At 62.7% G+C, this 44,453-nt stretch carries 37 protein-coding genes, 3 tRNA genes, 3 pseudogenes and 2 riboswitches; of the genes and pseudogenes, 20 read left to right on the top strand and 23 right to left on the bottom strand.

What is annotated here, in order from left to right:
- Positions 1-481: 481 nt before the first annotated feature.
- Together DES43_RS23410 and DES43_RS23415 are read left to right on the top strand one after the other, a co-directional pair.
- Positions 482-763 (top strand): annotated as a pseudogene (locus tag DES43_RS23410) (recombinase family protein); the annotation flags it as partial.
- Positions 764-1,011: 248 nt separating this feature from the next.
- Positions 1,012-1,083: pseudogene (locus DES43_RS23415) on the top strand (hypothetical protein); the annotation flags it as partial.
- A gap of 116 nt (positions 1,084-1,199) precedes the next feature.
- Here DES43_RS23415 and DES43_RS23050 read toward each other — a convergent pair.
- The 4 genes from DES43_RS23050 to DES43_RS18810 form a co-directional block, all read right to left on the bottom strand.
- A complete protein-coding gene (locus tag DES43_RS23050) occupies positions 1,200-1,475 on the bottom strand; it encodes a hypothetical protein (RefSeq protein ID WP_035032460.1) in 276 nt (91 codons plus the stop codon).
- A gap of 174 nt (positions 1,476-1,649) precedes the next feature.
- A tRNA-Glu gene (locus DES43_RS18800) sits at positions 1,650-1,724 on the bottom strand.
- 139 nt (positions 1,725-1,863) lie between these two features.
- Positions 1,864-3,087, bottom strand: a complete 1,224-nt coding sequence (locus tag DES43_RS18805; protein ID WP_035032463.1) for a YcbK family protein — start codon at positions 3,085-3,087, stop codon at positions 1,864-1,866.
- 203 nt (positions 3,088-3,290) lie between these two features.
- Positions 3,291-5,132 (bottom strand): PHA/PHB synthase family protein, encoded by a 1,842-nt coding sequence (locus tag DES43_RS18810; RefSeq protein WP_035032465.1) that lies wholly within the window; start codon positions 5,130-5,132, stop codon positions 3,291-3,293.
- A gap of 67 nt (positions 5,133-5,199) precedes the next feature.
- Between DES43_RS18810 and DES43_RS18815 the strand changes: the two genes are divergently transcribed.
- From DES43_RS18815 to recJ, 5 genes are all read left to right on the top strand, one after another.
- Positions 5,200-5,643, top strand: coding sequence for a hypothetical protein (locus tag DES43_RS18815; RefSeq protein ID WP_245264792.1), 444 nt, complete (start codon positions 5,200-5,202; stop codon positions 5,641-5,643).
- Positions 5,644-5,694: 51 nt separating this feature from the next.
- On the top strand, positions 5,695-6,912 hold the full coding sequence (locus DES43_RS18820; protein ID WP_035032468.1) for an LL-diaminopimelate aminotransferase: 1,218 nt from the start codon (positions 5,695-5,697) through the stop codon (positions 6,910-6,912).
- Positions 6,913-6,959: 47 nt separating this feature from the next.
- Complete coding sequence (locus DES43_RS18825) at positions 6,960-8,273, top strand: homoserine dehydrogenase (protein ID WP_035032471.1); 1,314 nt, start codon at positions 6,960-6,962, stop codon at positions 8,271-8,273.
- Between the two features lie 132 nt (positions 8,274-8,405).
- On the top strand, positions 8,406-9,389 hold the full coding sequence (gene glpX, locus DES43_RS18830; RefSeq protein WP_035032623.1) for a class II fructose-bisphosphatase: 984 nt from the start codon (positions 8,406-8,408) through the stop codon (positions 9,387-9,389).
- 58 nt (positions 9,390-9,447) lie between these two features.
- Positions 9,448-11,229 (top strand): single-stranded-DNA-specific exonuclease RecJ, encoded by a 1,782-nt coding sequence (gene recJ, locus DES43_RS18835; protein WP_198027574.1) that lies wholly within the window; start codon positions 9,448-9,450, stop codon positions 11,227-11,229.
- Here the strand turns inward: recJ and DES43_RS18840 are convergent.
- Entirely contained in the window at positions 11,226-12,317 is a 1,092-nt protein-coding gene (locus tag DES43_RS18840) for a helix-turn-helix transcriptional regulator (protein WP_051520812.1), read from the bottom strand. The genes recJ and DES43_RS18840 overlap by 4 nt on opposite strands.
- Positions 12,318-12,646: 329 nt before the next feature.
- On the opposite strand from DES43_RS18840, the gene DES43_RS18845 reads away from it, so the two are divergent.
- Entirely contained in the window at positions 12,647-13,051 is a 405-nt protein-coding gene (locus tag DES43_RS18845; RefSeq protein WP_166647783.1) for a hypothetical protein, read from the top strand.
- A gap of 19 nt (positions 13,052-13,070) precedes the next feature.
- Here DES43_RS18845 and DES43_RS18850 read toward each other — a convergent pair whose 3' ends face one another.
- From DES43_RS18850 to folE, 3 genes are all read right to left on the bottom strand, one after another.
- Positions 13,071-14,054 carry a patatin family protein gene (locus DES43_RS18850; RefSeq protein WP_035032481.1) on the bottom strand — a complete coding sequence of 328 codons (984 nt, stop codon included), beginning with the start codon at positions 14,052-14,054 and terminating at the stop codon, positions 13,071-13,073.
- Positions 14,055-14,138: 84 nt separating this feature from the next.
- The gene (gene hisI, locus DES43_RS18855; RefSeq protein WP_035032483.1) at positions 14,139-14,597 is read right to left on the bottom strand and encodes a phosphoribosyl-AMP cyclohydrolase; all 459 of its coding nucleotides are present in this window, start codon (positions 14,595-14,597) and stop codon (positions 14,139-14,141) included.
- Positions 14,598-14,642: 45 nt separating this feature from the next.
- The gene (folE, locus tag DES43_RS18860; RefSeq protein WP_035032486.1) at positions 14,643-15,281 is read right to left on the bottom strand and encodes a GTP cyclohydrolase I FolE; all 639 of its coding nucleotides are present in this window, start codon (positions 15,279-15,281) and stop codon (positions 14,643-14,645) included.
- A gap of 231 nt (positions 15,282-15,512) precedes the next feature.
- On the opposite strand from folE, the gene DES43_RS18865 reads away from it, so the two are divergent.
- Complete coding sequence (locus DES43_RS18865; protein WP_035032489.1) at positions 15,513-15,959, top strand: iron-sulfur cluster assembly scaffold protein; 447 nt, start codon at positions 15,513-15,515, stop codon at positions 15,957-15,959.
- Between the two features lie 34 nt (positions 15,960-15,993).
- On the opposite strand, the gene DES43_RS18870 is transcribed toward DES43_RS18865, so the two are convergent.
- Positions 15,994-17,043 carry an LLM class flavin-dependent oxidoreductase gene (locus tag DES43_RS18870; RefSeq protein ID WP_035032492.1) on the bottom strand — a complete coding sequence of 350 codons (1,050 nt, stop codon included), beginning with the start codon at positions 17,041-17,043 and terminating at the stop codon, positions 15,994-15,996.
- A 193-nt stretch (positions 17,044-17,236) separates the two neighbouring features.
- On the opposite strand from DES43_RS18870, the gene yidD reads away from it, so the two are divergent.
- The 3 genes from yidD to thrS all read left to right on the top strand — a co-directional run bounded on the left by yidD (position 17,237) and on the right by thrS (position 21,097).
- Positions 17,237-17,596, top strand: coding sequence for a membrane protein insertion efficiency factor YidD (gene yidD, locus DES43_RS18875; protein ID WP_035032639.1), 360 nt, complete (start codon positions 17,237-17,239; stop codon positions 17,594-17,596).
- A 164-nt stretch (positions 17,597-17,760) separates the two neighbouring features.
- Entirely contained in the window at positions 17,761-18,966 is a 1,206-nt protein-coding gene (locus tag DES43_RS18880) for a D-alanyl-D-alanine carboxypeptidase (protein WP_051520813.1), read from the top strand.
- Between the two features lie 142 nt (positions 18,967-19,108).
- Positions 19,109-21,097, top strand: a complete 1,989-nt coding sequence (gene thrS, locus DES43_RS18885; RefSeq protein WP_035032495.1) for a threonine--tRNA ligase — start codon at positions 19,109-19,111, stop codon at positions 21,095-21,097.
- 70 nt (positions 21,098-21,167) lie between these two features.
- On the opposite strand, the gene DES43_RS18890 is transcribed toward thrS, so the two are convergent.
- Complete coding sequence (locus DES43_RS18890; protein WP_051520814.1) at positions 21,168-21,647, bottom strand: 6,7-dimethyl-8-ribityllumazine synthase; 480 nt, start codon at positions 21,645-21,647, stop codon at positions 21,168-21,170.
- Positions 21,648-21,726: 79 nt separating this feature from the next.
- A riboswitch (FMN riboswitch) is annotated at positions 21,727-21,876 on the bottom strand.
- Between the two features lie 49 nt (positions 21,877-21,925).
- A complete protein-coding gene (locus DES43_RS18895; RefSeq protein WP_035032498.1) occupies positions 21,926-22,876 on the bottom strand; it encodes a hypothetical protein in 951 nt (316 codons plus the stop codon).
- A gap of 142 nt (positions 22,877-23,018) precedes the next feature.
- Here DES43_RS18895 and DES43_RS18900 point away from each other — a divergent pair, with 142 nt between their 5' ends.
- Positions 23,019-23,606 (top strand): nitroreductase family protein, encoded by a 588-nt coding sequence (locus DES43_RS18900; RefSeq protein WP_035032500.1) that lies wholly within the window; start codon positions 23,019-23,021, stop codon positions 23,604-23,606.
- Positions 23,607-23,613: 7 nt separating this feature from the next.
- Here DES43_RS18900 and DES43_RS18905 read toward each other — a convergent pair whose 3' ends face one another.
- Both DES43_RS18905 and DES43_RS18910 read right to left on the bottom strand, forming a co-directional pair.
- Positions 23,614-24,495: an HpcH/HpaI aldolase/citrate lyase family protein gene (locus DES43_RS18905; RefSeq protein ID WP_035032503.1), complete on the bottom strand. Its 882-nt coding sequence runs from the start codon at positions 24,493-24,495 to the stop codon at positions 23,614-23,616.
- On the bottom strand, positions 24,495-24,947 hold the full coding sequence (locus DES43_RS18910) for a MaoC family dehydratase (protein WP_035032507.1): 453 nt from the start codon (positions 24,945-24,947) through the stop codon (positions 24,495-24,497). The genes DES43_RS18905 and DES43_RS18910 overlap by 1 nt, the downstream gene beginning before the upstream one ends.
- 152 nt (positions 24,948-25,099) lie before the next feature.
- Here DES43_RS18910 and DES43_RS18915 point away from each other — a divergent pair, with 152 nt between their 5' ends.
- Positions 25,100-26,221, top strand: a complete 1,122-nt coding sequence (locus DES43_RS18915; protein WP_035032648.1) for a DUF2336 domain-containing protein — start codon at positions 25,100-25,102, stop codon at positions 26,219-26,221.
- Between the two features lie 10 nt (positions 26,222-26,231).
- Here DES43_RS18915 and parE read toward each other — a convergent pair whose 3' ends face one another.
- The 6 genes from parE to DES43_RS18945 all read right to left on the bottom strand — a co-directional run bounded on the left by parE (position 26,232) and on the right by DES43_RS18945 (position 33,948).
- Positions 26,232-28,319, bottom strand: a complete 2,088-nt coding sequence (gene parE, locus DES43_RS18920; protein ID WP_035032510.1) for a DNA topoisomerase IV subunit B — start codon at positions 28,317-28,319, stop codon at positions 26,232-26,234.
- Positions 28,320-28,622: 303 nt separating this feature from the next.
- A complete protein-coding gene (gene gcvP, locus DES43_RS18925) occupies positions 28,623-31,430 on the bottom strand; it encodes an aminomethyl-transferring glycine dehydrogenase (RefSeq protein ID WP_035032513.1) in 2,808 nt (935 codons plus the stop codon).
- Between the two features lie 14 nt (positions 31,431-31,444).
- Entirely contained in the window at positions 31,445-31,813 is a 369-nt protein-coding gene (gene gcvH, locus DES43_RS18930; RefSeq protein WP_035032516.1) for a glycine cleavage system protein GcvH, read from the bottom strand.
- A gap of 5 nt (positions 31,814-31,818) precedes the next feature.
- Positions 31,819-32,919: a glycine cleavage system aminomethyltransferase GcvT gene (gcvT, locus tag DES43_RS18935; protein ID WP_035032519.1), complete on the bottom strand. Its 1,101-nt coding sequence runs from the start codon at positions 32,917-32,919 to the stop codon at positions 31,819-31,821.
- Between the two features lie 153 nt (positions 32,920-33,072).
- A riboswitch (glycine riboswitch) is annotated at positions 33,073-33,160 on the bottom strand.
- Positions 33,161-33,262: 102 nt separating this feature from the next.
- Positions 33,263-33,814 carry a helix-turn-helix domain-containing protein gene (locus tag DES43_RS18940; RefSeq protein ID WP_166647784.1) on the bottom strand — a complete coding sequence of 184 codons (552 nt, stop codon included), beginning with the start codon at positions 33,812-33,814 and terminating at the stop codon, positions 33,263-33,265.
- Between the two features lie 59 nt (positions 33,815-33,873).
- Positions 33,874-33,948 (bottom strand) — tRNA-Asn (locus DES43_RS18945).
- Between the two features lie 238 nt (positions 33,949-34,186).
- Between DES43_RS18945 and DES43_RS18950 the strand changes: the two genes are divergently transcribed.
- The 5 genes from DES43_RS18950 (at position 34,187) to DES43_RS18970 (ending at position 38,088) form a co-directional block, all read left to right on the top strand.
- On the top strand, positions 34,187-34,456 hold the full coding sequence (locus DES43_RS18950) for a hypothetical protein (RefSeq protein ID WP_051520815.1): 270 nt from the start codon (positions 34,187-34,189) through the stop codon (positions 34,454-34,456).
- A gap of 158 nt (positions 34,457-34,614) precedes the next feature.
- Positions 34,615-34,688, top strand: a tRNA-Cys gene (locus DES43_RS18955).
- A gap of 89 nt (positions 34,689-34,777) precedes the next feature.
- Entirely contained in the window at positions 34,778-35,446 is a 669-nt protein-coding gene (locus DES43_RS18960) for a protein-L-isoaspartate O-methyltransferase family protein (RefSeq protein ID WP_035032522.1), read from the top strand.
- A gap of 167 nt (positions 35,447-35,613) precedes the next feature.
- Complete coding sequence (locus DES43_RS18965) at positions 35,614-36,996, top strand: TolC family outer membrane protein (RefSeq protein ID WP_035032525.1); 1,383 nt, start codon at positions 35,614-35,616, stop codon at positions 36,994-36,996.
- A gap of 183 nt (positions 36,997-37,179) precedes the next feature.
- Positions 37,180-38,088 carry a PopZ family protein gene (locus tag DES43_RS18970; protein WP_245264793.1) on the top strand — a complete coding sequence of 303 codons (909 nt, stop codon included), beginning with the start codon at positions 37,180-37,182 and terminating at the stop codon, positions 38,086-38,088.
- A 134-nt stretch (positions 38,089-38,222) separates the two neighbouring features.
- Here the strand turns inward: DES43_RS18970 and DES43_RS18975 are convergent, their stop codons facing one another.
- The 3 genes from DES43_RS18975 to DES43_RS18985 form a co-directional block, all read right to left on the bottom strand.
- Complete coding sequence (locus DES43_RS18975; RefSeq protein ID WP_035032656.1) at positions 38,223-39,029, bottom strand: DUF72 domain-containing protein; 807 nt, start codon at positions 39,027-39,029, stop codon at positions 38,223-38,225.
- A 401-nt stretch (positions 39,030-39,430) separates the two neighbouring features.
- Positions 39,431-42,355: an excinuclease ABC subunit UvrA gene (gene uvrA, locus DES43_RS18980; protein WP_035032529.1), complete on the bottom strand. Its 2,925-nt coding sequence runs from the start codon at positions 42,353-42,355 to the stop codon at positions 39,431-39,433.
- 699 nt (positions 42,356-43,054) lie between these two features.
- A complete protein-coding gene (locus DES43_RS18985) occupies positions 43,055-43,345 on the bottom strand; it encodes a hypothetical protein (RefSeq protein ID WP_156953536.1) in 291 nt (96 codons plus the stop codon).
- A gap of 215 nt (positions 43,346-43,560) precedes the next feature.
- Here DES43_RS18985 and ssb point away from each other — a divergent pair, with 215 nt between their 5' ends.
- A complete protein-coding gene (ssb, locus tag DES43_RS18990) occupies positions 43,561-44,085 on the top strand; it encodes a single-stranded DNA-binding protein (protein WP_035032531.1) in 525 nt (174 codons plus the stop codon).
- 6 nt (positions 44,086-44,091) lie between these two features.
- Here the strand turns inward: ssb and DES43_RS18995 are convergent.
- Positions 44,092-44,367: pseudogene (locus tag DES43_RS18995) on the bottom strand (IS3 family transposase); the annotation flags it as partial.
- Positions 44,368-44,453 lie beyond the last annotated feature (86 nt).

Raw genomic sequence — 44,453 nt, forward strand, 5'->3', positions numbered from 1 at the left:
ATTGCAGGCGCACGCAGGCTGGTCGTAACCGCAAACGCCGTCCTCAAAACCGCTACGCCATGGCAGACAGGCAAAGCCGCCTAGACACAGTTGCTAGCCTGTCGTCTCAGCCGCTTTATTCCTGCCTCAGCGGCTTGGGTTGTGTAATCGCTCATCCTCGTTCCGGTTGCGTAGTCATACCACCAGCCTCGCCCTCATCTGGTTGCGCGCTCCATCAGGGCGTAGACAATTGGAAATGGAGCATGGTTTTGCACATGAAGGCGGTAAGAGGAGGACGTGGGATGAAACATTCCGCGCCGAACCGCATAGCTATGCGAACGCATCTCAAGGCTGTCGCACGCCAGACGGCTATGTCGTTCACCTCGATTTGCCCGATAATCTTCCCGTTACCAGCGAGGAAATCGCCCTGCTGCGCGCCTTCCTTTCCGACGAGATCAGGGCAATCCTCCATGGCGAGGATCAGGAAAGGTGAAGCGAAATGATGACCCCAGCCATCTACGTTCGTGTAAGCACGACCTGTCAGGCCGAGGCTGATCTTTCACTATCTGACCAGGTTGCTCAATGCCGTCGCTACTGCGAGCAGCGCGGCTGGGAGGTGGTGGAAACCTTTACAGAGCCCGGCGCATCAGCCTTTGATGACGACCGGCCCGCGTTTCAGGAAATGATCTGCAAAGCCATGCGAGCCGAGCGTCCCCTCGACTTTGTCGTCGTTCATTCGCTGTCCCGCTTCAGTCGCTACAGTCTGCATTCTGAATTTTACATTCGCCGATTGCGCAAGGCTGGCGTCGAACTTGTCTCGGTGACCCAAGACCTCGGCCAGGACAGTGGCGGGGGACCTCACCGTCCGAATGGATCGAGTTCGAGGTGCCAGCAATCATTGATGAGCGGACCTTCAACTCTGTGCAGGGCCTGCTCCAGAGCCGTAACCCGAAGCGTGTCGCTCCATGCATCGTCAACGGACCCACGCTCCTTGCCGGCGTCGCCCGCTGTGGCCATTGCAGTGCCGGTCTCGTGCTCAACACAGGCAAGGGCGGCACCTATCGCTATTACCGCTGCGCCCAAAAGATGCGCGAGGGCGCAATGGCTTGCGCGGGACTGCGCATCCGCATGGATCGGCTCGATAACATCTTTACCGAGGAAGTCACCGGGCAGCTGCTCAAGCCCGACCACCCCACCAGCTTCTCGACGCCTATGTCAGATCAGACAGCGAACGCTTCGATCGGCAACCTGAGCGGATCAACCGCATGCGGCAGGATCACAAGGAAACCGAAGCGGCCATCACGCGCCTGCTCACGCTGGTCGAAAAGGGGCTCATGGATGCCGATGAGCCCAGCATGAGGGAGCGGCTGATTGGCCTGAAGCTGCACCGTGACGAACTCGCCGCCGACATTGCCGACATGAACAGGCGCATCGCCGATGGCGCACCAACCATTACGCCGCAGAAGATCGAAAAGTTCGCCTCGCTGCTCAGTCACAAGCTCAACAACGGCTTGCCCGAGCTCAAACAGGCCTATGCCCGGCTGGTCATGACCGAGGTTACCGTCCGGGACAAGGAAATCCGCATCAGGGGCTCGCGCAGGGTGCTGGCAAAAGCCGCATCACAAGGATTGAAGACCAATCCGCCTGCGGTTCTCTCTATTGTTCGGGAGTGGTACGCCCAAGGGGAATCGAACCCCTGTTTCCGCCGTGAAAGGGCGGCGTCCTGACCGCTAGACGATGGGCGCGCTCAGATGAGGGCGGTATATAGTTGGGTTGTTCGAAACGGGCAACCCATCAATCCGCACTGCAGCAACTTTTTTCCCGAAATGTTTTTCACCGGTGTCGGATCGGTCGTTCCGGCTGGGGAAAACCCTTGTTCCGGGCCTATTTGCGGCGACGGCAGCGCCAGTTCCAGTCGCGCTCCGGCCCGACGTCCACATGAACCGAATCGGTGTGGCAGTAGGTGCCAACGCCACCGCGCCCCGGCATGGAGCGCAGATAGGTGGCCAATTCCCATTTGCTGACGCCCGGAACCTGCACGTCGGCGGCGGCGCAATACATGTGCAGCGAGTTCTTGGCGCCGCGCGCGCGCTGGTTGCGGGCAGGGTCGCGGTAGCCGGAGGTCACGATCAGCTTCTTGCCGTAATGGTTCTCGATGGTCTTGAGCACGCGAACCAGCGAAGGCTTGAGGCAGGCGACGTCGACGCTCTCGGTCTGCTTCAGCAGACCGTTAGGCGCGAGGCGAGCCAGGCCGGCGGCCGAGGCAACCTGATAGGCGCCGAAGCCTTCGTCCTCGTTGATATCGACGTCGCTGTCGTCATCGATCCCGGATTTGCGCTTGATCTCGAAAAGAGCGTTCTGGCGCACACCGGGAAGCGCATCGCTGGAAAAATTGCTCCGGTCGACATTGGCCGATGCCACGATCGGCTTGGCCGGCTCCGCGGATGCCAGCGTCACCACCGGCTTCGCGGCGGCTTTTGCCTGCTGAACGACGGGTTTGACCTGCGCCTTGCCCGAGCTGGCCGGCGCTCCGCCGCCGAAGAAGGATGCCAGGAAGCCCTTCTTCTTCGGGGTTTCGGCCTGTGGCGCAGTCTCCTTGGCTGTCACATAAAATTCTGCTGGCTGTTGCGCCGGTTGCTGGGCGGCCGCAACCTGAGCGGTGGCAGCGACCTGTTCCGCATCCGGCGCCGGGGCGGCAGCCTGCTGGCCATCCTGCGGCTGGGAAGCCTGAGCCAGAGCCGCAGCCTGCGCCTGCAACGAGTGAGAGGCTTCATCATCGACTGCAGCGAGGGCAGCCAGTGATGTGCCGGGTTTCGCGGCCGGCATGAAGGCGACCTGATCCGGCAGGCTGGTATCGCCTTCAGCGCTCATAAGCTGCTGAGGCTCGCTGGATACGGGATATGCCGATTCGCTGGCGAGCGCGGGGCTGGTCGCCGAAGCCGATGAGAACTCCGCGGCATTGTAGCCGGGCATGCCAACGGAAAGCGCCGGGTCGCCGGTCGAGGAGCAGGAAGCGAGAAGGACGGACAGGAGAGCAGCCGCAATAAGTCGGCATTCACCTTTTGCGAGGCGCGATCCTGCTGATTTCAAAACAAAACTCCCTTGCATTCCGTCCGATATCGCATCGACGCAGGCGTTGTGACGTCAGCATCGACTTGATCGTGTCCCCCGGTTCGCAAACGGGACCTGTGTCAAATCGGCAACCTTGCTGTGAATTCAGCGACTATCGACAGAATAAGATTACCAGACAGTTGACGAAGCCATTTCACCCGCTTCGCGCGCTCCGTCAACTCACCAGACATTACAGATTGTTACACACGCACACGTACATACGTGCCGGGCGCTTCACCCAGAGGCTGAATCTCCTGGCCGGGAATGCGGGCATCGACGCGCCTGTCGTCGCGGCTTTCGATCCATTTTTGCCAGTGCGGCCACCATGAGCCGGGCGTTTCGGTGGCCGTGGCGAACCATTTGTCGAATTCGCCGTCAGGTTTTCCGCCCGTCCAGAACTGGTACTTGTTGAGATGTGGCGGGTTGATCACGCCGGCGATATGACCGGAGCCGGCCATCACATATTCCACATCTCCGCCAAAGAACCTGCAACCCGTGAACACGGAGCGGGCAGGGGCGATGTGGTCTTCCTTCGCGGCGAGGTTGTAGACCGGGATGCTGATGTCGGCCAGCGATATGGTGCGCCCCGCCAGTTCCATCCGGCCGGAAGACAGGTTGTTCTCCAGATAGCAGTTGCGCAGATAGAAGGAGTGGTTTGCCGCGGTCATGCGTGTGGAATCGGCATTCCAGTAGAGCAGGTCGAACGGCATCGGGTCCTTGCCGCGCATGTAGTTGTTGACGACATAGGGCCATATGAGGTCGCCCGAGCGCAGCATGTTGAAGGCGGTCGCCATGCGCGTTCCGTCCAGATAGCCCTTGTCCTGCATGGCGTGTTCCAGGGCGCGGATCTGGTCCTCGTCCACGAACACCTTCAGGTCGCCCGCATGGGTGAAGTCGACCTGCGTGGTGAAGAATGTGACGGAGCGCACCCGGTTGTCGCCCTCCTGCGCCATCAGCGCCAGAGCGGCGGCAAGCAGCGTTCCGCCGACGCAGTAGCCGATGGCGTTCACCTCGCGCTCGCCGGTCGCTTTCTCGACGATGTCGAGGCCGTATTGCAGGCCTTCGCGTATGTAAGCCTCCCAGTTCTTCGCGCCGTGGCGCTCGTCCGGATTCACCCAGGAGATGACGAAGACGGAATGCCCCTGTTCGGTGGCCCAGCGAATGAAGGATTTTTCCGGGTTCAGGTCGAGGATGTAGAACTTGTTGATCCATGGCGGGCAGATCAGCAGCGGTCGCTTGAGCACCTTTTCGGTGGATGGCGAATACTGGATGATTTCGGCCACATCGGAGCGGCCAACCACTTTTCCGGGGGTCACGGCTATGTTCTCGCCGATGGAGAAACGGGTGTAGTCCACCTGCCTGAGCTTCAGGTCGCCTTTGCCGGCCGCGATATCCTCTGCCAGCATCTTCATGCCGCGCACCAGATTTTCGCCGTGCGAGGCCATGGTTTCGCGGAACAGCTCGGGATTGGTGAAGAGGAAATTCGATGGCGACATCGCCGCCGAGACCTGCTTCACGTAGAAATTGGCTTTCTGCCTCGTGTGCTCGTCCAGGCCCTCGGTCTGCTCCACGAGATCGGCAGCCCATTTCGATGTCACCAGATAGGTCTGCCTGAGGAAGTCGAAGAAGGCGTTGCGGCCCCATTCCGGGTCCTGGAAGCGCTTGTCACCGCGCTCGGGCTTGACGGCGTCCTCGACCGGCGCGGCCTCGGGCGATGCGTTGAGGCGCTGGATGGTGCGCATCCACACATCCATATAGCCGGCGAAGAGGCGCGTCTGCGCTTCCACCGCGCGCTGGGGATCGGACAGCCAGTATTCGGTAAGCCGGGAGAACGTCTTGACCATGTCGGCCATCGGTTCGGCCATGTGATCGCGCACTTGGCCTTGTTCGCGCGGCTGCACCCATGCGGAAGCAGCTTTGCCGGCCTGCTCGATCATGCGGGCGAGATTGAGTGCGAAAAGCTCCGGGTCCTTCACCAGATACTGTTCGATGGAGGAGCGGCTGTCATTTTCGCCTTTGCCTTGGCCCGCGTTTTCGGACATGGTTCGCGCAATTCCTCCCTGGCCCTGTGGTTGACATGATAACATGAGAGAGCGGATAGGGTCCAACATGGTCTATCCCGGATTACACGGATTCACGATGACAGCTGGTATTGAAAAAGCGTCAGTTACAAGCGGGAAATTTTCGCTCTTCATTGCGGCCGCGGCAGGTCTGGCCATGCTGTCGGGTTGTACCAGCTCTCCTTCTGGCAGCGCCGGGTCATCCGCGATCCATGCATCGGGCGCGAACGTGGTCGGACCACGCGACACCGGCAGCTATCCCAACCTCAACATCCGGCCCGGACAGGCCGCGCCGCAATTCACTGATGACGAGGCAAAGGCAAAGCTCGCTGCACTTGAGGCCGAGCGAAAGGCAGCCCGCAATCCGGGACGCGCGGCCGGCGCCCGCAATGACAGCGCAGCCTTGCGCAAGCTGGCGGCAAGCCACGGCAGTGATACGCTCAGGGAGATCGAAGGCAAGTGCGATACCGCCCTCGACCCGACCTGCAAATAGAGTTATACCGCGCCACCTGATTTTTTACGGTTTCCGATCGCTGGACTTGTCATGGAAGAGTTTCACAAAGTTCGCCGCCTTCCGCCTTATGTGTTCGAGCAGGTCAACCGTCTGAAGGCAGCCGCCCGCGCGCGAGGCGCGGACATCATCGACCTTGGCATGGGCAATCCGGATCTGCCGACGCCGAAGGCTATCGTCGACAAGCTCTGTGAGGTTGTGCGCGACCCGCGCACCCATCGCTATTCCTCCTCGCGCGGCATTCCCGGCCTGCGCAGGGCTCAGGCCAATTATTATGGGCGCCGCTTCGGTGTGAAGCTCGACCCCGACACGCAGGTGGTCGCCACGCTCGGCTCCAAGGAAGGCTTCGCCAACATGGCGCAGGCCATCACCGCGCCGGGCGATGTGGTGCTGTGTCCCGATCCGACCTATCCGATCCACGCCTTCGGCTTCATCATGTCCGGCGGTGTCATCCGCTCCATGCAGGTCGAGCCGGATGACGGCTTCATCCCGGCTCTGGAGCGTGGCGTGCGTCACTCGATCCCGAAGCCGCTGGCCCTGATCCTCAACTACCCGTCGAACCCTACGGCGCTGGTCGCCTCGCTCGACTTCTATAAGGATGTGGTCGCCTTCGCGAAGAAGAACGACCTTATCATCCTCTCCGATCTCGCCTATTCGGAAATCTATTTCGACGGCAACCCGCCGCCGTCGGTGCTCGAAGTTCCGGGCGCTATGGATTGCACCGTCGAATTCACCTCCATGTCGAAGACGTTTTCCATGCCCGGCTGGCGCATGGGCTTCGCGGTCGGCAACGAACGTCTGATCGCGGCGCTGACGCGGGTTAAATCCTATCTCGACTACGGCGCCTTCACGCCAATTCAGGTGGCGGCGACGGCAGCCCTGAACGGCGACGGCTCCGACATTGCCGAGGTGCGCGAAGTCTACCACAAGCGCCGCGACGTGATGGTGGACGCCTTCACGCGTGCCGGCTGGGCCATTCCCGCGCCGGCTGCGTCCATGTTCGCCTGGGCGCCGATACCGGAACAGTTCCGTCATCTCGGCTCGCTGGAGTTCTCCAAGCTGCTGATCGAACATGCCGATGTGGCGGTTGCGCCGGGCGTCGGCTTTGGCGAGCATGGCGATGGCTATGTGCGTGTCGCTCTGGTCGAAAACGAGCATCGCATCCGGCAGGCGGCGCGCAACATCAAGCGCTTCTTCTCCTCCGATGTGGCGCGATCCCACAATGTGGTTCCGCTCTCGGCCAGAGGCTGAGATTCCGGTCGCATTTTATCAAATCCGAAGAAGGGACTGGGCCTCTCATGGCTGAAGCATTGCGCGTTGGAATAGCCGGCCTTGGCACTGTCGGTGCTTCGGTCGCACGGGTTCTGGTGGAAAAGGCCGCCGAACTCACCCGCCAGTGCGGTCGTGAGATTATCGTGACTGCCGTTTCGGCGCGCGACGCGACCCGCGACCGCGGCGTCGACCTTTCCTCCGCAAAATGGTTCGCCGATCCGGTGGAACTCGCCCGCAGCGCCGATATCGACGTGTTCGTCGAACTGATCGGCGGCGAGGAAGGACCCGCGCGCGCCAGCGTGACGGCCGCGCTCGAAGCCGGCCGGCATGTGGTCACGGCCAACAAGGCGCTGCTTGCCCGTCATGGGGTGGAACTGGCCGAGATCGCGGAAGGGAAAGGCATCCTGCTCAATTACGAGGCCGCGGTGGCCGGCGGCATCCCCGTCATCAAGACGATGCGCGAGGCCATGGCCGGCAACACTGTGAGCCGCGTTTTCGGCATCCTCAACGGCACCTGCAACTATATCCTCACCCGTATGGAAGCCGAGGGCCTCTCTTTCGAGGATTGCCTGAAGGATGCGCAGCGACTGGGCTACGCCGAGGCCGATCCGACCTTCGACATCGAGGGCAACGACACCGCCCACAAGCTTTCCATCCTGACGAGCCTTGCCTTCGGCAACCGCATCGCGGCCGGCGACATCTATCTGGAGGGCATATCGAACATCACCCAGGCGGATATCCGGGCTGCGAGCGAACTTGGCTACCGAATCAAGCTGCTGGGCGTCGCCCTGCGCACGGAAAGCGGCATCGAGCAGCGTGTGCACCCGACCATGGTGCCGACGGCGTCCGTCATCGCGCAGGTTCACGGCGTCACCAACGCCGTTGCGATCGAGACGGACATTCTGGGCGAGCTTCTACTTTCCGGCCCCGGCGCCGGCGGCAACGCAACGGCTTCCGCCGTTGTCGGCGACATCGCCGATATAGCCAAGAGCCGTCCGGGCTTCCAGCATGGCCCGGTCTTCGGCCGGCCCGCGAAGGAATTGCAGCCTTACCGGAAGGCGCGCATGCGCTCGCATGCCGGCGGTTACTTCATCCGCCTCACCGTCCATGATCGTGTCGGGGTTTTCGCAGCGGTCGCCGGACGTATGGCCGAAAACGAGATTTCGCTGGAGTCCATCGTCCAGCACGCCAACGGAGCCAATCCCGAAACACAGAAGACCGTGATCCTCGTGACCCATGAGACGACGGAAGCGGCGGTCCGCAAGGCGGTTGAAGGCATTACGCAGGACGGCCACCTGGTCGACAAGCCTCAGGTTATCCGTATCGAACGAGCCGGATAACCTGCTTTCAATCGATTGATATCGTTGATTTTTCGTTGAGAAGCGTGGCAGGGCTTGCCGTTGTCGCGCGCCTTTGACAAAACACAGGCAAAGCTCCATGGCGGAGCACGGCAAAAGGGATTGAGCAAGATCATGAATGCGGCAGACAAGATCGGCGCGGGCCTCGACCGGGTTCTGACCATGGAACTGGTGCGCGTCACGGAGCGCGCGGCGGTGGCAGCCGCCCGTCTGCGCGGGCGTGGCGACGAGAAGGCCGCCGATCAGGTTGCGGTCGACGCCATGCGCACCGAGCTGAACCGTCTGGCCATCAAGGGCACGGTGGTGATCGGCGAGGGCGAGCGCGACGAGGCGCCGATGCTCTACATCGGCGAGGAGGTCGGAACCGGCAAGGGGCCGGAAGTGGACATCGCGCTCGATCCGCTGGAAGGCACCACCATCTGCGCCAAGAACCTGCCCAACGCGCTGGCCGTTGTGGCGCTGGCCGAGAAGGGCAGCCTCCTCAATGCGCCGGACGTTTACATGGACAAGATCGCCATCGGCCCCGGCTATGCCGCTGACGTCATCGACATCGATGCACCTCCGGCCGAGAACATCGCCCGTCTCGCCAAGGCCAAGGGCGTGCCGGTTGGCGAAGTCACCGCCTGCATCCTCGACCGCCCGCGCCATGCCAGGCTGATCGAGGCCGTGCGCGGCACGGGGGCGGCCATCCGCCTGATCGGCGACGGCGACGTGGCCGGCGTCATCCACACCACCGACCCGGAAGAAACCGGCATCGACATCTATATGGGCATCGGCGGCGCGCCAGAGGGCGTTCTGGCAGCGGCGGCACTTCGCTGCACCGGCGGCCAGATGCAGGGCCGTCTCATCCTCGATACGCCGGAGAAGGTGGAGCGCGCGGCCCGCATGGGGGTCAGCGATCCCAACAAGGTCTATCGCGCCGACGAGATGGCGCGCGGAGACGTGCTGTTCGCCGCAACCGGCGTGACCGATGGCAACATGCTTTCGGGCGTGAAGTTCGGACGCAACTTCATCACCACGCACACAATCGTGCTGCGCTCGTCGTCGCGCACCGTGCGCGAGATCAAGGCGCGCCATCAGGATCTGGACAAGTTCTGATTACGGTGGCGATTCTGCCGGCCTGTAATCGCGTCTCACTCAGGACATGTGAGCGATAATGGCCGACAAGCGTCTTTTCCTTGATGTCCGCCGTTCGGCTACGGGCATTTTCTGGGAACACAGACTGAGCGACCGCCAGGACATGATTGCTCTGGCGATCGCGCAGGGTCACGGCGTGCCCGATATCGTGGCGCGCGTGCTGGCCGGACGTGGCGTGCAGACGGCGGATGCCGCGCGCTTCCTCGACCCCACCATCCGTGATCTGCTGCCCGACCCGGCTTCGCTGACCGATATGGAACGGGCAGCGAGCCGCATCGCCGATGCCGTTAAACGCAAGGAAAAGGTGGCGATCTTCGGCGACTACGATGTCGACGGCGCCGCTTCCTCGGCTCTCCTCAAGCGCTTCCTCGCACATTTCGGCGTCGGGTCGGAAATCTACATTCCCGACCGCATCTTCGAAGGTTACGGCCCCAATCCGGATGCAATGCGCGAGCTGGTCGCGCGCGGCGCATCGCTGATCGTCACCGTGGACTGCGGCACCAATTCCGCGTCATCCATCGAGGCGGCAAGGGAGGCGGGCGCGGATGTGGTGGTGCTCGACCATCATCAGGTCGGCGGCGCGCTGCCGGCGGATACGGCGGTGGTCAATCCGAACCGCGAGGACGATCTGTCGGGGCAGGGGCATCTGTGCGCTGCGGGCGTGGTGTTCCTGACGCTGGTGCAGACCGCGAAACTGCTGCGCGCCCGCATGCCGGGCAGCGGGCAGCCGGACCTGCTCGGCCTGCTCGATCTGGTGGCGCTGGCCACGGTCTGCGATGTGGTGCCGCTGATCGGGGTCAACCGGGCCTTCGTGGTCAAGGGGTTGCAGGTCATGCGCGGCCAGTCCAACGTCGGGCTTGCGGCCCTTGCGCGTGCGGCGCGCATCGGCGAGCCGATCAATGCGTTCCATCTCGCCTTTCTCATCGGCCCGCGCATCAACGCCGGTGGCCGCATCGGCGATGCGGCGCTGGGCAGCCGCCTGCTGGCCACCGACGATCCGGTGGAGGCGCAATCCATTGCCGAAACCCTCGACCGGCTCAATCAGGAACGGCAGGCGATGGAAACCGAAATGCTGGCGCAGGCGCGCGCCGAAGCGGATGCCGAGCTTGCCGGCGGCAACGGGCCGGCGGTGCTGGTCACCGCCAACCCTTCGTGGCATCCCGGCATTGTCGGTCTTCTGGCTTCACGGCTGAAGGATCATGCGCGCCGCCCGGCTTTCGCCATCGCCTTCAATGCGAACGGTGTGGGAACGGGTTCGGGCCGTTCGGTGCCCGGCTTCGACCTTGGCCGCATGGTGCGGGAGGCGGTGGAAGCAGGCTTGCTGGTCAAGGGCGGCGGCCACGCCATGGCGGCCGGCATCACCGTCGAGAAGGAAAAGCTCGGCGCGTTGCGCGCTTTCTTCGAGGAGCGCGCAGCCGCCGATGTGTTTCGTCTTCAGGACCAGGAAAGCCTGCTGATCGACGGCGCGCTGGCGGCCGAGGGCGTGACGCTGCAACTGCTCGATACGCTTGAGAAGGCCGGCCCCTATGGAACCGGCCATGTCGCACCGGTCTTCGCTTTGCCACGCCATCGTCTGGCCGATGCGCGGCTGGTCGGGGCCAACCACATCCGGGCGGAACTGCGTTCCGAAAGCGGAGGCAGCATCCAGGGCATCGCCTTTCGCGCGGCGGACACCGCGCTCGGCGACTTCCTGTTCAAAAGCCGTGGCTCGACCATCCACGCGGCCGGTTCGCTGTCCTCGAACTACTGGAACGGCAACCGAAGCGCCCAGTTCAGGATCGTGGACGCCGCTTCTGCCTAGCTTTTGAGGAGTTCGCTCACCTTCAGGATGAGATCGGCCTGCCTGCCGACCGAAAGCTTGTTGAACACTATCTTCAGCCGCGACCGCGCCGTCTCGTAGGTGATCCGTTCCGTTTCCGCCGCGGATCGCAGCGTCTTTCCTTCCGAAATGAGCAGGGCAAGCCGGACCTCGGCCTTCGTCAGTCCGAAATTGCGGACCAGAATGGCTTCGATGGAGGGGCGCTCTATCGGATTGGCCTCGATCGAAAGGAGGACATCGCTTCGCGCGGCCATGTCGCGGGCGATGGTTCGAAGCGGGACGATCCTCACCGTAGCCGTGTCTGCCCGGTTTGCCGGATTGGCGACGATCAAATTCGCATTGATCTGCTCACCGGCGGCGGCCATGGCAACCAGAAAGTCGAACCTGTCAATATCTCCGCAAAGAGGCGCAAGGCGCCCGTTCCTGCTTCCGAAGAAGCGGCCAGCCATGGCATTGAAACTGGCCGAGTAGTGGCAGGGCCGCGCGAAGCCGTCGAGCCATGCCCACGCTGCTTTTTCGCTGCCCAGCGAGTCCATCAGGCTGGCTGTCACCGCCTTTTGTGCACGAATGGCATAGCTGAGGGCCGTGTTCGTCATTTCGATGAAGCGCGCGACGTCTTCCAGTTCGCTTCCCAGAAAGGCCCCGCGGTGTTTGCTGCGCTCCATGCTAAGAACGAGGAAGGAATCGTTATCGATGGGAATGAACGAACCGGCGTAGTGAACGCAGTCGAACTTGATTGCGAACTCCTGCTCGAACGGTTCGTGTGCGATTTCATCCGGTGAAAACAGGCGCCAGTCGGTCAGTACGCCGACCGGCCCGGATCGCGCATGCTGCAGGCCACGAAGCATGCGTGGATTGCGCTCGTGCCAGTTGTCGGCCACGACCTTTTCCAGGATTTCCCTGCTTCCGGAGGACGTATAGGGCTGGGTGTTGTCGGGGCTCACCAGATAGGCGAACACATGGTCGGCGTGGAAGCTGGATGCGACGGATCGCAGAGCCTGCGACCATTGCTCCGGAGCCTGCACCGCCTCAAGCAGCGATCCGAGCGCTTCCTGGTAGTTTGCCCCCATCGTTTCCCCCGAACGATGATTTCGCGCGCTTACCGTTACATGCTTCCTGCGAATTTTGAAAGCGCTACCGTACGCGAATTACGTGTTCCCGGACACGTGGCAGGGACCCCATTTGGGGGTTGCGGGCTTCCCGCCCGCTTTTAGATTGCCCGCATCTGGACGTTGTGGGTGGGGCTCATGTCGCGTCCGCCGAAGGGCATGGTATGGGGCTGATGCGTTTGCGGATAATTTTGCTCGGGGTTTCCTTTCTGGTTGTCGGGTGCGCTGCGCCCGAAACGAAGGTGCTCGACCCCTATCAGCTTGCGGACGGCTCGCGATATCAGGATGTGGTGACGATCGGTGCGGACAAATCGGGTTCCAGCCCGGTGGTCACCGACATCAAGACATTCCGTCTGGGCAATGGGAGGAACCGGGACAGCCGGCTCGTGTCGCAGGCCACCGGCTCGGCACCGGGCATGACTGCGGTTGTCGGCGGCGCCATCGCGAGCGGTACGGCCATGGGAATAACCGCCGGCCTTATCAGCTATGCCTCACGCTCCAAAACCACCGTCAATGTGGACGGAAAGAAATCCTTGGCGGATCTCCAGTGCTCGGAAATGACCGAAGCCGAGCGTTTGCAGGTTCAGAAGTGCATATGCGAGATCAGCAGCTTCAACCCCGGCTGTGAAAATGCCGGAGGATCAGGCAATCCTCCTGTTTTTGGGGGCTCTGATTTCGAACAGCCGAGCGGCTAGCCGCGAAGCGGCTGTCACATCAGACCAGCGCGCTTTGCAGCCGCTTCAGTTGCTCCACATTCGCCATGGCGGCTTCGTAGCCCAGATGGATCGCTTCGCCGGCCCGGTGAAAATCGGCAAGGCCGACGTGGTTGAGCCGTGGTTGCAGCGAAAGATCGGGCGGATCGCCGGCCAGCCTCGACCGGGAAATGCGGTCCTGAATGATGTTGAATGCTTCGAACATCACGCCGGTTATTCCGAGCCTGGCTTCATGGGCCGAGGTTGGGCCGACAGGCAGGATCGCGGCCTCCTGCGGGCTGCTTCCGGTCTCGCTGCCGAGCCCGTTCCCCGCATCGTGGCGGATGACCGCGGCACGCCCGAAGTTGTCGGAGCTCAGGTTGACGGCAACCACGGCCGGCTGCTCGTAGGCCCGGCATACGGACACCGGCACCGGATTGACGAGGGCACCGTCCACCAGAAGACGACCGTTGCACTGCACCGGCTCGAATATTCCGGGCAATGCGTAGGAAGCGCGCATGGCGGTGATCAGCGAGCCCTTCCACAGCCAGATTTCGTGTCCGCTGTGGATTTCCGAGGCGACGCTGACGAAAGGCTTCGGCAGATCCTCGAAGCGTGTGCCGTTCAGATGCTCGCGCAATCGCGCGTCGAGCTTCATGCCGCCGAAAAGCCCGCTACCGCGAAAGGTGATGTCGAGCAGACCGAATATGCGCCGCCTGGTAAGGCTGCGGGCGAACTCTTCCAGTTCGTCCAGCTTGCCGGCAAGATAGCAGCCGCCCACCAGCGCGCCGACCGATGTTCCCGCGATCATGGATATCTCGATACCGGCTTCGTCGAGGGCGCGCAGCACGCCGATATGCGCCCAGCCGCGCGCGCATCCACCACCGAGCGCCAGAGCTATGCCTTTGCGCGGGGCAGGCAGGGGATCGACCGGACCCCTTGCCGAGGAGAGCCCGTTGGCCTCCTGAACATGTGGTCTGCTGCGCAATGACGCCCAGTCGAGCATCACGATCTCCTCTGTCCTTTTGCCAGTCTATGGTTGTCCCGTATCGAAAAGGTGAATCATCTTAAGAGCAAACTGGCGAACCGGTCATTCAGACTTTCGATAGATGGCACCCGCATCGAACAGCGGTGCGCATCCGTCACCGGCAAGGGTTGCCTCGCCGTCGCGGACTTCCACCGTCCGGTAGAAGCAGGAACGCCTGCCCGTATGGCAGGTTGCATCGTGGCCTGCGACATTGACGCGCAGCCAGACTGCATCCTGGTCGCAGTCGGTGCGCAGTTCGACCACCTGTTGCAGGTTTCCGGACGTCTCTCCCTTCTTCCACAGCGCCTTGCGCGAGCGCGACCAGTAGTGGGCGATACCGGTTTCCAGCGTCAGCGCCATTGCCTCGGCATTCATGTGCGCCACCATCAAAAGCATGCCGTCGGCCGCGTCGGTCACGACTGCGGTGATCAGGCCGTGCGCGTCGAAGCGCGGCGTGAACGCTGCGCGCTCCTGTTCGAGTTCAGCCTTGTCGGCAGGGGCGGGGGCGAAGGTCAGCGCCATCCGGCTGCTCTCCTTTTGCGTGGCTCGCTGACGGAGGGCGCGCGCTCAGCGCACCAGGCCGCCGCGCACCATGGTCATGAAACGGATCTGCTCTTCCGCATTGTCGCTGAAGGTGCCGGTGAACGTAGAGGTCAATGTGGTGGACCCCTGCTTGCGGATGCCGCGCATGGCCATGCACATGTGCTCCGCCTCGATCATCACTGCAACGCCGCGCGGATTGAGCACGTCCTGAATGACGTTTGCGATCTGCGCCGTCATCGATTCCTGTGTCTGGAGACGATGGGCGAAGATGTCGACCACGCGCGCGATCTTCGACAGGCCGACAACCTTGCCGTCGGGCAGGTAACCGACATGTGCCTTGCCGATGATCGGCACCATGTGATGCTCGCAGTGCGAATGGAACTGGATGTCGCGCACCACGACGAGATCGTCATAACCGGCGACTTCCTCGAAGGTGCGGCCAAGCTCTTCCGCCGGGCACATGTCGTAGCCGTTGAACATCTCGCGAAACGCCTTCGCGACGCGCTTGGGCGTATCGATCAGTCCTTCGCGATCGGGATTGTCCCCGGTCCAGCGCAGTAGGGTGCGGACCGCTGCTTCGACTTCATGCTGGCCTGGCCGGTCGGTGACAGGTTTGTCCAGATAGGATGAGGCAGGCATTTTCTGCTTGATGACGGCGTCCATAAAGGCGTCTCCCGTAGTTCCCCTCGGTGGAGGAACGAGTTGAACGGACCACAGCCTGTTACGGGATCGCTCGACGGCCCGAATGCGGCGTGACTGGGTTCCTGAAAGCATAGACGCGCGAAGCTGCCTTGCCGTTCCCGGAACCTCGCCATTATATATTGGGCCAGCGCCGCGATTGAAAGTGTGGAGGCGGCAATCGCCGTTCATATAACGGCGAGGGACCGGAAAATCATGATCGACGACGTCTACAACAGGAAAATTCTGGCCTTCGCCGGCAATATCGAGCGCATCGGGCGGCTGGAAAGCCCGGATGCCACGGCAAAGGCGCACTCCAAACTGTGCGGCTCGACGGTCATCGTCGACCTGTCCATGCGCGATGGCATCGTCACGGACTATGCGCATGACGTGAAGGCGTGCGCGCTCGGACAGGCGTCCGCTTCGATCATGGCGCAAAGGGTTATCGGCGCGAGCGCCCGCGAACTGCGCGATGTGCGCGAGGCCATGCTGAAGATGCTGAAGGAAAACGGCGCGCCGCCGCAGGGCCGTTTCGGCGATCTGAAATATCTCGAGCCTGTGCGCGACTACAAGGCGCGCCACGCCTCGACCATGCTGGTCTTCGATGCTGTGGTCGATTGCATCGACCAGATCGAAAAGGCGAAAGCCGAAGAAGCGGCCTGAAGCGCCCCTCTCCCGGCAAGGGGAGAGGGGCGCTTCAGCCGGCGAGAAGGCTGCGCACCATGGGAATGACGCGCGTGCCGTAAAGTTCGATGGAGCGCATCATTTTCTCATGTTCCATCGGGCCTGAGGAGTATTTCAGGTCGAAGCGCGTCGCTCCGAGCGCCTTTACGGTCGATGCGATCTTCTTCGCCACTGTCTCGGGCGAGCCGACATAGAGCGAGCCCATGTCCGCCTCCGAATTGAAGGCAGTGACGGTCACCGGCCCCCAGCCGCGCTCGCCGCCGATGCGGTCGTGCATCTTCTTGTAGCTCGGCCACAGTTCCTCGCGGGCCTGCTCGTCGGTCTCGGCGATATGGCCGGGCGAATGCACGCCGATGGGCAGCGCGGGGGCACCGAGCTGCGAAAGCGCATCCCGGTAAAGATCGGCATAGGGCTTGAAGCGCTTCGGGTCGCCGCCGATGATGGCGAGCATCAGCGGCAACTGGTAGCGCGCGGCGCGGATCACCGATTCCGGGCTGCCGCCAACTCCGATCCAGGTCTTGAGCGTGCCGTTCTCGATCGGCGGATAGACCTTCTGGTTCACCAGCGGGGGCCGCACCGCGCCCTGCCACGTCACCGGTCCCCCCTTTATCAGCGCCGCGAACAGGTCGAGCTTTTCGGAAAACAGTCTCTCGTAATCCGTCAGCTCGAAACCGAACAGAGGGAAGGATTCCGTGAACGAGCCTCGCCCAAGGATAACTTCAGCGCGGCCGTTGGAAATCGCGTCCACGGTGGAGAAGCGCTGGAACACGCGGATCGGATCGTCGGAACTCAGAACCGTGACGGCGGAGCCGAGCCGGATCCGCTCCGTGCGCGCAGCGATACCCGCCAGCACAACTTCCGGTGCCGATACGGCAAAATCGTCGCGGTGATGCTCGCCGACGCCGATGAAATCGACATTCGTCTGGTCTGCCAGCACGGCCTGATCGATAAGGTTGCGGATCACCTGCGCCTGCGGCAGCAGCTTGCCATCCATGTCGAATGTCACGTCGCCGAAAGTGTCCAGTCCAAGTTCGATGGTTCGGGGGTCGATGATGTCGGGCATGCAGGGCCTCCTGTCCGGCGTGTTGCCAGGCGTTGTGTTGCGCCGAACATAGAGAGGCGGCACCGTCCATTCAAACGGGCATGGGCGAGGACGGAGTGTTCACTTATTCTTGACGCAGCGCATCGGATGCATTGCAAAGCGCGCGTCGAAACCGCATCTGTCGAAAGCAGCAATCAGCCGGGACGCAAACGCGATGCACGGGCACCAACATGCGCCGCAGGGCAGCAGGGCAGGCCGCAACTGGCCCGGACCGTGGCGCAGGACGCCGGGGCGCGTGCTGGGCACGTCTCTGGTGCGCCTCTATCAGCTCACGCTGTCCGGTTTCGTCGGCAACACCTGCCGGCATCTGCCGACCTGCTCGGAATATGCCTATGAGGCCATTGCCCGCCACGGCCTGTGGGCGGGCGGCTGGATGGGGCTGTTCCGCTTCCTGCGCTGCGGGCCGGGCGGCACGCATGGCATCGACAATGTTCCCGAAGAGCTTGCCCCGCGCTTCCGCTGGTTCCTTCCGTGGCGGTATCGCGAGATCGGCAGGAAAAGAGGCTGTGGATAGCCTGCGGGCTGTAGCGCCGGATGGGCAATCGTTAAAATTTCCCTCATTGTTTGTTAGCAGAAGTTTACCATGGTGAGGGTGGAACGGCTTCGGCTTTCTCAGGCTCAAACCTTACATTTTGCCGCGATCTTTTTTCAGAAATGCGATTCCTTCGAGGGAGCTTGATGCAGGCTTTTCGTGCCGGGCGGGGTGTCCGCAACTTCCTTGCGGCCCTGTTTGCCGCTGGCTCCATCGTGTTGGGCGCAGGCCCGGCGCTGGCTGAAACCTCATGGGCGGTGTTCGACGTGGACAGTGGCGTTTTCGTTGGCGAGGACGGCGGCAGCCGCATCCAGCCACCTGCTTCGCTGGCCAAGATGATGACGCTCTACATCACCTTCGAGGCGATCCGCGACGGGCGGCTGCGGTGGGGGGATCGCATCACCGTGTCCCGCAATGCCTCCATCAAGATTCCCACCAAGCTGTGGGTGAAGCCCGGCGACACCATCAGCGTGCGTGAGGCTGTTGACGGCATGATCGTCATTTCCGCCAACGATGCGGCGGCTGCCATGGGGGAACATCTGGCCGGGTCGGAAGCCGGCTTCGCGCGCCTGATGACGCAGCGCGCCCGGCAGATCGGCATGAAGGATACGACCTTCACGAATCCGTCGGGGCTGACGGATGGCCTGAAGCAGACGACCACGGCACGCGACATGGCTCTGCTGGGTCTCGCGCTACAGCGGGATTTCCCGAAGGAGTATCGCCTGTTTGCGCAGCCGTCATTCGTGTTTCGCGGCAAGCTGCGCAAGGGTCATAACAACCTCATGTACCGTTATGGCGGCGTCGACGGCATCAAGACTGGCTATACCGATGCGGCCGGCTACAACCTCGCGAGTTCCCTGAACCTCAACGGCCACCGCCTGATCGGCGTCGTTCTGGGCGGCAAGACGGCCCGCGCGCGCGACAATCAGATGGCGGCACTTCTGACCCGGTTCAGCACGGGAGAAAGCGTCGGCGTCCCTCTTGTGGCGATGAACGTACCCGTGCCGACGCCGCGGCCGCAGGTGGAGATTGCCATGCACATGCCCAGGATGCACATGCCTGAGATCGAGCAGGGCGATGGCGGCTTTCCCGTGCCTTCCCTGACGGGCTGGCAGATTCAGGTCGCGGCCCTGCCGAGCCGGGGCGCGGCACAGGCCCTTCTGGACAAGGTGGGCGCGCTGGTGCGCACCGTCCACACCGGCGCTCTGGCGCAGATCGAGCCCACCACCCGCAGCGGCCGGACGCTTTATCGCGCCCGCTTCGATGGTTTCGAGGATCAGGCCGCCGCCACGCGCGCTTGCGCGGTTCTGAAGAGCAACCGGCACGACTGCATCACAATCGAAGTTCCCTGAACCGGGCGGCGGCGGATCGCGGGGTGCCGCGATGCTTCGCCGCCTTTACTCAGGCCGGAACAGGCACTATCAGACCGGCTCGGCATTCAAGCCGCATCGAACCCACCCGCGCTCGTTTGCGGGACTGGATAGGAGAACACCCGTGTCGAATACCGTTTCCCTCACATTTCCTGATGGCTCGTCGCGCGATTACGATGCCGCGACGACCGGCGCCGCACTTGCGGAATCCATTTCGAAGTCGCTGGCAAAGAAGGCCGTGGCCTACACCTTCGACGGCACCCTGCGCGATCTGTCCGATCCGCTGGGCGGGTCCGGCAAGGTCGAGATCGTCACCCGCGACGATCCCCGCGCTCTTGAGCTGATCCGCCACGATGCCGCGCACGTTCTGGCCGAGGCCGTGCAGGAACTGTGGCCGGGCACGCAGGTGACCATCGGTCCCGTGATCGAGAACGGTTTCTATTACGATTTCGCCCGCAACGAGCCGTTCACGCCGGAGGATTTCGCCGCCATCGAGAAGAAGATGCGCGAGATCATCCAGCGCAACAAGCCCTTCACCAGGGAAGTCTGGTCACGCGAAAAGGCGAAGCAGGTCTTCCGCGACAAGGGCGAGGCTTACAAGGTCGAGCTGGTCGAGGCGATCCCCGAGGATCAGGACCTGAAGATTTACTATCAGGGCGACTGGTTCGACCTGTGCCGGGGGCCGCATATGGCATCCACCGGCCAGATCGGCAACGCCTTCAAGCTGATGAAGGTGGCCGGCGCCTATTGGCGCGGCGACGCCAACAACCCGATGCTGACGCGCATCTACGGAACCGCATGGGCGACGCAGGAGCAGCTCGACCAGTATCTGCACATGCTGGAAGAGGCCGAGAAGCGCGACCATCGCCGCCTTGGCCGCGAGATGGACCTGTTCCACTTCCAGGAGGAAGGGCCGGGCGTCGTCTTCTGGCACGCCAAGGGCTGGAAGATGTTCCAGAACCTCATCGCCTATATGCGCCGCCGCCTCGGCGACGACTATCAGGAGGTGAACGCCCCGCAAGTGCTCGACAAGAGCCTGTGGGAGACCTCCGGCCACTGGGGCTGGTATCAGGAGAACATGTTCGCGGTGAAGTCGGCCCACGCCTTCACCCATCCGGACGATCCCGATGCCGACCAGCGCGTGTTTGCGCTCAAGCCCATGAACTGCCCCGGCCATGTGCAGATCTTCAAGCACGGCCTGAAGTCTTATCGCGATCTGCCCATCCGGCTTGCGGAGTTCGGCAATGTGCACCGTTACGAGGCATCCGGCGCGCTGCATGGGCTGATGCGCGTGCGCGCCTTCACGCAGGACGACGCGCACATTTTCTGCACGGAAGATCAGCTTGAAGCGGAAATCCTCAAGATCAACGATCTGATGATGTCGGTCTACAAGGACTTCGGCTTCGAGGAAGTGGTGGTGAAGCTCGCCACGCGGCCGGAAAAGCGCGTCGGCACCGATGCGGCATGGGACCATGCCGAGGACATCCTGCGCCGCGCTCTGGCGCGCATGGCGCGCGAGGACAATCGTATCAAGACCGGCATCAACGAGGGCGAGGGCACGTTCTACGGGCCGAAGTTCGAATATACGCTGAAGGACGCCATCGGCCGCGAATGGCAGTGCGGCACCACGCAGGTGGACTTCAACCTGCCGGAGCGCTTCGGCGCATTCTACATCGGCGCGGATTCGGAGAAGAAGCAGCCGGTGATGGTGCATCGCGCCATCTGCGGCTCGCTGGAGCGCTTCCTCGGCATTCTCATCGAGAGCCATACCGGCCAGATGCCGCTATGGTTCGCACCCTTGCAGGTGGTGGTGGCGACGATCACCTCCGACGCCGACGACTATGTGAAGCAGGTTGTGGCAAAGCTGAAGGCCGCCGGCCTGTCGGCCGAGGCCGATCTTCGCAACGAGAAGATCAACTACAAGGTGCGCGAGCACAGCCTTGCCAAGGTGCCTGTCATCCTCGTCTGCGGCCGGCGCGAGGCCGAGGAAGGCTCGGTCAACATGCGCCGTCTCGGCTCCCGCGACCAGCAGTCGATGACTCTGGACGAGGCGATCACAGCGCTTGTGGACGAGGCGACGCCGCCCGACCTCAAGCGCGCCCGTGCAAGCTGATCGTATCCTGGGCACAAAAACGAAAAACGGCGGCGGAGCGATCCGCCGCCGTTCTCGTCTGGGAAAAGATTCAGGCAGCGGCAGCCAGTTGCGCGCGGGTCTTGCCGATGATCAGCGCGGCTTCCGCAGCCTCGCGCCCCTTCTTCACGAAATGCTCGGAAAAGATGCGGTTATGATGCTCGGTCTCCTGATAATGGTGCGGAGTGAGCGAAACCGACAGCACCGGAACACCGGAATCCATACCGGCGCGCATCAGACCGTCGACCACCGCTTGCGCCACGAAGTCATGCCGGTAAATACCGCCATCCACCACAAGGGCTGCGGCAGCGACAGCCGCATAGCGCCCGGACTGGGCGAGATCGCGGGCGAGCAGGGGCATTTCGAAGGCGCCGGGAACGTCGAAGACATCGACCTGTTCGGCGGGAATGAGCTGGGTAAATCCTTCCAGCGCGCGATCCACGATGTCCTTGTGCCAGCTGGCCTTGATGAAGGCATAGCGCGCGGAACGTGCAAAAGAAGGGTGGGCTACTTCTGATCGGGCGTGTGTCATGGCGGTCTCCTTTAAGCAACAGACACGTCACCCAAGGCGATCACATGAAGGCTTGCCGCCCGCGTAAATGGCAGCGCCCGCATGTCCTCTTTCATCCGGACTGTAACCGTCGGCCCAGGCATCGCACCTGGTCTGCTGACCTTTCCCGGCAGCGGGGAAAGCGCTCGCGGGCTCGCGGCAGAAGCCGCATACCGCCGGTGGGGAATTTCGCCCCGCCCTGAGAACGGCGCCTTTCTGTCATGGGATGAAAGCTGTTGCAACCGGGAAATGGTGAACAGTCAGTCTGCCGCCTCGGGGTCGACCGCCGAGGCTTCGGAAGCCACCACCTCGATTTCCCGGTTGCGGCCCGGCTCCACTTCGAAATCCATCTGGTAGATGCGGTCGCGGTTCTTGGCTATTGCCGTATAGTCGCCGTCGGCCAGCACCATGGGAGCGAAGGCCCCGACGGTTTCCTGCACCTGCTCGCCGGCTTCGTTGAGAACGGACCAGGACGTGTCGGCGATGGCCTCGCCGCCCGCCTCCCGCACCAGCTTGAGCGTGACTTCGGCGGCATGGTGTTCGACTGTCGCTTCGGTGAGCTTGCCAGCCTCGACACGGATATCCGAGCGGATGATGGCGTTTACCGAGCCGTAGGTGGAAACGACATGGTAGGTGCCGGACCTGAGCCGCACCACGGTGTTGGGCTGGACGTTCGGCAGGATCAGCGCCCGTTCGCCATCGTCCTCGCTACCGCCTTCATAGATCGAAAAGCGCAGCTTGGCGGACGGTATTCGCCCGCCGCCGGAGGCGGTGGCGTCGAGCTTCAGCCCGCCGGCATCGAGAACGAAGCTCTCGCGCTGTGCCTGCCTGCCGACCGAGATTCGCTTGGTGGCGCCCGCCCGGCCATACGAGGCGTGGACGAGATAGCTGCCGGGTTCCAGATCGAAAACCGAGGTCCCGCCCTGCGCGGAAGCGACCAGCGGCAGCTTGCCGTCGGAATCCGGCTCGGGCTTGAAGACCCGCCAGACCATGCCGCGCGTGATGTCCTCGCCGCCTTCGATCAACTGGGCGCTCAGCGTTACGCTGCCGGCGTGGCGCGTCGCAAGCGGACGCTCGTCCTGCGGCGTGGCGTAGCTGGAAATGCCAGGCAGCTTGAGGTTTTCGAGCCCGTCGGCCTGCTGCGCGGCGGCAGGCAGGGCTATCGCGCCCAGCATGAGGATCGGGAAAAGACGGCGAACCGCTGCAATCATGTCTTGCCTTGAACCGCAAGGCGGTGGCAATTTCAAGGCCCATCTGCTTCCGCTGCGGCGGATGCCTTCATTTCCGGCGATGCCAGAGCCAGCCGCAAGGCTTCCGTGCTTCAGCCGCCGTCCTTCCGGGAGATGTTTGCCGATGAGCTCTATGATCATGGATTTCCTGCTGTCCAGAGCATCCGTACCCATTCAGGACTTGCAGGAGCCGGGCCCGGACGATGCGCAGATTTCCCGGATCATCGCTGCCGCCAGCCGGGTACCGGACCATGGCAGGCTGGCGCCCTGGCGCTTCATCGTCTATCGCGGCGAAGCGCGCGAGGAGATCGGCCGCAAGCTGGCGGCGCTGGCCGAAGAACGCGAAGGCCCGCTGCCGGAAGGCCGGCGAAATCAGGAACTCACCCGCTTCTCGCGGGCTCCCGTGGTCATCGGCGTGGTTTCGACGCCGAAGGATCATCCCAGGATTCCCGACTGGGAGAAATTCCTGTCGGGCGGCATGGCGGCGATGAACCTCATCATCGCCGCCAACGCGCTCGGCTACGGCACCAACATCATCACAAACTGGTATTCCGATGTGCCGGAGGGGAGGGCCATTCTCGGCCTGGCGCCGGACGAGCGTGTCGTCGGCTTCGTCCACATCGGCACCTTTGACGGCACGGCGCCGGAGCGTCCACGCCCCGATCCCGTCACGCTCTATGCAGACTATTCAGGCCCGTGGCAGGAAGTCTGACGAAGGGTCAGGAGATCACGCCCGCAGCCCGCGCCCTTGCCAGCAGCCGTTCGGCAAGGCGCAGATGCGGGCGGTCGTACATCTTGCCGCCAATACCGACCACGCCCGGATTTCCGGCGGCCTCGAAGGCGGCAACCACTGCCGCCGAATGTTCGATCGCTTCGCCTGATGGCGTGAACGCGGCATTGATGACCGGAACCTGTGCCGGATGGATCGCCATCTTGGCCGTGAAACCGTCGCGCTCGGCTTCGGCGCATTCCGCCTCCAGCCCAGCGAGGTCGCGGAAATCGGGATAGACGCTGTCTATGGCCGGAACTTCGGCAGAAGATGCCGCAAGCAGGGTGACGGTGCGAGCAAGCCGGAACACATCGGTATAGCGCCCGTCCGCATCCCGCGCCGACCGCGCGCCAATGGCTGCGGACAGGTCTTCCGCGCCCCACGTCAGCCCGGCAAGGCGCGCGCTCGCGCCGGCATATGTCGCGCCGGAGAACAGCGAGGCCGCCGTTTCGGTGGCGATGGCGATTATGGAAATGCCGCCGTCGGGCAAGCCGTGATTCGCCTCATGCACGCGCAGTTTGGCCGAAAGCTGTTGCACGTCCGCGCCGCTGGTCGATTTCGGCAGCATGATGCCGTCCGGGTGCACGCCGGTGAGAGCCGCAAGATCCCCGTCGGTGAGACCGGTGCTGAGGTCGTTGACGCGGATGTAGACAAGCGGTTTCCGGGTCCCGGCTTCCGCCACGAGAAAATCGGACGCGATGCGTCGCGCGGCCTCCTTGTTGGCCGGTGCGACCGAATCCTCCAGATCGACGATCACCACGTCGGCCCCCGAGGAGAAGCCCTTCTCGAGCTTCTTTTCCGAATCGCCCGGAACGAACAGCAGCGAGCGCATCAGACCGGCCTTTTCAGCATCATGGCCTGACGCAGGCATTTCGCCACCAGGACATCGTTCTGATTGTAGGCCCGGTGCTCCAGCTCGACGATGCCGCGATCCGGTTTCGATTTCGATTCGCGCACCGAGACGACGGTTGTTTCCACGCGCACCGTGTCGCCATGGAACAGCGGGTGCGGGAAGACCGTGTCCGTCATGCCCAGATTGCCGATCGTGGTGCCCACGGTCAGGTCGTTCACGGCGATGCCGATCATCAGCCCCAGCGTGAACAGGGAGTTGACCAGCGGCTTGCCCCATTCGGTCTTCGAGGCGAAATCGAAATCGATGTGGAGGGGCTGCGGATTCAGCGTCATCACCGAAAACAGCATGTTGTCGCTTTCGGTGACGGTCTTGCGCAGCGTATGGCGGAAGACGTGTCCGACTTCAAACTCCTCAAGATACAGACCGGCCATTATCCTCTCCTTTTCATGCTTTTTGATAGGACGCAGACACGGCCCCCGCAAGCGCACCGGCAACATCAAAACATGGTGAACGCTTTATTAAGCGATCGATTCTATCGTGCATGGGGAAAGCCGGGGCTGGCTTCTGGGGTTGGGCGCAAGTGATCGTTGTTTCGCATTTCCTGAAATGGGTCGGCACTGCGAAAGTGTCGGAACGGGCTGCCGCTGCGGCGGCTCTGGCCAATGCCTATGTGCAGCACACGCTTCCCTTCGAGGACAGGTGCGCGGCGGAGGCGGCCCTTACCCTTCTGCTCGACGATCCGTCCTCCAAAGTGCGCCAGGCCATGGCGGAAGCCCTTTCCATGAGCCGGCACGCTCCGCCGCAGGTTGTCGCCGGGCTTGCGGCCGATCAACCGGAAGTCGCCGCACTCGTCCTTGCCCGCTCGCCATTGCTGACGGATGCAGACCTTATCGACCGGATTGCCGCCGGGAGCGCAGCCACGCAGAAACTGATCGCCGACCGTCCCTTCGTGTCGATGCCGGTAGCCGCGGCGATTGCCGAGATCGGCGAGGCCGATGCCTGCGTGACGCTGCTGGAAAACAGCGGAGCTGACATCGCTTCGCTCAGCTTCCGCCGCATGGCGGAGCGCTTCGGCCATGCCGGTGCGGTGCGCGAGGCGCTGATCGCAGACCGGCGCCTGCCTGTCGATTGCCGGCATATGCTGCTGGTGAAGCTTGGAGAAACGCTCAGGGGCTCGCCGCTGGTGCAGGCGCTCATGGGGGCGGCGCGCGCCGAACGCTTGCTGCGCGATGCATGCACGAAGGCGTCGCTCACCCTGATCGAGGGCACGCGCGCGGACGAGCATGCGGCATTGGCGGAGCATCTGCGCCTGCGTGGCGACCTGACGGCATCGTTCCTTATCCGCACAGTGGCGCATGGCAAGATCGATTTCTTCGGCAGCGCTCTGGTGGTTCTGACGCGTCGCGGGGAGCAGCGCGTGGCTTCCCTGCTGGCCGCCGGAAATGACGTGGCGTTGCGTGCGCTGCTGGCCAGCGCCGGACTTTCAGAGGCAACGCATCCGGTCATCCTTTGCGCGCTGAGGGTGTGGCGCGAGGTCGCCAACGGAAAACGTGTCGCCGGAGTTCAGGAAGTCAGCTGGCTGATGCTGAAGGAAGTCGGCGGGCAGGGTGCGCAAGGCGACCTCGCCGCGCTGATAAAATCCATTCATCTCGATGCGCTGCGCGAGAACGCACGCGGCCACGCGCTCGCCATCGCCGCGGCCTGACAGGGCTGCGTCAGATATCGAGTGCGTCGGCCTCGGCGAATTCTGCACGCTCGGTTATGAAGCGGAAGCGAGCTTCCGGTTTCGTGCCCATAAGCGCATCGACGGCATCGCGTGTGGCCGCTTCTTCATCGATCACATCGACGCGCAGAAGCGTGCGCTTCTTCGGATCCATGGTGGTTTCCTTGAGCTGATGCGCCATCATCTCGCCCAGACCCTTGAAGCGGCCGATCTCCACCTTGCCGCGCCCGGTGAACTGGGTGCGCAGCAACTCGTCCTTGTGGGCGTCGTCGCGGGCATAGGCGACCTTGCCGCCCTGCCGTATCGAATAGAGCGGCGGCACCGCCATGTAGAGGTGCCCGTCACGGATGAGCTGCGGCATCTCCTGATAGAAGAAGGTGATGAGCAGCGAGGCGATGTGCGCGCCGTCGACATCGGCGTCGGTCATGATGATGACGCGGTCGTAGCGAAGGTCCTGATCGCGGTATTTCGAGCGCGTGCCGCAGCCGAGCGCCTGGATCAGGTCGGAAATGGTCTGGTTGGCGGTCAGCTTGTCATGCCCGGCGCTGGCCACGTTGAGGATCTTGCCGCGCAACGGCAGAACGGCCTGCGTGGCGCGGTCGCGCGCCTGCTTGGCGGAGCCGCCGGCCGAATCGCCCTCGACGATGAACAGTTCCGCTCCCGCCGCCGCATTCTGCGTGCAATCGGCAAGCTTGCCGGGAAGCCGCAGCTTGCGCACGGCGGTCTTGCGCGACACTTCCTTTTCCTGCCGCCGGCGCACGCGCTCGTCGGCGCGCTGGATCACCCAGTCGAGCAGCTTGGTGGCTTCCTGCGGATTGTCCGCCAGCCAGTGGTCGAACGGATCCCGGATCGCGCTTTCCACGATGCGCACCGCCTCGACGGTGGCGAGGCGGTCCTTGGTCTGGCCGACGAATTCCGGTTCGCGGATGAACACCGACAACATGCCGGCTGCCGAAATCATCACGTCCTCGGACGTTATCACCGAGGCGCGCTTGTTGCCGGTCAGGTCGGCATAGGCGCGCAGGCCGCGCAGCAGCACATTGCGGAAGCCCGTTTCATGGGTGCCGCCTTCACCGGTGGGGATCGTGTTGCAGTAGGAATTGAGGAAACCGTCACCGCCGTACCACGTCACCGCCCATTCGACGGAGCCATGGCCGCCCTGACGCTCGGATTTGCCGGCGAAGATTTCGCGCGTAACCTGAAAATCGCCCTTCAACGAGGCGGCCAGATAGTCTCTGAGACCGCCCGGATAATGGAACTCGGCTTTCGGTGGCGTGTCGTCCTTCTCGCCGATCAGAAGCGGATCGCAGCTCCAGCGAATCTGCACGCCGCCGAACAGATAGGCTTTGGAACGCGCCATCTTGTAGAGGCGCGCGGGGTCGAACTTCGCGCCCTTGCCGAAAATCTGCTCGTCCGGCCTGAAGCTGATCTTCGTGCCGCGCCGATTGTGGATGTCGCCCAGATGCTCCAGATCGCCGAGCGGCTTGCCACGCGAAAAACGCTGTCGGTACAGCTTGCGCCCGCGGGCGATCTCGACTTCCATTTCCTCGGACAGCGCATTGACCACCGACACGCCGACGCCATGCAGGCCGCCGGAGGTTTCATAGACCTTGGAGTCGAACTTGCCGCCCGAATGCAGCGTGGTCATGATGACCTCGACCGCGGGCCGCTTGAATTTCGGATGCATGTCGACGGGAATGCCGCGCCCGTTGTCAGTGACGGTCAGGAAACCGTCGGCGCCCAGTTCCACCTCGATGAAGGTTGCATGGCCGGCGACGGCCTCATCCATCGAGTTGTCGATGACTTCCGCGAACAGATGGTGCAGCGCCTTTTCGTCGGTGCCGCCAATATACATGCCGGGGCGGCGGCGCACTGGCTCCAGCCCTTCAAGAACCTCGATGTCGGCAGCACTGTAGCTTTCGCCAAACTCCTTCGGCGCAGGCGCTGGGGCGCTTGCCGCGACTGGCGATGCTGCCGCATTGCGCGCTGCTACCACGAGCGGATCGGCCGGACGCGCCGGCGTGCGCACCGGCTGTGGCTTGTCATCGATGCGGGCGAAGAGATCGTTGCTGTCGTCCATGCGGGTCCGTTAGAGCAATTCCAGCAAAGGTGCTAAGCGGTTTTGCGTTCGGAATTGCGTAAAAACAAAAAGTCAGAGCGTTTCTGCGATCCGAAGAGAAGCGGAAATGCTCTAGCGGAGGCTGCGAATCACCAATCAGTTTGCCACGCTTTGGGATCGAGCGCGACCGGGGTTCCGGTTCTGTTCAGGATCGCTTCCCCGGAATACAGACGAACAGCACGCGGGGCAAGGATTTGCGATGACCGGCAAGCCGCAAGGCCGGCGTTTTCACGCCGGCCTTGCTCATTCCTTCCCGTTCGCCGCTTACTCGGCCGCGTCGCTGTATTCGGACACAGGCGGGCAGGAGCAGATCAGGTTGCGGTCGCCGGCCACATTGTCGATGCGCGACACCGGCGGCCAGTATTTGACCAGCGTGTCGGCATTGCCTGCGGGGAAGGCCGCTTCCATGCGCGAATAGGGATGCGTCCACTCGCCGGCCAGAGCCTCGGCGGCCGTGTGCGGCGCATTGACCAGCGGATTGTCTTGCGCAGGCCATTCGCCCTTTTCCACCTTCGCGGCCTCGTCGGCGATGGCGATGAGCGCCTCGCACAGACGATCCACTTCGGCCTTCGGCTCGGATTCCGTCGGCTCCACCATCAGCGTGCCCGCAACCGGGAACGACATGGTGGGGGCATGGAAGCCGTAGTCGATCAGGCGCTTGGCGATATCGTCCACCGTGATGCCCGAGCGGTCCTTGAGCACGCGGGTGTCGAGGATGCACTCATGCGCCACGCGCCCGCCGCGGCCCCGGTAGAGCACCGAATAGTGGTTGCCGAGACGCGCCACCAGATAGTTGGCCGACAGGATGGCGATTTCCGTCGCCTTCTTCAGTTCCGGGCCCATCATGCGGATATACATCCAGGTGATGGGCAGGATCGACGCGCTGCCGAAGGGGGCGGCCGAAACCGCATGGGCGGAGCCTTCCGCGACATGCCCCGGCAGATGCGGAGCCAGATGCGACTTGACGCCGATCGGGCCGACGCCCGGACCGCCGCCGCCATGCGGGATGCAGAACGTCTTGTGCAGGTTCATATGGCAGACATCCGCGCCGATATCGCCCGGCCGCGCGAGACCGACCAGAGCGTTCAGGTTGGCGCCGTCGAAATAGACCTGTCCGCCATGGCCGTGCACGATGGCGCAAATGTCCCTGGCGCCTTCCTCGAACACACCATGCGTCGACGGGTAGGTGAACATCAGCGCGGCCAGATTGGCCCCGTGCTGTTCGGCCTTCGCCTTCAGGTCGTCGATGTCGATGTTGCCATCATCGGTGCAGCGGACCACGACAACGCTCATGCCGGCCATGGCCGCCGAAGCCGGATTGGTGCCATGCGCCGAGGAGGGGATCAGACAGATGTTGCGATGCCCTTCGCCGCGCGACTTGTGATAGCCGCGAATGGCGAGCAGGCCGGCATATTCGCCCTGGCTGCCGGCATTGGGCTGCAAGGTCACGGCATCGAAACCGGTGATTTCGGCCAGCCAGCCTTCGAGTTCGCCGATCATGTCGCGAATGCCAGCCGAATGTGCCCTAGGCGCGAACGGGTGCAGGTTGGCGAGGTTCGGCCAGCTTACCGGCATCATCTCCGCCGCCGCGTTCAGCTTCATCGTGCAGGAGCCGAGCGGGATCATGGCGCGGTCCAGCGCCAGATCCTTGTCGGCCAGCCTGCGCAGGAAGCGCATCATGTCGGTCTCGGAGCGGTTCTCGTGGAACACCGGCTGGGTCAGGAACTCTCCACCGCGCGGCTTGCCCGGAAGGCTGTTGGACGCGGATGCCCTGGCCTTCGCCCCGAACAGGGCGGCGATGGCTTCAAGATCGGCTTCCGTGGAGGTCTCGTCGAAGGCGATGCTGACATGGTCGGCATCGATGACGCGCAGCAGCCTGCCATCCTTTTCGGCAGCCGCCGCAATCTCTTCGGCCTTGCCATTCACTTCAGCGGTTACGGTGTCGAATCGGCTGGAGCCCAGCACCTTGACACCGGCCGCGGCAAGACCCTCGGCAAGACCATTGGCCAGTGCGTGGATGCGGCCGGCGATGCCCTGAAGGCCGGCCGGGCCATGCCAGATGGCATAGGCGGTCGCCATGTTGGCAAGCAGGGCCTGCGCGGTGCAGATGTTGGAGGTCGCCTTGTCGCGGCGGATGTGCTGCTCGCGCGTTTGCAGGGCGAGGCGGAAGCCCGGACGCCCGTGCGCATCGACCGACTGGCCGACGAGGCGGCCGGGCATCAGGCGGGTAAGCTTGTCGGAGACGGCGCAATAGGCTGCGTGCGGTCCGCCGAAGCCCATCGGCACGCCGAAACGCTGCATGGAGCCGACAGCAATGTCCGCCCCGAGGCTTGCGGGCGAACTGGTCACGGTCAGCGACAGCGGATCGGAAATGAAGATGACCAGCGCACCGGCGGCCTTCGCCTTCTCGATCGCCGCCTTGTGATCGCCATAGACGCCGTTGGCGTCCGGCCAGGAGACGATGAGCGCCGCCGTATCGCCGTCGATCGTTTCGCCGTCGATCACGATGTCCAGTGGTTCGGCGCGGGTGTGGAGAACGTCGAGCGTCTGCGCCAGCGGCACGCCGGCCAGCGCTATCTTGTTGCGCTTGTCGCGATGATGGCGAACAGCGATTCCAACCGCTTCGGCGGCGGCGGTGGCCTCGTCCAGCAGCGAGGCGGAGGCGACAGGCAGGCCGGTCAGTTCCGACACCAGCGTCTGGAAATTGAACAGCATTTCCAGGCGCCCCTGGCTGATCTCGGCCTGATAGGGCGTGTAAGCCGTGTACCAGGCCGGGTTCTCGAACATGTTGCGCTGGATGACCGGCGGCACCTGTACGCCATGATAGCCTGCGCCGATGAAGCTCTTCATCACCGTGTTGCGCGACATGGTGGCCGAAAGCTCTTCGAGAGCTTCGGCTTCCGTCGCCGGAGCCGGAAGGCTCAGGGGGCGGTCGAGGCGGATCGATTTCGGAACCGCCTGATCGATCAGCGCATCCACCGAAGGAACGCCGATCCGCGCGAGCATGGCGCGCACATCGTCGTCGCCGGGGCCGATGTGGCGATCTGCGAAAGCGTAAGGTGCCGTGGTCATCTTCAGTTGTCCTGTCAGCCTATATGGGCGTTGTAGGCTGCCTCATCCATGAGGCCGTCGAGCTGGCTCTTGTCGGAAAGCTTCATCTTCCACAGCCAGCCATCGCCGGTCGCGGCGGAGTTCACCAGCGCCGGGTCCGAGGAAAGCGTCTCGTTGGCTTCGGTCACTTCGCCGTCGACGGGGGCGTAAACGTCGGAAGCGGCCTTGACCGATTCAACCACGACGGCGGTGTCGCCCTTGCTCAGGCTTTTGCCGGTTTCCGGAAGCTCGACAAAAACGAGATCTCCAAGCTGCTCCTGCGCATAGTCGGTGATGCCGACCGTCGCCACATCGCCTTCGACGCGCAGCCATTCGTGATCTTCGGTGTAATAGGTCGTCGCCATGAGAATTATCCTTTGCGGTAGCGATGCGGAGTGAAGGGCAGGGCGTGCACGTCGACCGGCACCTTGGTGCCGCGAACATCGGCGTACAGCCTTGTACCGTTGGCTGCCAGGGCGGCGGGCACATAGCCCATGGCGACCGGATGCCCGGCTGAAGGTCCAAATCCACCCGAGGTGATGCGGCCGGCTTCATTGCCGTCCGCATCGAACAGGGCCGCGCCGGCGCGCACCGGCTGGCGGCCTTCCGGCTTGAGCCCGACGCGCTTTTCGACTGCTCCCCGGGCAATCAGGGCGCGCAGCGCGTCAGCGCCGGCGAACCGGCCTTCCGCGCGCAGGCTCTTCGGAACCGCCCACATCAGCCCGGCATCCACCGGATTGGTATCGGGCGTGATGTCGTTGCCGTGCAGGCACAGGCCGGCTTCGAGGCGCAGGCTGTCCCGGGCGGCCAATCCAACCCACATCACGCGCTCGTCGGCGAAAAGCTTTTCCAGCAGTTCGCGCGCATCCTTTTCGGGAAGGCCGATCTCGAAGCCGTCCTCGCCGGTATAGCCCGAACGGGTCAGGAACCAGTCCGCGCGCGGCTCGGTGCCATGCATGAAGGAAAGACCTTCGGTTGCGATGCCGGCCTTGTTGAGCGCGGCTTCGGCTTCCGGGCCCTGAATGGCGAGGAAAACGCGATCCAGCGGATTGACGGTGACGTCCAGTCCTTCGGCGAGCCTGCGCAGATGCGCCTCGTCTTCAGCCGCGTTGCCGGCATTGGCCACCAGCATGAAGCGGTCGTCGCCAAGACGCGTGACAATGACGTCATCGAGAATGCCGGCGGCATCGTTGAGCAGGAAGGAATATTTGGACTGGAGCAGCGGCAGCGCCGCTGCATCGAGCGGGCAGGCGCGGTCGAGAAGAGCGCCGGCGCCGCCGCCGGAAAGCTCGATCAGCTTCATATGCGATATGTCGAACACGCCGACATGCTCGCGGGTGTGCTGATGCTCTTTCATCACGCCGGCCGGATAGGTCAGCGGCATGGACCAGCCGGCGAAAGCGCCGAAACGCGCTCCTGCCTTCTGATGCAAATCTTCCAGGGGTAGGTGTTTCGTTTCTTCGCCTGCCATGACTTCTCCAGAGCAACACGTAACAGGCCGCACCATGCGACCATTCCGTGCCCCTCTGTCTGAAGCCTGAGAGACTCGTGCAGCCGGAACCCTGTCGGCGGCACTTACACCTTCGGCGCAGGGCGGATGTGGCCCTGACTTTCCAGAGTGTCGTTACTGCCAACGGTTCTTTTGCCTGAGAGATTTCGGGCGATTTCCCCTTCGGCGACAGCCTTGCGCTGTTCTCTCCCGCAAACAGTTGAAGCTTTCCAGCCTCCCGACGGACGAATGCATAGCCTGTTCGCGGCGACTTGTCATCAGAAGGAACAGCCGCCACCAACTATTGTTTCGCGGCAACGCGCCTTCAGCGTCCGGCTGTTGTCAGGCGGTCGAGATCGATTTGAAGCTGTGAGATGAGTTTGCCTGTCTGGGCATGCAGCCGCTGCAATCGGGCAAGCTGCGCTGCGACGTCCTGCGAGGCGTCTGCACCGGCTTCGGTCTCTTTGGGACCCTCGCCCACGCCATGCAGCAGCCATGCGATGCTGACGCCGAGCAGGCCCGCAATCTTGTTCAGGCGATGGAAATTGGGCATGGAGCGGTCCGTCTCCCAGCCCTTCACAGTCGCTGGCCTGACGCCAAGCCGGCGCGCGAATTGCTTCGCATCGAGTTCGCAGGCATCCAGGGCTCTGGAAAATCGGCCGCCGAATGTGTCGGCGTCCGGCAGTTCCTCAAGAATATTTTCGGGGTCGGTCACCCGTTCCACCTCTCGGTTTGTTGCTGCTTCATCTGCGCGGCATCCTTGCAATGCCGCCGGTGAAGCATAGGAAAGCCTCTCCCATGCACAACCCGCCGGGTGAATTTTCAGCGCAAGCCATTGATAATATTGAATAGTATTTTTCCGTACCACAAACGGCACGAATCTGCCGCCGGATAGATCCGGACGAAAGGAGGCAGAATGTAATCTGTTGATGAAAGTGGCTCCCCGGGCCGGATTCGAACCAGCGACCAACCGGTTAACAGCCGGTTGCTCTACCGCTGAGCTACCGGGGAACAGCAGGCTCTTGCGAGAACGGGGCAGCCTATAGCAAACACCTTTCAGCTTTGCAAAGCCGCTTTTTTCTTTTTTTGCACCATTTGCACACCCGCGCTCGAAATGTCGCAATCGCATGGCCATATTGGCCGGTTCGGGTGGCTTGAAAAGGCCGTCGGAACGGATTGAGAGGCAACGGGTTTACGGTTTTGGGTATTGAAGATGCCCGGGAACGGAAGCTCCGGTACTTGGAACGACATGATTCAGGACGACCCCCGAAACGATTGCCGCGACCTGCCTCCGCGAAGGATCACGCTTCTGGGCAGGGAGTTCACGCTGCCGCGTTCACGCCGGGCGCGTATTTCCATAGGCGTGAGCCTGATAACGTTTGGCTGCTTCGGCTTTCTGCCCGTGCTGGGTTTCTGGATGATTCCTCTCGGGTTGCTCATTCTTTCCTACGAGTTTGCCCGCGTGCGGCGCTGGCGCCGGCGGTCCGCCGTCTGGTGGGAGCGGCGCAGGCGAGGTTAGGGTAGCCGCAATTTCCTTGTTTCCCCTTGTGTGTTCGGGGCCTGGCGACCCCGGCTTTCACGCTGCCCTCCAAGGATATTTTACAGAATGGCTCCGTTCGGCTTGACGGCGAAAACACCCTAACCTAATGAGGCCGCTGGAACGCTTGGACAGCGTGAGGCCTCGTGGCGGAGTGGTTACGCAGAGGACTGCAAATCCTTGCACCCCGGTTCGATTCCGGGCGAGGCCTCCAATTTCCACGGCGTCCTGCAAGCGGCAGGATTGCCCGCGTTCCAGTGGACTGTGAGCGCGCGATGCGCGCCAAAGCGGGGCAGCTTGCACATGAGCGCTGATTTCACCGAACGTCGCGTCAAAATGGTCGACGGGCAGCTTCGCACCACCGATGTGACGAGCGCGCCGCTGCTCGATGCCTTCCTGTCCGTGCCGCGCGAGCTGTTCGTTGAAGAATCGATGCGTGAGCTGGCCTATATCGACGAGGATATTCGCATCGGCGACAGCTGGTCCGGTCCCCGCTTTCTCATGGAGCCATCGCCGCTGGCGCGGCTTTTGCAGCTTGCCGAGCTGGGCTCCGATGATGCGGTCCTCGATATCGGCTGCGGCACCGGTTATTCATCCGCAATTCTTTCCTGGCTTGCCGCGTCCGTGACGGCGCTGGAGAGCGATCCCGGCCTCGCCGGCAGGGCGCGAGAGACGCTCGCGGCGCTCGGCTGCGAGAATGTTTCGGTGGTGGAAGGCGTGCTTCGCGACGGCTGGAAGGCTGGCGCTCCCTACAATGTCATCGTGCTTCAGGGCAGTGTCGATGAGTTGCCGGAATCGCTTCATGAACAGCTGGCCGAGGGAGGCCGCCTGGTTGCCGTCGAGGGCAGGGGGAATGCAGGAGTTGCACGCATCTTCCTGAAATCTGGCGGGGTTCTGACCGGCCGTCGCGCATTCAATGCGGCAATTCGGCCACTACCCGGATTTGAACGCACCAGAGTTTTTGAGTTCTGATCTGATTTAACTTGCAGCCGAAGCCTACTCATGTTCGCTTGCTGTCTGAACGAATCCGGTTGCAGCCTGTCAGGTGTGCGTCGGCGGGGTGTGTGAATACAGAGGCGCGATAGGTTGACTCCGGACCTGAGTTGCGCCGCTATCGATTTGTAAAGTTGAGGGTCGACGTGCAGTCCTTTAGCAAGACCGTTTTTGCCGCCCTATTGATTACCGCAGCGGTGTTTTCGCCGGTGACAGCTTCGGCCGAAACTATCACCGGAGCGTTATCGAAAGCTTACCGCAACAATTCCCAGCTCAATTCCGCGCGTGCGGGCGTTCGCGTCACGGATGAGGATGTCGCTATCGCCAAGTCGGGCTATCGGCCGAATGTGGTGGGCTCGGCGAGCATCGACTACACGGAACGCCGGCGCCATGACACCTCCGTGCGGCTGACCAGCGGCAGCTTCGGTGTGCAGGTCAACCAGATGCTGTTCGACGGATTTCAGACAAAGAACACCGTCGCGGCAGCCGAGGCGCGGGTCCGGGCTTCGCAGGAAAGCCTGCGCAATACTGAAGAGAACATCCTGTTCAGCGCGGCTCAGGCGTACATGAACGTCATCCATGACCGTCAGGTTGCGGCTCTGACAAAGCAGAACCTCGAATTCCTCAATGAACAGACGCGCGCCGCCCGTTCGCGGCTGGAAGTCGGGGAGGGTACCCGTACGGATGTGGCGCAGGCCGATGCCGCCCGTTCAGGCGCGGAAGCGCAACTCAGCGCCGCCCGCGCGCAGGCTCTGGCGAGTGCGGCTCAATACAGGCAACTGATCGGTGAGGAACCGGGCCAGCTCAAGGCCGCTTCGCCCCTCTCCAAACTTCTGCCCTCGAGCCTCGATAGCGCGGTTGCCGTTGCCGCCAAGGAGCATCCCGCAATTCTCGCCACCAGCCATCTGGTCGATGCCGCCGCCTATGGCGTGAAATCGGCGGAAGGCGCCCTGTTGCCGTCGGTCACTGCTTCCGCAGGCGTCTCGCGCAGCTACAGCAACACCTCGCCCAGCAGCCTTGCGACGTCGGATGGCTATTCCAATTCGGCCAACATCGGCGCCACGCTGTCGATCCCGATCTATCAGGGCGGCCGCACCTCCGCGCAGGTGCGCAAGTCCAAGGAGCAGCTTGGCCAGGCCCGCATCGAGGTCGATGTCAGCCGCGATCAGGTTCGTCAGGCTGTCACCGCCGCCTGGACCGCCTACGCTGCCGCGCAGGAAGCTGTGGTTGCAAATCGCCAGCTGGTAAGTGCCGCCCAGCTCGCGCTCAATGGTGTGATCGAGGAGCGCAATGTGGGTCAGCGGACCACGCTGGAAGTGCTGGACTCCCAGCGCGACGTGATCAACGCGAAGATCAATCTCGCCAGCGCGGAACGCGATGTCGTGCTGGCAAGCTACGCCATCCTCCAGGCCATGGGCCGTCTTTCGGTGGATCGGCTCGGCCTTCAGGTTGCCAAGTATCAGCCCGAAGAGCACTACAACGCCGTCAAGGACAAGTGGTTCGGTCTGCGCACGCCGGATGGCCGCTGAGCCCGACTTCCGCAGAATGATTGGAAAAGGCGCTTCGGCGCCTTTTTTGTTGGTCGACCGCCTTGGAACATTGCGGCGGGCAGGCTTCGTGCCCCTCTAATCTGTTGAAATGGAGCAGGGTTCGTGTTTGGGGATTCTCGCGCGGTCAATGGTCCGCTACCCTTATAGCGGCATGATTCGAACGTGACCGTTACGATTCGGTTGCGTTCAGGTCTGACCGGCAAGCAAATCACGAGGGCGGCGGACGTGACGATGGCGACGGCAAGCAATGTTCAGCGCGAACCTTCGATGGAGGAAATCCTGGCGTCGATCCGCCGGATCATCGAGGACAGCGATTCCGGTCGCAAGCCGACAGAATCTTTCACCGATGGTGGCATCGAAGCCGAAGCCCGGGACGAGCCAGAGGCTGCTCCGGCTGTTGTGGATGTGTTCCGCACCGAACTTCGCTCCGGAACCGGGTCTTTTTCCCTGACGCCTGAAGCCAGCACGCCAGAGATGTCCCGGCCCGGGTCCCGGTCGGACTCGGCGGCAGGGGCAAGCCGCGTTGACGGCAGAGAGGCGGAAGGCAGCGCTCCCGCCAATCCGGATTCCACATTCACGAGGATCGATTTCACGCGCAGCGAATCGGCGCGGCCTTCGCGTGAAACGGTTCAAAAGCCGGCCGAAACGGCTGGTGACCGGCATGTGCCTGCCGATACGCTTCCCACGCGCGGGGGCAGGGATGACGTGGGACCGGATCTTGCGCGGCAGCCGGATCGGTTGGCAGACGTCGTCCCGCAACCCGAGTCCGCTGTCGAGAGGAAGCAGCAGGTCGAATCCACCACTTTGGCAACGGCTACGCCTGCGCTTTCCGCTGAAAATTCCGAGGCTGCCGCAAAGCCGGTTCTGGTTTCTGAAAAGACCAGCCGGCAGGTTGCCGCCGCGTTCGAGGAGCTTTCCGGGGCCTTTGCAGCGCGCAGCAAGAAGTCGCTCGATGATATGGCGGAAGAGATGCTGCGGCCAATGCTGCAGGAATGGCTCGACAACAATCTGCCAACCCTTGTCGAGAAGCTTGTCCGCGAAGAGATCGAGCGGGTCGCCCGCGGCGCGTAAACCACTACATGCGCCCGCAGCGCTCAAGCCTTTTCAAGGGCTTACATGCAATGGCTGAATCGAAATGTCAGGCATCTGAATCGGTTTCGTAACCTCGGGACAGTCAGCTTCCTGTGGCCGTTTCGGCGCAGGGTTCAGCCGTTCATGCGTTGCATCAGGGCCATTGCGCCATGCGGCGCCCGCACCTTTCCTTCGGTAATGAAATAGATGAAAACGTCACGCGGCCGGTCAGCAGCCGGATTTTCCGGGTCGACGACCTTCAGATCGGCCGGGGCCTTCCCCTCGGCCCAGATGCGGGCCCTTTCTGCCCATGCATCCAGGGATTGCGGCGTATAGCAGTCGGGGTTGTCGTCGCTGCCTGTTTGGAGGCGCGCATAGATGAAGTCGCCGGTGATGTCCGCGATGGTCGGGTATCTGGCATGATCGGCGTAGACGATGGACGCGCGGTAACTCCGGGCGAGGGCTACGAAATCGGGTGTAAGAAAACTGTCGTGCCGCACTTCCAGCGCATGATGCAGCTTCACCCCATCCTGACTGTCCGGCAGAAGCTTGAGAAATGCCTCGAAATCCTCAGGATCGAATTTCTTCGTCGGCGCGAACTGCCAGAGAATGGGGCCGAGCTTTTCGCCCAACGCCGCGATTCCGGAGCCGAGGAACCGCATGATCGATTCTCCTGCCTCGCCCAGCACCCGGCGGTTGGTCACGAAACGATTGCCTTTGAGCGAATAGACAAAGCCGTCCGGCGCTTCCTTCGCCCATTTGACGAAGGTCGGCTCCTTGAACGAGGAGTAGTAGGTGCCGTTGACCTCGATCGTTGGAACCTGCCGCGTCGCATATCCGAGTTGCCGGGTCTTCGGCAGCTTTTCCGGGTAGAACGACGTGCCCCATGGTTCGAAAGTCCAGCCACCCATGCCGGCGCGGATCGTTCCTGAGCTTGTCATCTGTCGCTCCATGGGATCTCGATGAAAAAATGTGCTTGCGGAAGTATTTCATTACAGGGAATGGGGTGCAAACCGTGGCGCGTTGTCTGCTGACAGTTCGACATGGGCTCGCGACCGCTCCGGTGGTCCTGATGCGAGGCTGAGCCTGCAATGTCCACCCGGAACATGAAATCGTTTTACCCGCCGTCCGGCATCACGTGCGATGAATGAAGCGCCGGTCAGGATACGCCGACACTTGATGTGTGCGGATGCATGGTTCTGCAACGGGCGACCCTGCGCTGCGTGTTCAGCTTCGAGGCGTACACCAGTCGTCGCGCCGGCAAAGCCCGGTCCGCAATGGACGGACAGTCCCGAAGCAGTGGCCGACAGCCAATGATCGTCCGCGGTGAGAGCCGATAGTGCTATTCGGCGGCCACCTGCTTGCCGCCTGGACGGCGCTCCAGCAATTCCTTGAGGAACTGGCCCGTATAGCTGCGGGGCTCGGCCACTATGTCCTCCGGGGTGCCGGAGGCGACCAGTTCGCCACCGCCATCCCCGCCCTCGGGCCCAAGGTCGAGCACCCAGTCGGCGGTCTTGATGACCTCCAGATTGTGCTCGATGACCACCACCGTATTGCCCTGCTCGACAAGTTCCTGCAACACTTCGAGCAGCTTGGCCACGTCGTGGAAATGCAGGCCGGTGGTCGGCTCGTCGAGAATGTAAAGCGTCTTGCCGGTCGCCTTGCGCGACAGCTCCTTGGCCAGCTTGATGCGCTGGGCCTCGCCGCCCGACAATGTCGTCGCCTGCTGGCCGATATGGATGTAGCCGAGACCGACATCCTTGAGGGTTTGAAGCTTGTCGCGCACCGCCGGCACGGCCGAGAAGAATTCGACGCCTTCCTCAACCGTCATGTCGAGCACGTCGGCGATGGATTTGCCCTTGAAGGTCACGTCCAGCGTCTCGCGATTGTAGCGCTTGCCGTGGCAGACATCGCAGGTGACGTAGACGTCCGGCAGGAAGTGCATCTCGATCTTGATGACGCCGTCGCCCTGGCATGCCTCGCAGCGCCCGCCCTTGACGTTGAACGAGAAACGCCCCGGCTGATAGCCGCGCGCCTTGGCTTCCGGCAGGCCGGCAAACCAGTCGCGGGTCGGCGTGAAGGCGCCCGTATAGGTGGCCGGATTGGAGCGCGGCGTACGGCCGATGGGGCTCTGGTCGATGTCGATGACCTTGTCGAGGAATTCCAGCCCTTCGATGCGGTCATGCTCGGCCGGATGCTCGCGCGAGCCCATGATGCGCCGTGAAGCCGCCTTGAACAGCGTCTCGATCAGGAAGGTGGACTTGCCGCCGCCCGAAACGCCGGTGATGGCGGTGAAGGTGCCAAGCGGAATTTCCGCCGTCACGTTCTTGAGGTTGTTGCCGCGTGCGCCCACCACCCTGATGCGCTTGCCCTTCTTGCCCGCGCGGCGTTGGGCAGGTGTTGCGATCTCAAGCTCGCCGGACAGATATTTGCCGGTGATCGAGTCCGGATTGGCCATGATCTCGCGCGGCGTGCCCTGCGCGATGACGCGACCGCCATGCACGCCCGCGGCGGGACCGATATCGACCACATAGTCGGCATGCAGGATGGCGTCCTCGTCATGTTCGACGACGATGACCGTGTTGCCGAGGTCGCGCAGATGCTTGAGCGTGTCGAGCAGGCGGGCGTTGTCGCGCTGGTGCAGGCCGATTGACGGTTCGTCCAGCACATAGAGCACGCCGGTCAGTCCCGAGCCGATCTGGCTTGCCAGGCGGATGCGCTGGCTCTCGCCGCCGGACAGCGTGCCGGAGTTGCGGGACAGCGTCAGGTAATCGAGGCCGACATCGTTGAGGAAGCGCAGTCGCTCGCGGATTTCCTTGAGGATGCGCACCGCGATTTCGTTCTGCTTCTCGTTGAGCCGGTCCGGCAGTTCGTTGAACCAGCGGTCCGCCTTGCGGATCGAGAGTTCCGTGACCTCGCCGATATGCTTGCCGGCGATCTTCACCGCCAGCGCTTCGGGCTTCAGGCGATAGCCGCCGCAGGCCGGGCAGGGGGTGGCCGACATGAAGCGCTCGATTTCCTCGCGCATCCAGGCCGATTCCGTCTCCTTCCAGCGACGCTCGAGATTGGGGATCACGCCTTCGAAGGTCTTGGTGGTCTGGTAGGAACGCAGGCCGTCGTCGTAGTTGAAGGTCACCTCGCGCTTGCCCGTGCCGTGCAATATGGCTCCGCGGGCGTCATCCGGCAGATCCCTGAACTTGTCGCCAAGCTTGAAACCGTATGCCTTGCCGAGCGCCTCCAGCGTCTGCGCGTAATAGGGCGAGGTGGATTTCGCCCAGGGAGCGACAGCGCCGTCGCGCAGCGAAAGGTTCTCATCCGGGATCACAAGGCCGGGGTCGATGGCGCGCTGGTTGCCCAGGCCGTCGCAGGTCGGGCAGGCGCCGAACGGATTGTTGAACGAGAACAGGCGCGGCTCGATTTCCGGAATGGTGAAACCGGAGACCGGGCAGGCGAATTTTTCAGAGAACAGGATACGCTCATGCGTGTCGTTCGCCGACTTGTTGGCGGCACCGCCCCCGGCCGTCTCCTCCGGCGGCAGCGGCTTGTCGGCGAACTCTGCCACGGCCAGCCCGTCGGCAAGCCTCAGAGCCGTCTCCATGGAATCGGCGAGACGGGTGGCAAGGTCGGGCCGCACCACGACCCGGTCCACAACGACGTCGATGTCGTGCTTGTACTTCTTGTCCAGGGCCGGCACATCCGCGATTTCGTAAAAGGAGCCATCTATCTTGACGCGCTGGAAACCCTTCTTCTGGAGTTCCAGCAGTTCCTTGCGATATTCGCCCTTGCGGCCGCGCACGATTGGCGCAAGCAGGTAAAGCCTTGTGCCTTCCTCAAGCGCCAGCACGCGGTCGACCATCTGCGACACGGTCTGGCTTTCGATGGGCAGGCCGGTCGCCGGAGAATAGGGCACGCCCACGCGCGCGAACAGAAGGCGCATGTAGTCGTAGATCTCGGTGACGGTGCCGACCGTCGAGCGCGGGTTCTTCGAGGTGGTCTTCTGCTCGATGGAAATGGCGGGCGACAGGCCGTCGATCTGGTCGACGTCCGGCTTCTGCATCATCTCCAGGAACTGCCGCGCATAGGCCGACAGGCTTTCCACGTAGCGGCGCTGGCCCTCGGCATAAATAGTGTCGAAGGCGAGCGAAGACTTGCCCGAGCCCGACAGGCCGGTCATCACCACGAGGGAGTCGCGGGGCAGGTCGAGATCGACATTCTTGAGATTGTGTTCGCGTGCGCCGCGAATGGAGATGAACTTATGGTCGGCCATGGCCGCTCCGCCGCCTCGATATGGAATGTTTCGGAATGGCGGGCTTCCCCGGCCTTCCGCCAATATAGGTCGTCCCTGCGCGCTTTCGAGATAAGCCGCGAATTTCCACGCCGGGTTTAAGCGTCTTTCTCCAAGTCACGCAAGCAGAAAGAACAAAAAACGAACATGCTCCTGACAAAATCCGATCCGTGCCTGTTACAAAGATCACATTTCGCTCAATTCTGCCCTTGAATGTTGACGTGACGTCATGGACGCGCCAGATTTTGAATTACGGAAGCCGATCGCCTCAAGAGGCAGATCTCCTCGAAGCGCATGGCATCTGCGAGACGCCGCACGATGGAAGATGCGCTGGGGGATGAAGTGCTTTCGGATCTTGTGGTGAAACGGACAGAAGGAGAGAGGTATGACTCCACCGGACAGTCCCGAAGGGCTTCGCGCCTGACGCGGAGCCGCGGTCGCCCCCAATCCGCCGGAAAATTCCGTGCAGGTAAACAGGGCCGATCGTTTCCCCTTACAATCAGAAACTCTTGTCGGATCGTCGGCTGAATGCTGCGAAGCATCCGAAATACAAAGCCGGTAAATTGTTCCCGGCATCATGGGTAAAGCCCATCGAAAGCCCCGACCGCTCGAAATCGCAGCGGCGGGGCTCATTCTTTTGGACGTATCCGCGGATGCACCCGGCTGACAAGCGATTGTCGGTCAGCGTTTGGGAGTTCTCAGCGAGCCGATGCCGATGTCGTATGTGAGCTTGCCGGAAACCTTCACATCGAGATTTCCGACCCTGAACCGGCCGAACTGCCCGGAAGCGGGTTTGGTGTCGGGCTCCGGTGGAAGCGGGGTCACGATGCTGTAGGCGCCGTCTACACCGGGCAGATCGCCTTGCGCCGATGCGGGTTGGCCGGATGCTGCGGATTTGCTGCCGGCGAAAGCCGGTGCGCCGGAAGGCGCAAGGAGCAAGGCTCCACAGATGGCCATGCAGGTAGGTTTCATAAGCTGTCTATAGGTTCCTTGCCTGTCGGATGCCAGTTTTCATTGAGGTGAAACGGGCAAGGCGCTCATGTTTCGCTTGACTTTGGATGGATGTATGGAACATAAGGAGAACAAAAAACCTCTTGGGGAAACAGGTGCGGCGTCTGGGCCAAATGCCGCGTCAGGCTGTAAGGTACAGCAGACTTCCAATTTAGGACGAGCGTGGAGACAGCGTTATGGCGGGCAGCGTCAACAAGGTCATTCTGGTCGGCAATCTGGGCGCGGACCCTGAAATCAGGCGGCTGAACTCCGGCGATCCGGTTGTGAACCTGCGCATCGCCACGTCCGAAACCTGGCGCGACAAGATGTCGGGCGAGCGCAAGGAAAAGACCGAATGGCACAGCGTCGTGATCTTCAACGACAATCTTGCCAAGGTCGCCGAACAATACCTGAAGAAGGGCATGAAGGTCTATATCGAGGGCCAGCTCCAGACGCGCAAATGGCAGGATCAGAACGGGCAGGACAAATACACCACCGAGATCGTGCTGCAGAAGTTCCGGGGTGAGTTGCAGATGCTCGATGCGCGCGGCCAGGGCGAAGGCGGCGGGCAGGTCGGCTACGACCGTGGCGGCTATTCCGGTGGCGGCGGTGGCGGGCGCGGATCCGACTTTGGCCAGTCTGGGCCGGGCGACTTCGGCGGCTCTCGCGGTGGCGGCGGAATGGGCGGCGGACGCGACCTCGACGACGAAATTCCCTTCTGACCGTTTTTAAACGGCCGTTCCCGGCCGAAAACGCGGAAGGGCAGGGTAGCTGTTCGGTCCCGGCATTTGGTGGATCGGATCGATGATGAATCGATCCGGGTCTGAAGTCCATCGTTTGCATATGAATTCATAAGGTGTGAGGCCCTTCAGCATCTTGAGCCTGCGGCCGAAGTTGTAGGCATCGATGAAGTCCTGAAGGTGCCGCCTTAGCTGGTCGTGGCTGTCGTAGTGGAAGCGCTTGACGGTCGCATCCTTGATGGTGCGGTTCATCCGTGTGATTTTTCATGGAATGAGGACCCCAGTTGAGGGGTAATTTTCGTCCAAACGGGACCCCTTAACGTGGGGTCATCAAAGTGCGTCCGGTTTGA

It is taken from the genome of Aquamicrobium defluvii (assembly GCF_004363725.1).
Classification (GTDB): domain Bacteria; phylum Pseudomonadota; class Alphaproteobacteria; order Rhizobiales; family Rhizobiaceae; genus Mesorhizobium; species Mesorhizobium defluvii.

Coding starts and splice junctions, on each gene's coding strand:
- DES43_RS18820 (WP_035032468.1), top strand. CDS start 5,695: ATGGAAGAGTTTCACAAAGTTCGCCGCCTTCCGCCTTATGTGTTCGAG.
- hisI (WP_035032483.1), bottom strand. CDS start 14,597: ATGGCGCTGACCTTCGCCCCCGCCCCTGCCGACAAGGCTGAACTCGAA.
- DES43_RS18810 (WP_035032465.1), bottom strand. CDS start 5,132: ATGTCCGAAAACGCGGGCCAAGGCAAAGGCGAAAATGACAGCCGCTCC.
- DES43_RS18950 (WP_051520815.1), top strand. CDS start 34,187: ATGATTCAGGACGACCCCCGAAACGATTGCCGCGACCTGCCTCCGCGA.
- DES43_RS18900 (WP_035032500.1), top strand. CDS start 23,019: ATGAGCTCTATGATCATGGATTTCCTGCTGTCCAGAGCATCCGTACCC.
- gcvT (WP_035032519.1), bottom strand. CDS start 32,919: ATGGCAGGCGAAGAAACGAAACACCTACCCCTGGAAGATTTGCATCAG.
- DES43_RS18905 (WP_035032503.1), bottom strand. CDS start 24,495: ATGCGCTCGCTGCTGTTCGTTCCGGGCGATTCGGAAAAGAAGCTCGAG.
- gcvH (WP_035032516.1), bottom strand. CDS start 31,813: ATGGCGACGACCTATTACACCGAAGATCACGAATGGCTGCGCGTCGAA.
- DES43_RS18890 (WP_051520814.1), bottom strand. CDS start 21,647: ATGACACACGCCCGATCAGAAGTAGCCCACCCTTCTTTTGCACGTTCC.
- uvrA (WP_035032529.1), bottom strand. CDS start 42,355: ATGGCCGACCATAAGTTCATCTCCATTCGCGGCGCACGCGAACACAAT.
- folE (WP_035032486.1), bottom strand. CDS start 15,281: ATGGACGCCGTCATCAAGCAGAAAATGCCTGCCTCATCCTATCTGGAC.
- DES43_RS18840 (WP_051520812.1), bottom strand. CDS start 12,317: ATGGGGGCAAACTACCAGGAAGCGCTCGGATCGCTGCTTGAGGCGGTG.
- parE (WP_035032510.1), bottom strand. CDS start 28,319: ATGGACGACAGCAACGATCTCTTCGCCCGCATCGATGACAAGCCACAG.
- yidD (WP_035032639.1), top strand. CDS start 17,237: ATGCACGGGCACCAACATGCGCCGCAGGGCAGCAGGGCAGGCCGCAAC.
- recJ (WP_198027574.1), top strand. CDS start 9,448: ATGGCCGACAAGCGTCTTTTCCTTGATGTCCGCCGTTCGGCTACGGGC.
- DES43_RS18910 (WP_035032507.1), bottom strand. CDS start 24,947: ATGGCCGGTCTGTATCTTGAGGAGTTTGAAGTCGGACACGTCTTCCGC.
- DES43_RS18880 (WP_051520813.1), top strand. CDS start 17,761: ATGCAGGCTTTTCGTGCCGGGCGGGGTGTCCGCAACTTCCTTGCGGCC.
- DES43_RS18865 (WP_035032489.1), top strand. CDS start 15,513: ATGATCGACGACGTCTACAACAGGAAAATTCTGGCCTTCGCCGGCAAT.
- DES43_RS18975 (WP_035032656.1), bottom strand. CDS start 39,029: ATGACAAGCTCAGGAACGATCCGCGCCGGCATGGGTGGCTGGACTTTC.
- DES43_RS18805 (WP_035032463.1), bottom strand. CDS start 3,087: ATGCAAGGGAGTTTTGTTTTGAAATCAGCAGGATCGCGCCTCGCAAAA.
- DES43_RS18815 (WP_245264792.1), top strand. CDS start 5,200: ATGGTCTATCCCGGATTACACGGATTCACGATGACAGCTGGTATTGAA.
- DES43_RS18850 (WP_035032481.1), bottom strand. CDS start 14,054: ATGCTCGACTGGGCGTCATTGCGCAGCAGACCACATGTTCAGGAGGCC.
- DES43_RS18895 (WP_035032498.1), bottom strand. CDS start 22,876: ATGATTGCAGCGGTTCGCCGTCTTTTCCCGATCCTCATGCTGGGCGCG.
- DES43_RS18985 (WP_156953536.1), bottom strand. CDS start 43,345: ATGAAACCTACCTGCATGGCCATCTGTGGAGCCTTGCTCCTTGCGCCT.
- ssb (WP_035032531.1), top strand. CDS start 43,561: ATGGCGGGCAGCGTCAACAAGGTCATTCTGGTCGGCAATCTGGGCGCG.
- glpX (WP_035032623.1), top strand. CDS start 8,406: ATGAATGCGGCAGACAAGATCGGCGCGGGCCTCGACCGGGTTCTGACC.
- DES43_RS18870 (WP_035032492.1), bottom strand. CDS start 17,043: ATGCCCGACATCATCGACCCCCGAACCATCGAACTTGGACTGGACACT.
- gcvP (WP_035032513.1), bottom strand. CDS start 31,430: ATGACCACGGCACCTTACGCTTTCGCAGATCGCCACATCGGCCCCGGC.
- DES43_RS18825 (WP_035032471.1), top strand. CDS start 6,960: ATGGCTGAAGCATTGCGCGTTGGAATAGCCGGCCTTGGCACTGTCGGT.
- DES43_RS18960 (WP_035032522.1), top strand. CDS start 34,778: ATGAGCGCTGATTTCACCGAACGTCGCGTCAAAATGGTCGACGGGCAG.